This is a genomic window from Duganella guangzhouensis (genome assembly GCF_009674535.1).
GTDB lineage: Bacteria > Pseudomonadota > Gammaproteobacteria > Burkholderiales > Burkholderiaceae_D > Rugamonas > Rugamonas guangzhouensis.
The window spans coordinates 1-55,177 of sequence record NZ_WKJK01000006.1 but is presented as its reverse complement, the minus strand read 5'-3'; the positions used below and the strand labels follow the sequence as shown (position 1 = coordinate 55,177).

General features: G+C 59.8%; 65 protein-coding genes (1 of these 65 cut by a window edge). 57 read left to right on the top strand and 8 right to left on the bottom strand.

Translation table 11 applies throughout. From position 1 onward, the window contains the following. The 4 genes in view from GJ699_RS12895 to GJ699_RS12880 are tightly spaced (at most 27 nt apart) and all read right to left on the bottom strand, a layout consistent with a single transcriptional unit that may run on beyond the window. Positions 1-640: the 5' portion of an ABC transporter permease gene (locus tag GJ699_RS12895; protein ID WP_154376778.1), read on the bottom strand. Its footprint begins 596 nt before the window's first position; 640 of the gene's 1,236 nt are visible here — the first part of the coding sequence; it begins with the start codon at positions 638-640; its stop codon lies beyond the left edge, outside the window. Positions 641-652: 12 nt separating this feature from the next. Continuing rightward, positions 653-1,969 carry an ABC transporter permease gene (locus tag GJ699_RS12890; protein WP_154376776.1) on the bottom strand — a complete coding sequence of 439 codons (1,317 nt, stop codon included), beginning with the start codon at positions 1,967-1,969 and terminating at the stop codon, positions 653-655. 10 nt (positions 1,970-1,979) lie between these two features. Further along, entirely contained in the window at positions 1,980-2,687 is a 708-nt protein-coding gene (locus GJ699_RS12885) for an ABC transporter ATP-binding protein (protein ID WP_154376774.1), read from the bottom strand. Between the two features lie 27 nt (positions 2,688-2,714). Then, positions 2,715-3,980: an efflux RND transporter periplasmic adaptor subunit gene (locus GJ699_RS12880; protein ID WP_154376772.1), complete on the bottom strand. Its 1,266-nt coding sequence runs from the start codon at positions 3,978-3,980 to the stop codon at positions 2,715-2,717. 127 nt (positions 3,981-4,107) lie between these two features. Here GJ699_RS12880 and GJ699_RS12875 point away from each other — a divergent pair, with 127 nt between their 5' ends. The 10 genes from GJ699_RS12875 to GJ699_RS35145 all read left to right on the top strand — a co-directional run bounded on the left by GJ699_RS12875 (position 4,108) and on the right by GJ699_RS35145 (position 13,164). Beyond that, positions 4,108-5,640 (top strand): MutS-related protein, encoded by a 1,533-nt coding sequence (locus GJ699_RS12875; RefSeq protein WP_229262089.1) that lies wholly within the window; start codon positions 4,108-4,110, stop codon positions 5,638-5,640. A gap of 305 nt (positions 5,641-5,945) precedes the next feature. Beyond that, positions 5,946-6,167, top strand: coding sequence for a hypothetical protein (locus GJ699_RS12870; RefSeq protein WP_154376769.1), 222 nt, complete (start codon positions 5,946-5,948; stop codon positions 6,165-6,167). A 62-nt stretch (positions 6,168-6,229) separates the two neighbouring features. Further along, positions 6,230-6,757 (top strand): GbsR/MarR family transcriptional regulator, encoded by a 528-nt coding sequence (locus GJ699_RS12865; RefSeq protein WP_154376767.1) that lies wholly within the window; start codon positions 6,230-6,232, stop codon positions 6,755-6,757. A 1-nt stretch (position 6,758) separates the two neighbouring features. Then, positions 6,759-7,154, top strand: a complete 396-nt coding sequence (locus GJ699_RS34570; protein ID WP_229262088.1) for a thiol-disulfide oxidoreductase DCC family protein — start codon at positions 6,759-6,761, stop codon at positions 7,152-7,154. Positions 7,155-7,197: 43 nt separating this feature from the next. Beyond that, positions 7,198-7,644, top strand: coding sequence for a cell division protein (locus GJ699_RS34565; RefSeq protein WP_229262087.1), 447 nt, complete (start codon positions 7,198-7,200; stop codon positions 7,642-7,644). Beyond that, positions 7,644-8,264 (top strand): DUF4166 domain-containing protein, encoded by a 621-nt coding sequence (locus GJ699_RS12855; protein ID WP_154376766.1) that lies wholly within the window; start codon positions 7,644-7,646, stop codon positions 8,262-8,264. Before GJ699_RS34565 ends, GJ699_RS12855 begins: the two co-directional genes overlap by 1 nt. Then, positions 8,261-9,703, top strand: coding sequence for a TIGR01777 family oxidoreductase (locus tag GJ699_RS12850; RefSeq protein WP_154376764.1), 1,443 nt, complete (start codon positions 8,261-8,263; stop codon positions 9,701-9,703). Before GJ699_RS12855 ends, GJ699_RS12850 begins: the two co-directional genes overlap by 4 nt. Further along, positions 9,700-11,007 carry an SDR family oxidoreductase gene (locus GJ699_RS12845; RefSeq protein ID WP_154376762.1) on the top strand — a complete coding sequence of 436 codons (1,308 nt, stop codon included), beginning with the start codon at positions 9,700-9,702 and terminating at the stop codon, positions 11,005-11,007. The genes GJ699_RS12850 and GJ699_RS12845 overlap by 4 nt, the downstream gene beginning before the upstream one ends. Further along, entirely contained in the window at positions 11,004-11,471 is a 468-nt protein-coding gene (locus tag GJ699_RS12840; RefSeq protein WP_371867563.1) for a DUF2269 family protein, read from the top strand. Before GJ699_RS12845 ends, GJ699_RS12840 begins: the two co-directional genes overlap by 4 nt. 76 nt (positions 11,472-11,547) lie before the next feature. Beyond that, entirely contained in the window at positions 11,548-13,164 is a 1,617-nt protein-coding gene (locus GJ699_RS35145; RefSeq protein ID WP_154376758.1) for a methyl-accepting chemotaxis protein, read from the top strand. A 3-nt stretch (positions 13,165-13,167) separates the two neighbouring features. Here the strand turns inward: GJ699_RS35145 and GJ699_RS12830 are convergent, their stop codons facing one another. After that, on the bottom strand, positions 13,168-13,908 hold the full coding sequence (locus GJ699_RS12830) for a carbon-nitrogen hydrolase family protein (RefSeq protein WP_154376756.1): 741 nt from the start codon (positions 13,906-13,908) through the stop codon (positions 13,168-13,170). Next, a complete protein-coding gene (locus tag GJ699_RS12825) occupies positions 13,908-15,806 on the bottom strand; it encodes a phosphoethanolamine transferase (protein ID WP_503826197.1) in 1,899 nt (632 codons plus the stop codon). Before GJ699_RS12825 ends, GJ699_RS12830 begins: the two co-directional genes overlap by 1 nt. Before the next feature lie 369 nt (positions 15,807-16,175). On the opposite strand from GJ699_RS12825, the gene rpsL reads away from it, so the two are divergent. The 13 genes from rpsL to GJ699_RS12760 all read left to right on the top strand — a co-directional run bounded on the left by rpsL (position 16,176) and on the right by GJ699_RS12760 (position 26,143). Further along, positions 16,176-16,559: a 30S ribosomal protein S12 gene (gene rpsL, locus GJ699_RS12820; protein ID WP_092281397.1), complete on the top strand. Its 384-nt coding sequence runs from the start codon at positions 16,176-16,178 to the stop codon at positions 16,557-16,559. Between the two features lie 106 nt (positions 16,560-16,665). Continuing rightward, positions 16,666-17,136, top strand: coding sequence for a 30S ribosomal protein S7 (gene rpsG / locus GJ699_RS12815; protein WP_154376752.1), 471 nt, complete (start codon positions 16,666-16,668; stop codon positions 17,134-17,136). Positions 17,137-17,246: 110 nt separating this feature from the next. Further along, entirely contained in the window at positions 17,247-19,352 is a 2,106-nt protein-coding gene (fusA, locus tag GJ699_RS12810) for an elongation factor G (RefSeq protein WP_154376750.1), read from the top strand. A gap of 71 nt (positions 19,353-19,423) precedes the next feature. Continuing rightward, the gene (gene tuf / locus GJ699_RS12805; RefSeq protein WP_154376748.1) at positions 19,424-20,614 is read left to right on the top strand and encodes an elongation factor Tu; all 1,191 of its coding nucleotides are present in this window, start codon (positions 19,424-19,426) and stop codon (positions 20,612-20,614) included. 127 nt (positions 20,615-20,741) lie between these two features. Further along, on the top strand, positions 20,742-21,059 hold the full coding sequence (gene rpsJ, locus GJ699_RS12800) for a 30S ribosomal protein S10 (protein WP_072786805.1): 318 nt from the start codon (positions 20,742-20,744) through the stop codon (positions 21,057-21,059). A gap of 114 nt (positions 21,060-21,173) precedes the next feature. Next, positions 21,174-22,016 (top strand): DUF817 domain-containing protein, encoded by an 843-nt coding sequence (locus tag GJ699_RS12795; RefSeq protein WP_154376746.1) that lies wholly within the window; start codon positions 21,174-21,176, stop codon positions 22,014-22,016. 144 nt (positions 22,017-22,160) lie between these two features. After that, complete coding sequence (locus GJ699_RS12790; RefSeq protein ID WP_154376744.1) at positions 22,161-22,556, top strand: hypothetical protein; 396 nt, start codon at positions 22,161-22,163, stop codon at positions 22,554-22,556. A 409-nt stretch (positions 22,557-22,965) separates the two neighbouring features. Further along, the gene (locus tag GJ699_RS12785; RefSeq protein ID WP_154376742.1) at positions 22,966-23,322 is read left to right on the top strand and encodes a hypothetical protein; all 357 of its coding nucleotides are present in this window, start codon (positions 22,966-22,968) and stop codon (positions 23,320-23,322) included. A gap of 76 nt (positions 23,323-23,398) precedes the next feature. Further along, positions 23,399-23,773 carry a hypothetical protein gene (locus tag GJ699_RS12780; protein WP_154376740.1) on the top strand — a complete coding sequence of 125 codons (375 nt, stop codon included), beginning with the start codon at positions 23,399-23,401 and terminating at the stop codon, positions 23,771-23,773. 61 nt (positions 23,774-23,834) lie between these two features. Next, complete coding sequence (locus GJ699_RS12775) at positions 23,835-24,068, top strand: hypothetical protein (RefSeq protein ID WP_154376738.1); 234 nt, start codon at positions 23,835-23,837, stop codon at positions 24,066-24,068. Next, positions 24,069-24,341, top strand: a complete 273-nt coding sequence (locus GJ699_RS12770; RefSeq protein ID WP_371867562.1) for a serine hydrolase family protein — start codon at positions 24,069-24,071, stop codon at positions 24,339-24,341. 14 nt (positions 24,342-24,355) lie between these two features. Continuing rightward, positions 24,356-25,243: a subclass B3 metallo-beta-lactamase gene (bla, locus tag GJ699_RS12765; protein ID WP_154376736.1), complete on the top strand. Its 888-nt coding sequence runs from the start codon at positions 24,356-24,358 to the stop codon at positions 25,241-25,243. 195 nt (positions 25,244-25,438) lie between these two features. Further along, positions 25,439-26,143, top strand: coding sequence for a siderophore-interacting protein (locus tag GJ699_RS12760; protein WP_154376734.1), 705 nt, complete (start codon positions 25,439-25,441; stop codon positions 26,141-26,143). A 17-nt stretch (positions 26,144-26,160) separates the two neighbouring features. Here the strand turns inward: GJ699_RS12760 and GJ699_RS12755 are convergent, their stop codons facing one another. Beyond that, positions 26,161-27,366 (bottom strand): ROK family transcriptional regulator, encoded by a 1,206-nt coding sequence (locus GJ699_RS12755; protein WP_154376732.1) that lies wholly within the window; start codon positions 27,364-27,366, stop codon positions 26,161-26,163. A 319-nt stretch (positions 27,367-27,685) separates the two neighbouring features. On the opposite strand from GJ699_RS12755, the gene GJ699_RS12750 reads away from it, so the two are divergent. The 33 genes from GJ699_RS12750 to GJ699_RS12590 all read left to right on the top strand — a co-directional run bounded on the left by GJ699_RS12750 (position 27,686) and on the right by GJ699_RS12590 (position 52,845). Next, entirely contained in the window at positions 27,686-30,667 is a 2,982-nt protein-coding gene (locus GJ699_RS12750; RefSeq protein ID WP_154376730.1) for a TonB-dependent receptor, read from the top strand. Between the two features lie 57 nt (positions 30,668-30,724). Further along, positions 30,725-31,750: a cupin-like domain-containing protein gene (locus GJ699_RS12745; protein WP_154376728.1), complete on the top strand. Its 1,026-nt coding sequence runs from the start codon at positions 30,725-30,727 to the stop codon at positions 31,748-31,750. A 348-nt stretch (positions 31,751-32,098) separates the two neighbouring features. Continuing rightward, complete coding sequence (locus GJ699_RS12740; protein WP_154376726.1) at positions 32,099-34,882, top strand: TonB-dependent receptor plug domain-containing protein; 2,784 nt, start codon at positions 32,099-32,101, stop codon at positions 34,880-34,882. 361 nt (positions 34,883-35,243) lie between these two features. Beyond that, entirely contained in the window at positions 35,244-35,900 is a 657-nt protein-coding gene (gene rplC, locus GJ699_RS12735) for a 50S ribosomal protein L3 (RefSeq protein ID WP_154376724.1), read from the top strand. 3 nt (positions 35,901-35,903) lie between these two features. Next, the gene (gene rplD, locus GJ699_RS12730) at positions 35,904-36,524 is read left to right on the top strand and encodes a 50S ribosomal protein L4 (protein ID WP_154376722.1); all 621 of its coding nucleotides are present in this window, start codon (positions 35,904-35,906) and stop codon (positions 36,522-36,524) included. Continuing rightward, complete coding sequence (gene rplW, locus GJ699_RS12725) at positions 36,521-36,835, top strand: 50S ribosomal protein L23 (protein WP_154376720.1); 315 nt, start codon at positions 36,521-36,523, stop codon at positions 36,833-36,835. The genes rplD and rplW overlap by 4 nt, the downstream gene beginning before the upstream one ends. Then, on the top strand, positions 36,835-37,665 hold the full coding sequence (rplB, locus tag GJ699_RS12720; protein WP_110846390.1) for a 50S ribosomal protein L2: 831 nt from the start codon (positions 36,835-36,837) through the stop codon (positions 37,663-37,665). The genes rplW and rplB overlap by 1 nt, the downstream gene beginning before the upstream one ends. Positions 37,666-37,674: 9 nt before the next feature. Continuing rightward, complete coding sequence (gene rpsS / locus GJ699_RS12715) at positions 37,675-37,950, top strand: 30S ribosomal protein S19 (protein ID WP_093556914.1); 276 nt, start codon at positions 37,675-37,677, stop codon at positions 37,948-37,950. Next, positions 37,947-38,279 carry a 50S ribosomal protein L22 gene (rplV, locus tag GJ699_RS12710; RefSeq protein WP_174864456.1) on the top strand — a complete coding sequence of 111 codons (333 nt, stop codon included), beginning with the start codon at positions 37,947-37,949 and terminating at the stop codon, positions 38,277-38,279. The genes rpsS and rplV overlap by 4 nt, the downstream gene beginning before the upstream one ends. 9 nt (positions 38,280-38,288) lie before the next feature. Beyond that, the gene (rpsC, locus tag GJ699_RS12705; protein ID WP_154376718.1) at positions 38,289-39,068 is read left to right on the top strand and encodes a 30S ribosomal protein S3; all 780 of its coding nucleotides are present in this window, start codon (positions 38,289-38,291) and stop codon (positions 39,066-39,068) included. Positions 39,069-39,070: 2 nt separating this feature from the next. Continuing rightward, on the top strand, positions 39,071-39,490 hold the full coding sequence (rplP, locus tag GJ699_RS12700; protein WP_154376716.1) for a 50S ribosomal protein L16: 420 nt from the start codon (positions 39,071-39,073) through the stop codon (positions 39,488-39,490). A gap of 12 nt (positions 39,491-39,502) precedes the next feature. Next, positions 39,503-39,694, top strand: coding sequence for a 50S ribosomal protein L29 (rpmC, locus tag GJ699_RS12695; protein WP_092280170.1), 192 nt, complete (start codon positions 39,503-39,505; stop codon positions 39,692-39,694). Beyond that, complete coding sequence (gene rpsQ / locus GJ699_RS12690) at positions 39,691-39,957, top strand: 30S ribosomal protein S17 (RefSeq protein ID WP_072786815.1); 267 nt, start codon at positions 39,691-39,693, stop codon at positions 39,955-39,957. The genes rpmC and rpsQ overlap by 4 nt, the downstream gene beginning before the upstream one ends. Positions 39,958-40,227: 270 nt before the next feature. Further along, positions 40,228-40,596 carry a 50S ribosomal protein L14 gene (rplN, locus tag GJ699_RS12685; protein WP_050409761.1) on the top strand — a complete coding sequence of 123 codons (369 nt, stop codon included), beginning with the start codon at positions 40,228-40,230 and terminating at the stop codon, positions 40,594-40,596. Positions 40,597-40,606: 10 nt separating this feature from the next. Continuing rightward, entirely contained in the window at positions 40,607-40,921 is a 315-nt protein-coding gene (gene rplX / locus GJ699_RS12680; protein ID WP_056151015.1) for a 50S ribosomal protein L24, read from the top strand. Between the two features lie 6 nt (positions 40,922-40,927). Next, on the top strand, positions 40,928-41,467 hold the full coding sequence (rplE, locus tag GJ699_RS12675; RefSeq protein WP_154376714.1) for a 50S ribosomal protein L5: 540 nt from the start codon (positions 40,928-40,930) through the stop codon (positions 41,465-41,467). Between the two features lie 6 nt (positions 41,468-41,473). After that, positions 41,474-41,779, top strand: a complete 306-nt coding sequence (gene rpsN, locus GJ699_RS12670) for a 30S ribosomal protein S14 (protein ID WP_055937643.1) — start codon at positions 41,474-41,476, stop codon at positions 41,777-41,779. Positions 41,780-41,793: 14 nt separating this feature from the next. Further along, entirely contained in the window at positions 41,794-42,189 is a 396-nt protein-coding gene (rpsH, locus tag GJ699_RS12665; RefSeq protein WP_154376712.1) for a 30S ribosomal protein S8, read from the top strand. Between the two features lie 10 nt (positions 42,190-42,199). After that, a complete protein-coding gene (gene rplF, locus GJ699_RS12660) occupies positions 42,200-42,733 on the top strand; it encodes a 50S ribosomal protein L6 (protein ID WP_154376710.1) in 534 nt (177 codons plus the stop codon). A gap of 13 nt (positions 42,734-42,746) precedes the next feature. Beyond that, positions 42,747-43,109 (top strand): 50S ribosomal protein L18, encoded by a 363-nt coding sequence (gene rplR / locus GJ699_RS12655; protein WP_107144084.1) that lies wholly within the window; start codon positions 42,747-42,749, stop codon positions 43,107-43,109. Positions 43,110-43,118: 9 nt separating this feature from the next. Then, complete coding sequence (gene rpsE, locus GJ699_RS12650) at positions 43,119-43,637, top strand: 30S ribosomal protein S5 (protein ID WP_154376708.1); 519 nt, start codon at positions 43,119-43,121, stop codon at positions 43,635-43,637. Between the two features lie 10 nt (positions 43,638-43,647). Continuing rightward, the gene (gene rpmD, locus GJ699_RS12645) at positions 43,648-43,830 is read left to right on the top strand and encodes a 50S ribosomal protein L30 (RefSeq protein WP_090192459.1); all 183 of its coding nucleotides are present in this window, start codon (positions 43,648-43,650) and stop codon (positions 43,828-43,830) included. Positions 43,831-43,855: 25 nt separating this feature from the next. Further along, positions 43,856-44,287 (top strand): 50S ribosomal protein L15, encoded by a 432-nt coding sequence (rplO, locus tag GJ699_RS12640; protein WP_154376706.1) that lies wholly within the window; start codon positions 43,856-43,858, stop codon positions 44,285-44,287. Between the two features lie 31 nt (positions 44,288-44,318). Next, a complete protein-coding gene (secY, locus tag GJ699_RS12635) occupies positions 44,319-45,653 on the top strand; it encodes a preprotein translocase subunit SecY (protein ID WP_154376704.1) in 1,335 nt (444 codons plus the stop codon). A gap of 20 nt (positions 45,654-45,673) precedes the next feature. After that, positions 45,674-45,892, top strand: coding sequence for a translation initiation factor IF-1 (gene infA, locus GJ699_RS12630; protein WP_005663428.1), 219 nt, complete (start codon positions 45,674-45,676; stop codon positions 45,890-45,892). 34 nt (positions 45,893-45,926) lie between these two features. After that, positions 45,927-46,040, top strand: coding sequence for a 50S ribosomal protein L36 (rpmJ, locus tag GJ699_RS12625; RefSeq protein WP_005663407.1), 114 nt, complete (start codon positions 45,927-45,929; stop codon positions 46,038-46,040). A gap of 27 nt (positions 46,041-46,067) precedes the next feature. Further along, on the top strand, positions 46,068-46,433 hold the full coding sequence (gene rpsM / locus GJ699_RS12620) for a 30S ribosomal protein S13 (protein WP_154376703.1): 366 nt from the start codon (positions 46,068-46,070) through the stop codon (positions 46,431-46,433). Positions 46,434-46,447: 14 nt separating this feature from the next. After that, positions 46,448-46,852 (top strand): 30S ribosomal protein S11, encoded by a 405-nt coding sequence (gene rpsK / locus GJ699_RS12615; RefSeq protein WP_072786827.1) that lies wholly within the window; start codon positions 46,448-46,450, stop codon positions 46,850-46,852. A 190-nt stretch (positions 46,853-47,042) separates the two neighbouring features. Further along, positions 47,043-47,666 carry a 30S ribosomal protein S4 gene (gene rpsD, locus GJ699_RS12610; RefSeq protein WP_371867550.1) on the top strand — a complete coding sequence of 208 codons (624 nt, stop codon included), beginning with the start codon at positions 47,043-47,045 and terminating at the stop codon, positions 47,664-47,666. Between the two features lie 110 nt (positions 47,667-47,776). Continuing rightward, positions 47,777-48,754: a DNA-directed RNA polymerase subunit alpha gene (locus GJ699_RS12605; RefSeq protein WP_092280152.1), complete on the top strand. Its 978-nt coding sequence runs from the start codon at positions 47,777-47,779 to the stop codon at positions 48,752-48,754. A 126-nt stretch (positions 48,755-48,880) separates the two neighbouring features. Further along, the gene (gene rplQ, locus GJ699_RS12600) at positions 48,881-49,276 is read left to right on the top strand and encodes a 50S ribosomal protein L17 (RefSeq protein ID WP_110846398.1); all 396 of its coding nucleotides are present in this window, start codon (positions 48,881-48,883) and stop codon (positions 49,274-49,276) included. Positions 49,277-49,413: 137 nt separating this feature from the next. Continuing rightward, positions 49,414-51,552 (top strand): TonB-dependent siderophore receptor, encoded by a 2,139-nt coding sequence (locus tag GJ699_RS12595; protein WP_154376701.1) that lies wholly within the window; start codon positions 49,414-49,416, stop codon positions 51,550-51,552. A gap of 51 nt (positions 51,553-51,603) precedes the next feature. Continuing rightward, on the top strand, positions 51,604-52,845 hold the full coding sequence (locus tag GJ699_RS12590) for a PepSY-associated TM helix domain-containing protein (protein ID WP_154376700.1): 1,242 nt from the start codon (positions 51,604-51,606) through the stop codon (positions 52,843-52,845). Positions 52,846-52,885: 40 nt separating this feature from the next. On the opposite strand, the gene GJ699_RS12585 is transcribed toward GJ699_RS12590, so the two are convergent. Next, positions 52,886-54,541: a M20/M25/M40 family metallo-hydrolase gene (locus GJ699_RS12585; RefSeq protein WP_154376698.1), complete on the bottom strand. Its 1,656-nt coding sequence runs from the start codon at positions 54,539-54,541 to the stop codon at positions 52,886-52,888. Between the two features lie 136 nt (positions 54,542-54,677). On the opposite strand from GJ699_RS12585, the gene GJ699_RS12580 reads away from it, so the two are divergent. Then, positions 54,678-55,177: protein-disulfide reductase DsbD domain-containing protein (locus GJ699_RS12580; RefSeq protein WP_267877718.1), on the top strand; the 500-nt coding region annotated here is incomplete at its 3' end.

Sequence of the window (55,177 nt, the reverse complement as noted above, 5' to 3'; positions counted from 1 at the left end):
GTGCGCCTGGCGTCTGCAGTTTCTCCACCACGCCGACCACGCGCAGTTCGCGGGCCTCGGCGCCGGCGCCCACCAGCAGGGTCTTGCCAGCAAAGCTGGTGGCGCCCGGCCACAGCTTCTCGCCCAGCACGCGGGTGATGATGGTGACCGTGGGCTCCTCCTTGCTGACCGTCTGGTCCACCTCCGGCACTTCAGCCGGGAAGAAGTCGCGCCCCTCGGTCAGCTGCAGTCCCCAGGTTTTGACCAGCGAGTCGCCGGTGTAGAAGTTGGACGCGGTGGCGATGGCGTTGAGCTGCTTGCGGTCGGTGCTCAGGCCGCGGTAATTGCCGGAGCGGGTCAGCGGCAACTGGGTGGTTTCAGCCACCGACTGCACGCCGGCCACCGAACGGATGGTGGTCAGTTCAGCCTTCTGGCTGGCCAGGCTGGCCTCGTGCGGCAGGACCTTGATGTGCTGGACCCACAGGCCGAACACGTCCTGTTCGTTGGCGATGCCGCTGGGGCGCGCCATCACGGCCTGGCGCAGCTGCACGATATGCAGCGCGTTGGTCAGGATTGCCAGGCTCAGTGCGACCTGCACCGCGACCAGAATCGGGCCGGTTTTATTCCGCAGCAGCGCGGACAGGATGGGACGAATTTCCATGATGGTCCTCGCTTATTGGGATTTGAGTTGCAGGGCCGGCGTGACCTGGCAGGCGCGCCAGGTCGGCAGCAGGCCGGCCAGGATGGCGGACAACACCGCGATGGCGAAGGTCGACAGCAGCATCACCCAGTCCATGTGCGCCACTACCGTCAACTCCTTGGACTGCATGGCGATCAGCGCCAGCGCGCCGAACGCCAGCAGCAATCCCAGCACGCCGCCGACCAGGCCCACCACCGTGGTCTCGATCAGGAACTGGGCGAAGATCTCGCGCCGCGACGCGCCCAGCGCGCGGCGGATGCCGACCTCGGAGGCGCGCACCGAGAACTTGGCCAGCAGCAGGCCGATGGTGTTCACCAGGCACAGAATCAGGAAGCCGAACGCCAGCCAGGCCGACAGCTTGTTGTCGTTGTCGACCACCTTCAGCTTGTCCAGCCATTCGCGCACGTCATACAGCTTGTTGGGCGAATTGCGCAGCAGGCGTCCCAGCTTGCGCTGTTCGGCGGCGTAGCTATCCAGGTAGCTTTGCAGATCCTGGCGGTCGGACGGCTTGGCCATCTCGAACCAGAACTGCAGCCAGGTGCATTCCGAATCGAGGAAGCCCTGGAAGCCGGGTTCGATATTGCTGGTGCAGCCGGTGCTGCCGTCGCGGTCGAACTGGTGACGGTTGGCGGTGAAGAGCGGCACGAAGACTTCATCTTCCTCGCTGAAAGCGCCGTTGCGGGCACCGATGATGCGGTGGAAGCGCGGCACCACCTTCCAGGTGTCCAGCACGCCCACGATCTGGAACTGGGAGCCGTTCAGCGTGATGCGGCGGCCGACCGGGTCGGCGTCGCCAAACAGTTTTTCCGACAGCGCGCGGTTGATCACCACCACGTCGGCGGCCGATTTGTCCTCGGCCGGGCTCCAGCCCTGGCCGTGCAGGAAGGGCGCGTCGAACATATTGAAGTAGTCGCTGGTGGCGGCCAGGCCGTGCACCGTGAACATATTGATGTCCTTGCGATCCGACTCCAGCGGCAGGCTGAGACCAAACAGCGCGGTGCGGCGCTCGCCGGCTTTGCCGTTGAGGAAGTTGACCGCGTCGCGATAGCTCATTTGCAGGTCGTTCGGGTCGTCGCCCGGCTTGTAGCCTTGCAGCGGGCCGTTGTCGAACTGCGGCACGAACAGGCGCGCGCTCTTGTCCGGGATTGGATCGCCGGAGGCGATGTGCAGGATGGTCAGGGTGGCGATGCTGGCCGCCACGCCGATCGCCAGCGTCAGCACCATCAACGCGGTCAGCGCCGGGTTGCGGCGCAGGCTGCGCAGGCCCAGCAGGAAGTAGTACGAGAACATGCGGCGCTCCTTATGCCACGTGGCCGACGCTGCTCAGCGACGGCGTCTTGCGCACCAGGTCCGAGACCTGGCCGTCGATGATGTGGACATTGCGCTGGGTGCGCACCGCCAGTTCCGGATCGTGGGTCACCATCAGGATGGTGGTGCCGGCGGCGTTGATTTCCTCCAGCAGTTCCATCACGCCGCGCGCCATTTGGGTGTCCAGATTACCGGTCGGCTCGTCGGCCAGCAGCAGCTTGGGCGAGCCGGCCAGCGCGCGCGCGATCGCCACCCGCTGCTGCTGGCCGCCGGACAGTTCGGCCGGATAGTGCTTCATGCGCGAGGCCAGGCCGACCTTGGCCAGCGCGTCCTCGATGCGCTCCTTGCGTTCGGCGGCGTTGAAGCCGCGATAGCGCAGCGGCACGTCGACGTTATCGAACAGCGACAGGTCGGGAATCAGGTTGAAGCCCTGGAAGATGAAGCCCAGCTTTTCATTGCGCAGGCGCGAGCGGGCATTGTCGTCCATGCCTTTGACGTTGATGCCGTCCAGGATGTATTCGCCATCGGTGAATTCCTCCAGCAGGCCGGCGATGTTGAGGAAGCTGGTTTTGCCGGAGCCGGATGGCCCGGTGACGGTGACGAACTCGCCCTGCTTGACGTCGATTTCGAAGCCGCGCAGCGCGTGGGTTTCGATCATGTGGGTACGATACACTTTGCTCAGGTTTTTCATGCGCAGCATGGTGGGCCTCATCCTCGTGAAGTAACGTTATTGGTTGATCGAGACGCGGGCGGCGTTCTCAAAGGTTTCGGTGCCGGCGATGACGATCTTGTCGCCTTGTTTCAGGCCGCCGAGGATCTCCACGGCGGAGACGCTGGTGGCGCCCAGCTTGATCGGGGTGCGGATGGCGAGGCCGTCGCGCACCACGTAGGCATAGCGGCCGCCTTCCGATTCAACGAATGGGCCGCGCTGTACCAGCAGCACGTCCGGCTTCTCGTCGATCAGCAGGCGCGCGGTGACGCGCTGGTTCTGGCGCAGGCCAGCCGGCTGCTGGCTGAAACGCACCCGCGCCAGCACCTGGTTCTTCACCACTTCCGGCGGCAGCGCGGACAGCTTGCCGTTGGTGGTGCCGGTGCCGTAGTTGATTTCAGCGTTCATGCCGATGCCAAGATCGGACACATAAGTCTCCGGCACTTCCAGCTCGACTTCGAGGCGTGACAGATCAACGAGGGTCATCAGCGGCGTGTTGGCCGGCACCACGCTGCGGTTGGTGACCGACAGCGTGCCGATGAAGCCATCGACCGGCGCGCGCACCGTCAGCTCGTCGACGCGGCGCTGGGCGTTGGACAGGGTGCTGCGCTGCTGGTCCAGCTGCTTGATCTTGGATTCGAGTTCCAGCGCCACATTGTCGTTCTCCAGCACCGCCGCTTCCTTGGCGTGGTGGGCGCGGATGACGGCGGAATTCACCGCGTCCTTGGCCTTCTGGTATTCGATCTTGGCCACCGCGCCTTCGTTGGCGACGGCGTCGTAGCGCTGCAGCGTGCGTTCGGCGGAGACGCGCTCGATTTCGGAGGTGTCGGCGTCGCGCTCGGCCAGCAGTTTCTGCTTGCGGGCTAGGATGCGCTGGCGCGCCACGTCGGCCTCGGTCTGCGCGTAGGCGGCTTGCTCGCGTTTGAGCGCGTCGGACAGGTCGGGCGATTCCAGCACCGCCAGCACGTCGCCTTTCTTGACGGTGTCGCCGGCGTTGACCTTGAGCGTGACGGTGGCCAGCGATGGCGCGTACAGCGTCGGGCTGACGGCGGCCACGATGCGGCCATTGACGGCGGCGTCGCGGATCAAGGTGCCGCGTCCCACTTCGGCGATGCGCAGGCGCGCCATGTTGACCGAGTGGTCGCTGCCGCGCCAGGTGTGGAACAGGTACCAGCCGGTGGCCAGCAGCGCCACGGCGGCCGCGCCAATGATCAGGCGGCGCCTGGTCTGCTGACCTTTAGGCGGGGCGATGACGGCGTCTTGAGAGGAGGTATCGCGTATCATGGTGAGTCGGTTGTGGATGAACGGACAACGTTTATGCTAAAACTGTGCCAGCAGCTAAGTGTTTGATTTGTATGGGAGTGCATGCGCGTGTCCGCTGTCCGCGAGCGTCCGGCCTGTCCGCCCGGGCTTGAAAAAGAGACAAGTGGCGGCACATGGCCGGGTATCGCCACCTCCCTTGCCCGCCATGACCGATTACCCGTTCGTACCCAGCGATGTCGCCTTCTACCACCGTCTCGCGCCTGGCGCGGACTGTCTGGTGGACGATCACACCTGGGATGACCTGCTGCTACCGGCCTACAGCGCCGAACTGGCGCGCGAGACCAGCATCTTTGGACAGCAGGAGCTGCATCGGCGTTTGCGGGTGGAGCAGGGCGCATCCGGCGAGCGTGTACGCGCGCTGCTGGCGGACGAGGGATTGCGCGCCCAGACGCAGACGGCTTGCAAGGACTTGCGTGACGCCGACCGCGAGATCAGCGAGACGCTGTTCGGTCCCTCGCTGCCGGCGTTGCCGCGCTGGTTGCCGGTGCTGCGCTGGTTGCCGCTGGCGTTTGTGGCGTCCCTTGTGGCCGCGCTGGCCGTTGGCTGGCTGCTGTTGTGGGGCGCGGCGGTGGTGCTGGCGCTGGTGATGTGCGCGATCCAGGTGCGTCATTATGAGGAGGTGCAGGAGTGGGCGCGCATCCTCAATTCCACGCAGCTGATGCTGCGCGTGCATACGCTGCTGGGCCGTGTGGCGACCTTCGAAGACGATGCCGCGCAAGCGGGCAAACTGAATCGGCGCATGAGCCGTTCGCTGTTTGCGGACATGCCGGGCGTGGGCGATTACGGCGACTGGTTCTTCCTGCAGAACGTGCGGCACTACTTCAAGAGCCGCGAAGTGGTGCGCACCAATATTGACTTCCTGCGCGCCAGCTTCGAGCGCGTGGCGGCGCTGGACGCGGATCTGGCGCTGGCGCGGCATTTGTTGGTGGCGCCGGTGCACTGCTGGGCCGAGCGTGGCGAGGAGGTGGCGCTGGAGGCGGTGGTGCATCCGCTGCTGGCCGGCGCCGCGCCGCTGAATTTCGGCATGGGCGATCGGAGCGTGTTCATCTCGGGCCAGAACGGCGTCGGCAAGAGCACCTTGCTGCGCACGGTGGGACTGAATCTGATCACGGCGCGGGCGTTCGGCTTCTGTTACGCGACGCGCGCGGTGACGCCGCTGCTGCCGGTGTATTCGAGCATGCAGAACGAAGATGCGTTGACGTCCGGCGAAAGCTTCTACATGGCCGAGCTGCGGCGCGGGCAGGAGTTGCTGACGCTGGCGGCGCAGCGTCCGGCGCTGTTCATCATCGACGAAATTTTCCGGGGCACGAATTATCTGGAATCGGTGTCCGCAGCGGCGGCGGTGCTGCACACGCTGGCGCAGCAGGGGCGGGTGATGGTGGCTTCGCACCATCTGGTGTTGGCGTCGCTGCTGTCCGACTGCATGGACGCCTGGTGCGTGCGCCGCAGCGACGGCCGCTGGCAACTGACGCCCGGCGTGCTGGGAGACACCAACGGCATCGCCCTGCTATCCGAACGCGGCTTCGCGCCCGCCATCACCAGCAAAGCCAACCGCATCCACACCTGGCTAAGCGACTACATGGCCCACCCCGACGCTGATCTGCCTCAATTAACCTCCTGACCCGCTCACTACACTGCAAGTTCCGAATCAGTTTTGGAACTTATGATGCCGAGCGATGTCCAATTAACCTGGTTGTTGACTGGCGGACTAGCACCTTGAAATGGGCATGGTTCTGATGGGAGTCGGATGTATCGCATGTGCAGTCGCTTGCGGCATGCAATTACTTGCGGCTATGAATGAACAAGGGACAAGCCAGGATTGGCAGCCCTCACCTTTGTTTCAGTCGGTCGCGCTTCTCCTGGTAGCGTTCAGCCTTGTATTGGGATATTTTTCGCAAACTTCGCCATGATGATGGGGTATTGGAAATGAAGACTGATACGGAAAATGTGAAAGCTAAAGCAGGATGGTTGCGTCGGGATGTGGAGAAACTCAGGGGCTCCTTGCTGTTCACTAAATTCTCATTAGCGTTTTCAGTCGGGACTCTGATGGGCATTCTGCTTGGTGGTGGGTTGTCGCTGCCGGTAGGCGTGGCTTTCGCTGGCGCGGTGTTGGCCGCCGTGGCGGTTGGGTTTATTTTGCGTAAATAAAGATTTGACTTGTGCGGCAGTGAGTTCTATTATTTCTGTAACGACAGAAATACGAGAATGCCATGGAACTGACGCCGACGATACAAAAGTACATCCTGCACTGGGGCGAGATGGGCACCCGCTGGGGCGTCAACCGCACGGTGGCGCAGATTCATGCGCTGCTGTTCCTGTCCAACCAGCCGTTGAACGCCGAGCAGATCGCGGAGACGCTGACGGTGGCGCGCTCCAATGTCAGCAACAGCCTGAAGGAGCTGCAGAGCTGGGGTCTGGTGCGCATCACCCACATGGCCGGCGACCGTCGCGACCATTTCGTGGCGCTGCAGGATGTTTGGGAAATCTTCCGCGTCATCGTCGAGGAGCGCAAGCGGCGCGAGATCGATCCTACCCTGAGCGTGCTGCGCGAATGCGCGATCGAGGCGGAGCAGGATCCTCAGCTGGAAGCGGCCACCAAAGCCAAGATGGACAACGTGCTGGCCTTCCTCGAAATGCTGTCCGTGACCTACGACGATTACAAGCACCTGCCACCCGCCACCATGCAGCGCTTCCTCAAAATGGGCGGCAAGGTGGCGCGTCTGCTAGGGAGCGACTGACATGGGCAATATCGCACTGACGCTGTACTACGACGGCAGTTGCAGTATCTGCCGCGCGCAAGTTGACCGGCTGCGCGGCTGGGACAAGACCGCGCGCCTGGCATTCATCGACATCGCCGCGCCCGAGTTCTCGCCGCAATCACTGGGTGTCGGCATGGCGGCGCTGAATGCCGAGATCCACGGTGTTGACGCCGCCGGCAAGCTGCTGGTGGGGCTGGATGTGCTGATCGCCGCCTACACGGCGGTGGGACGCGGCTGGCGCGTCGCGCCGTTGCGCGTGCGCGCGCTGCGGCCCGTCTATGCCGCCTTGTACCGCAGCCTGGCGCGCAACCGCTACCGCTTGTCAGCCTTGCTGAATCGCCGCCCGGCCTGCGCCGATGGTGTCTGCCGCCGCTAAAATTTCAATCAATTATTTCTGTTTTTACAGAAAAGACGAAATCATGAGCACAAGAACGTTGCTGGTTCGTTGGATGTATCTGGTGGCGGCCGCCCATCTGCTGGCCGGCGTGCTGTTGCCACTGTGCGCGGATGCGGAGATTACGGACGGCTATCGTCGCGGCATCGAAGCGTTCTTCTTTGACGGCGCGGCGCCGGCGGCGGGCAGGGCGTTGCAGGTGTGGTGGCTGTCTCTGTTCGGCCCCACCGTGCAGGCGGCGGCGATCTGGATGGCGGGGCTGGTGGTCATTGGTGACAAGCAGCGCAACGCCTATGCCTGGGTCATGCTGATCCTCGGCCTGCTGGTGTGGGCGCCGCAGGACATGCTGATTTCCGCCCGCGCCGAGTGCTGGACCAATCTGTGGCTGGACGCAGTCGCCATGATGGTGATGCTGCCGCCGCTGCTGTGGCTTTGCAAACTGGATCTGGCATGTAAAAGAAAGGCTGTGTGATGTTGATTCCATCGGAAGGTGAGTTGTTCAAGAAGATATTGGGCGCGCGCTGGCGTGAGCTGCATCCGGATATCCAGGCGCGCTTCGATAAGAATCCCTTGCCCGGCAAGCCGCTGTTCTACACGGGCAGCCTGTCCGAGCTGCGTTGCTCGCGCCTCGGCAAGCTGCTGGGCTATCTCAGCATGCCCTTCATCAAAGGCGCGCTGATGCCGTATGACGATGCCGATTTTCCGGTCGATATTCAGGTCTACTCGAAGCACAACTGCGCGTCGATCTTCAAGCAGCGCCTGTATCGCCTGAATGCCCGCAAACCGGTGATGTTCACTTCCTACATGGCCGAATCGGCGCGCGGCGAGGTGTTGGAGTACGTCGGCATGGGCCTCGGCATGAAGCTGCTGCTGGATGTCCGCGACGGCAATCTGCACTTCGAAAGCGATGGCTATTTCTGGGACATCCTCGGCGTGCGGATTCCGCTGCCGGATCTGCTCACGCCGGGCAAGACCTTTCTCTGCCATCGCAACAACAGCAGCAATCAGTTCGACATCCGCATTGAAATCCGCCATGCGCTGTTTGGCACCACGTTCACACAGGCCGGCGTCTTTAAAGAGGTCGCAGCATGAACACGCATTTGCTGGCGATGCAGTTGATGGCCGCGCAAGGCTGTCTCGGTGCTTTCGACACGTTGTATCACCACGAGTTGACCGAGGCTTTGCCCAGCCGTCCGACGGCGCGGCGCGAGTTGGCGATACACGCGGTGCGGGCGACGATCTACAGCGCGCTGTTTATCGGCCTGGCCGGCTGGTCGTTCCAGGGGGGGTGGGCGTTGCTGCTGTTGCTGGTTTTCGGCGTGGAGATTGTGTTGACGCTGTGGGACTTTGTGGTCGAGGACCGTACCCGCCTGCTGCCGGCCACCGAGCGTGTGACGCATACGGTGCTGGCGATGAACGGCGGCGCCTTCATCGCGCTGCTGGCCATTGGCACGCCGGAGCTGATGGCGTTGCCGACTGCACTGGTGTGGCAGCCGCAGGGCGACTTGAGCGTATTCCTTGCGCTGTGCGGCATCGGCGTAGGCATGTCCGGCCTGCGCGATGCTTACGCGGCACGCGCCATCGCTCCGCAAGCCGCGCCGGCGCTGCATTTTGGCGATGGCGAGCAAAGCTTCCTGCTGACGGGGGCGACGGGCTTCATCGGCCAGCGTTTGGTGCGGGCGTTGCTGCGCGATGGTCATCGCGTTACGGTGTTGACGCGCAGTCCGCGTCAGACGGCCTGGATGTTTGATGGTCGCGTGGAGTGCGTGGCCGATATGGAGGAGTTACCGCTGTCGCGACGCTTCGATGTGGTCATCAATCTCGCCGGCGCGCGCATTTTGGGCTGGCGCTGGACGGCGGCACGGCGCGCGGTCTTGCGCCGCAGCCGCGTGGAGCTGACGCGCAAGCTGGTGGCGTGGATCGCGGCCGCCCAGCATAAGCCTAAGCTGATGCTGTCAGCGTCTGCCATCGGCTACTACGGCGTGCAGGCGCGCGGTGATGCGGCTGAATTGAGCGAGCAGGCCAGCCCGCAGCCGGTGTTCATGTCCGATCTGTGCCGCGAGTGGGAGCAGGCGGCGCAAGGGGCGGAGGCGTATGGCGTGCAGGTGGCGCGCATGCGCTTCGGGCTGGTGCTGGGCACGCAGGGCGCGCTGCCGATGATGCTGTTGCCGGTGAAGCTGGGCCTCGGTGGTCCGTTGGGCTGCGGCACGCAGTGGCTGTCGTGGATACATGTGGATGATGTCATTGGCGCGATGGCCTGGTTGTGCCGGAAGGGCGGCAGTGTTGGTGGGGCGTATAACTTCACCGCGCCGCAAACGCTGACGCAGGGCGAATTCAATCGCGTCGCCGCGAGCGTGTTGCGTCGTCCTTATGGCATGCCGACACCGGGTTGGCCGATGCGGCTGCTGTTGGGCGAGCAGGCCGACCTGCTGCTGGAAGGTCAGCGCGTGGTGCCGGCGCGGCTGACGGCGGACGGTTATGCCTTCCTCTACCCTCGACTGGATGCTGCGCTGCGCAGCCTGCGCGTATGAAGATCCTGATTACTGGTGCCACTGGCCTGATCGGCAGCCGCGCGCTGCATGCTTTGCGCGCGGCCGGCCATGTGGTGATCGGCATGAGTCGCCGTCGCCCAGATGGCGAATCGGATTGGCTGGTTGCGGATTTTGGCGGTCTGACCCGCGAGCAGGATTGGTTGCCGTTGCTGGCGGACGTCGATGCGGTGGTCAACTGTGTTGGCATTATTCGCGAGCAGCGTGCCGGGGATTTCGATCGTCTGCATCGTGCCGCGCCGGTGGCCTTGTTCGCGGCGTGTGAGCGCTTGGGCATGCGCGTGGTGCAGCTGTCCGCGCTGGGCAGTCATCCGGATGCGGAGACTGGCTATTGGCGCAGCAAGGGTGCGGCGGATGCCGATCTGCTTGCGCGTGACCTGCGGGCCACAGTGATCCGGCCGTCGCTGGTGTATGGCGACGAGGGGGCGAGCAGCGTGATGTTTCGCTCACTGGCCACGCTGCCGCTGTTGCTGCTGCCGATGGCGTATGAGGCATTGGTGCAGCCGATCCACGTTGACGACCTGGCCGCGATCATCGTCCGGCTGCTCGATATGCGCGAGGCGCCACGCGAGCTGGCGGCGGTCGGGCCGCGCGCGATGAGCATGGCGGCGTATCTGGCCGAACTGCGCGCTGGCATGCGAGCCGCGCCGGCGCTTGTCATACAGTTGCCGATGCCAGTGGCACGCCTCGTCGCCCGCGTGGCCGCATGCGCTCCCTCCAGCGCGCTGACGCCGGAATCGCTGCGGATGCTGGAGTTGAGTGCCCGCAGCAGTCCGTCCGCGCGCGCCGGAGCCATCGCCATCGCGGATGATGGCATTACCGCCGATGCGGGGCCGGGGCCGGGGCCGGTGGCGGCGCTGCTAGGCCGTTCGCTGCGCGACCCCGCGCGCTTCGCGCAGCCGGCGCAGCACATCGCGGCGGTGTGGAGCTGGGCCGCTCCCCTCATCACGCTGGCGATGGTTGCGCTGTGGCTTTGGACCGCTTTCGTGTCCTGGTTCGCCTGGCCGCATGCCGAAAGCCGCGCATGGCTGAACGCCTGCGGCGTGCCGCCCGCCATGCAGGAAGCCACGCTGCTGGCCGCCAGCCTCACCGACGCGGCGATCGGTCTGCTGCTGTTACTGCGTCCGCGCCGCTGGCTGTGGGCGTTGCAGCTGGCGCTGGCCGGCGGCTACACGCTGGCGATGAGCGTCTGCCTGCCCGACTTCTGGCTGCACCCCTTCGGCCCCCTGAGTAAAAATCTACCCTTGTTGGCGTTAATGTTACTGATGTGGAGAGCGAGTAAATAATGGACTACCTGGCGATCAAATGGCTGCACATCCTGTCCGCCACGCTGATGTTCGGCACCGGCTTCGGCACGGCTTTCTATATGTTCTTCACCAATCGCACCCGCAACGTGGCCGCGATTGCCGAAGTCACGCGGCTGGTGGCGCGCGCGGACTGGTGGTTCACCACGCCCTCGGTCATCATCCAGCCGCTGTCGGGTTTATGGATGATCCACCTGGCCGGCTTCCCGCTGAGTTCCAACTGGATCGTCTGGTCGATCGCGCTGTATGCGCTGGCCGGCGCCTGCTGGCTGCCGGTGGTGTGGCTGCAATTGCGTATGCGCGACATGGCGATCGGCGCCGCCCGTAACGGCGAGCCGCTGCCATCACGCTATTGGCGCTACGAAAAGATCTGGACCGCGCTGGGCTGCCCCGCTTTCGCAGCGTTGCTGGTTGTCTACTGGCTGATGGTACACAAGCCCGCATAAAGTTATTTTTGAGCTCACAAAACTTCGAAATTTGGTATAGTGTTTCTGTTCAGAAATACCAAAATTTGGAGGCAGGATGAATAAAATTACGGTGCGGGCAAGCCTGCTGAGTGTGCTTGTGTTGTTTACGGCAATGTTGCTCGCAGGTGCAGGTTTGGGCATTTACGCCTTGCAGCAATCCAATCAATCGATCTCGCACGTGCATCGGATCGCGCGCCAGATCATCACCATCAATGACGCTTACAAAGACACCACCCGGACCCGTTCCGCGCTGGTGCGGGTCTACACGGTGCTGATGGAAAGCGAGAAGACCGAAGAAAACAAAAAGGTGCGCGAATCCGCGCTGGCCACGTCGCAAAAATCCTACCAGCGCACGCTGGATTTCCTCGATAAATTCGACAAGATGCCGACCTATCCCGGCGAGGATGAACAGCTGAAGAAGGATCTGATCGACGCCGGCCGCAAACTGTCGGCGGTGCTGGACCGCGCTTCGTCGGCGCTGCAGCAGGGTGACTCGGTGGCCTATTCCGCCATCAACGTCAAGGAACTGACGCCGACCGGCGCCGCGTTCTCGACGCTGCTGGAAAAATTCCAGAAGCTGGGCGATGAGCAGATGAATGAGCTGACCGAGAAGCGCGCCAGCGAATATAGCCTGGTGATGTGGCTGGTGGCGCTTGGCCTGCTGCTGGCGCTGGGCGTGGTGTTCGCGACCCACCTGATGTTGCGCGCCACGGTACTGCGCCCGCTCGAAAGCGCGGTCGATCAGTTGAACCGTGTGGCCAGCGGCGACCTGACGGTGCCGGTCCATGCCGATGGCGATAACGAAATTCAGCGTCTGCTGAAAGCAATCCAGCGCATGCAGGGCGATCTGCTGTCGACCGTGCGCCGGGTGCGCCAGGGCGCGGACATCATCAACACCGGTTCGCAGGAACTGGCGGCGGGGAATATGGAGCTGTCGTCGCGCACCGAGACCCAAGCCAGCTCGCTGGAAGAAACCGCCGCCTCGATCGAGGAGCTGACCAGCACCGTCAAGCAGAACTCGGACAACGCGCAGCATGCGCGCTCGCTGGTGGAGGGCGCGTCGTCGACGGCGGCGCAGGGCGGCGAGGTGATGACGCAGGTGGTGTCGACCATGAACGACATCAACGAGGCGTCGCGCAAGATTGTGGATATCACCGGCGTGATCGACGGCATCGCGTTCCAGACCAATATCCTGGCGCTGAACGCGGCGGTGGAAGCGGCGCGCGCCGGGGAGCAGGGCCGTGGTTTCGCGGTGGTGGCGACCGAGGTGCGCAATCTGGCGCAGCGCTCGGCGTCGGCGGCCAAGGAAATCAAGGTGCTGATCGATGATTCGGTGCAGAAGATCCAGCTGGGCACCAATCTGGTCGAGCAGGCTGGGAACACCATGACCACGCTGGTCGGCAATGTGCATCAGGTGACGCAGATTGTGGGCGAGATCGCGGTCGCCAGCCGTGAGCAGAGCGAGGGTATCGATCAAGTCAACCAGGCGGTGGCGCAGATGGACCAGGTGACGCAGCAGAATGCGGCGCTGGTGGAAGAAGCTGCGGCGGCCACGCAGTCGCTGCAGGATCAGGCGTCTGAGCTGCAGCAGACCGTCAGCATCTTCAAGATAGGTGATGCGGATGGCGCGGTCAGTGGCGGCCGCGTTGCCGGCCGCCTGGCACTGCGCTGATCTTTAGAGTGCCACCACGCGGCCTTGCCAGCCGCCGTTTTCTTCCGCGATGACGAGATAATCGCCTGGACCGGGCGCGCGCGCCAGCAGCTCGCCGCCCGGCGCCCAGAACGCGCTCTTGCCGGCGCAGGCGTAACCGCCGGACGGCGCGGCGTGATTGGCCATCAGCACGCCCATATTGTGCGTTTCCGCATGGCCGCGCAGCAGCGCTTCATCTGCCGCATAACCTCCCTCCGAAATCAGCACCCCGGCCACGTACAACGAGGCTCCGGCCTGCGCCGCTGCCTGCGCGTGTGCCGCATGGGTGGTGTCGGCGCAGATGGCTTCCACATAATGCTGACCATGCAGCAGATGTGCGGTGGCGCCCTTGTCGCCGGCTTGCACGTACACCTCTTCGCCGGCATGCAGGTACTGCTTGCGATACACGGTGGTGCTGCCATCCGGCCGCAGCGTGATGGTGGCGATGCCCGGTTTGTCCGCGCCGGCCTCGATCAACGGCGCACCCACGATCACCGTCATGCCATCCGCCGCCTCGCGCAAGGCGGCCAGGCGTGTGTCGTGCGGCGACAGCGCGCACTGGCCCAGCAGCGGCAGTTCATAACCACACAGCGACAGCTCGGGGAACAGCAGCAGCTGCACGCCCTCGGCGCGCGCCGCCGTGATAAAACGCAGATGGATGACGAGATTGGCGGCGATGTCGCCCGCCACCGATGGTGCTTGTGCCGCCGCGATGCGGATGCCCATTACTTCTCCTGTTTGAGTGGTTTGCCCTTGTCGATCACCTCGCGGCAATCGCCCTTGAAGCTGGCGTTGTCGTAGTTGGACCAGCCGTAGCTGTCAACGTAACGCTTGTGCTGCTTGAACTGCTTGTTGAGGAAGCTCCATTCCAGCTTTTGATCGTCGTACTGAATGTCGCCCAGGTCCAGCAGCGTGTGGAACATGTTCTCGGTCGCCAGCCGCGCCTTGCGGTGACGCAGCAGCTGCCGCACTTTCTCCGGATAGCGGTCCTTGTATTCATCCGAGTACCAGACCATGGCCGGCACGTGGAATTCAAACTGTGTGTTATGACCGTGGAAGGCCAGGTTGCAGCTGCCGTCATACAAGGTCTGGCCGTGGTCGGCCACGTAGACCATGGAGGTCAGCTGCTGCGCATCCTTCAATTGGTGGATTACCTGCGAGAGGAACCAGTCTGTATACAGGATGGAGTTGTCGTAGCTGTTGTTCAGCTGCGGCTTGATTTTCAGGTCGGTGTAGACCGGTTTGTCGATGCCGAACAGCGATGGCTGCCACTTGTCGTATTCCTTCGGATAGCGCTGGCTGTAGTTCCAGTGGTTGCCCAGCGTGTGCAGCACGATCAGTTTTTTGGGTGATGGATCGGCCATCGCATGCTGCAGCGGCTCCAGCAGGATCTGGTCGAAATTGGAGTTGTTGGTGAAGCCGCCCAGGTTCATGAACTGGATCACGTCGGCCTCCTTGGCGAACACCGAGACCGGCGTGTCGAACTGGCCGAACGAGATCTGGTTGGACAGCCAGAAGGTCTTGAAGCCGGCTTCCTTGTACGCGGTCAGGAACGACTTTTCATAGAAGCCGTCCTTCAGGCTTTGCATGGCCGGCTTGCGTGAGATGATGACCGGCACCGACAAGCGTGTCGCCGACACCGAGGTGATCACGTCCGGCAGCGTCACCAGGTTGGCCTCCTGCTTCAGCAGCGGCGAGGTGTCGCGGCTGTAGCCGTTGATGCCCCAGCGGTCATAGCGCGACGATTCGCCAATCACCAGGATGACGATTTCCGGCGTGTCGTTCTTTTCCGGCTGATGCGCGTTGAAGGTGAAACTGCGGCTGCGCTGGCCCAGCTCGGCCAGGTAAGCGCGCTCTTTATAGAAATCGATGCCGCGCGCGGTCAGGCCGAATGGCCACGACGAGGCGAAATCGCTGAAACCCAGTGGCGAGCGCAGTCGCCATGGCAGCGCCGCCCAATGCCAGCCAGTGCGGTTGGCGCCGGCGATGGCGGCGTGTTCCGGGTCTTTGTCCTCCACCGCGTCTTCTTCCTCCGAGGCTTCCTCCTCGCTGGCCGAGGTGCTATCGGCCGAAGTGACGCCGACATAGCGCAACGCCGAGCTCAGCGCTGAGCCGATGGCCGAGCCGGCGGATGCGGCCGGGGCGGCGGGCGCTGCCTTGCTGGCGCTGGCATGGACGGCTGGTGTCGGCGGCTTGGCGCGCACGCCGAATTCCCAACCATAGGCCCACACTGCGGCCAGCAGCGCCAGGATGGCCAGCGCCACCCAGCGGCTCTTGCCGCGCCAGGCCAGCATCGGGCTACGCCGCGCCGCGATCTGCACCGCGATCCACCAGGCGATCACCCCCAGCAGCACGGCCGCCATCAGCCAGACTTTGCGGCCGAGGAATTCCATCGCTTCCTTGGGACTGGTTTCGGCAATGATGCCCAGGTGGTGGGTGGAAATGCCCTGGCCGTAGTAAATGAACAGATAGATTTCGGTCGGCAGCGCCAGGAAGGCGGGAATCAGCAGCCAGTGGAACCAGGCCGGCCGCTGCAGCACGCCCCAGACCGCCAGCCAGGCCAGCAGTTCCACCACCAGCACGTGCGTCAGCTCCGGTACTTGCTTTCCAAGCAACAAGGGCACGCAGGGCACCAGCGATAGCAGTAGATAACTGGCAAGGACAAACAGCGGGGCGGGGCGCAGCAGGGATCGCATTCGGCAGGTGGCGGGAACGATGATATTGTTTGCTATTATCAAGTGTTTCAGCGCCTTTCAGCTAGTGTTTGCTTGCCTTCCGCAAGCCTTTCCGACCGCGAAATAGATTGACCAGGTTGCCGTTTACCTCTATACTCGCGAGTTCTCAATTTATTCTGCACATCGTATACGTTGAATCTGGCTGCTCCATGAGGGTGGCTGTTTGCGCCTCCGAAGGCCCAATAGATCGAGAGAAGGTTTTATGTCCCCGGCACTTTGCCGGGTTGTTAATGTTGTTATTTAGTTGGGTTTAGAACGATGCCAACCATCAATCAACTGATTCGCCAACCACGTACCAAACTGGTCGTGAAGAGCAAATCGCCGGCGCTGGAAAACAGCCCGCAAAAACGTGGCGTGTGCACCCGTGTGTACACCACCACTCCTAAGAAGCCTAACTCGGCACTGCGTAAAGTTGCCAAAGTGCGTCTGACCAACGGTTTCGAAGTTATTTCGTACATCGGCGGTGAAGGCCACAACCTGCAGGAACACAGCGTTGTTCTGCTGCGCGGCGGTCGTGTAAAAGACTTGCCAGGTGTGCGTTACCACATGGTTCGCGGTGCACTGGATACCCAGGGCGTTAAAGACCGTAAACAAGCTCGCTCGAAATACGGTGCTAAGCGCGCCAAGCAAGCTAAGAAGTAATTTACATTAATTGAGTTGAGCCGGTCGCGAGACCGAGTAAGTGGATGGCTATGATGGCCGCCGCGAGTGACCGCAAGGCACTCAACTGAAGAGAAAAGGAAATGACATGCCACGTCGTCGTGAAGTACCCAAGCGCGAGATCCTGCCGGATCCAAAATTCGGCAACACTGATGTCGCCAAATTCGTGAACGTTCTGATGCTGTCCGGTAAAAAATCGGTCGCAGAAAACATCATCTACGGTGCCTTTGAGCACATCTCGCAAAAATCCGGCAAAGATCCGCTGGAAGTGTTCGCCACTGCGCTGAACAACGCCAAACCGCTGGTTGAAGTGAAATCCCGTCGCGTTGGTGGTGCAAACTACCAGGTGCCGGTTGAAGTCCGCCCAGTGCGTCGTATGGCGCTGTCGATGCGTTGGCTGCGTGAAGCTGCTAACAAGCGCAGCGAAAAATCGATGCCACAACGTCTGGCAGGCGAACTGCTGGAAGCGTCTGAAGGTCGTGGCGGCGCGATGAAGCGTCGTGACGAAGTTCACCGCATGGCTGAAGCGAACAAAGCGTTCTCGCACTTCCGCTTCTAATAAAATCGGCCAGCTCCTGAGCTGGCTGTTATCCGTTGTTCGAGGCCGGGCTCATTTTTTCTCCAAAAAATGGCGCTCGGTTTTGTCCATTAAACGATTTAGGATTAATTATGGCCCGCAAGACCCCCATCGAGCGCTACCGCAATATCGGTATCTCCGCTCACATCGATGCAGGTAAGACCACCACTACCGAGCGCGTTCTGTTCTACACGGGCGTGAACCACAAAATCGGTGAAGTTCACGATGGCGCCGCCACCATGGACTGGATGGAGCAGGAACAAGAGCGTGGTATTACCATCACCTCGGCTGCGACCACCTGCTTCTGGAAAGGCATGGCGAACAACTTCCCAGAACACCACATCAACATCATCGATACCCCAGGCCACGTGGACTTCACCATTGAGGTGGAACGTTCGATGCGCGTGCTGGATGGTGCTTGCATGGTTTACTGCGCAGTGGGCGGTGTTCAGCCACAGTCGGAAACCGTATGGCGTCAGGCTAACAAGTACAAAGTGCCACGTCTGGCCTTCGTCAACAAGATGGACCGTACCGGTGCCAACTTCTTCAAAGTGTACGAGCAGATGCGCGCACGCCTGAAGGCCAACCCGGTTCTGATCCAGATCCCTATCGGCGCCGAAGACAACTTCAAAGGCGTGATCGATCTGGTCAAGATGAAAGCGATCATCTGGGACGACGCTTCGCAAGGCATGAAATTCGACTACGTCGATATCCCTGCCGAGCTGGCCGATTCGGCCGCCGAGTGGCGCGAGAAGATGGTTGAAGCCGCTGCTGAAGCGACTGAAGAACTGATGAACAAGTACCTGGAAGAGGGTGATCTGTCGGAAGCCGAAATCAAAAAGGCCATCCGCGATCGTACCATCGCCTCGGAAATCGTTCCGATGATGTGCGGCACCGCCTTCAAAAACAAAGGCGTGCAAGCCATGCTGGACGCGGTCATCGAATACCTGCCATCGCCGATCGACATCGCCGACGTTAAAGGTACCGACGAAGACGAAGCACCGGCAACCCGTAAAGCTTCGGACGACGAGAAGTTCTCGGCGCTGGCCTTCAAGATCATGACCGACCCGTTCGTGGGCCAGCTGGCCTTCTTCCGCGTGTACTCGGGCGTGATCAACGCCGGCGATACCGTGTACAACTCGGTTAAAGGTCGTAAAGAGCGTCTGGGCCGTATTCTGCAGATGCACGCTAACCAGCGTGAAGAGATCAAAGAAGTGCGCGCGGGCGACATCGCCGCCGCGGTTGGTCTGAAAGACGTGACCACCGGCGAAACCCTGTGCGATCCATCGTCGATCATCACCCTGGAAAAAATGGTGTTCCCAGAGCCAGTGATTCAACAGGCTGTGGAACCAAAAACCAAGGCTGACCAGGAAAAAATGGGTCTGGCACTGAACCGTCTGGCTCAGGAAGATCCATCGTTCCGCGTGCGTACCGACGAAGAATCGGGCCAGACCATCATCGGTGGTATGGGCGAGCTGCACCTGGAAATTATCGTTGACCGTATGAAGCGCGAATTCGGCGTGGAAGCCACCGTGGGCAAACCACAGGTTGCATACCGCGAAACCGTGCGCAAATCGGTGGCCGATGTGGAAGGCAAGTTCGTTAAGCAGTCGGGTGGTCGTGGTCAGTACGGTCACGCTGTTGTGACCCTGGAACCACAGGAACAAGGCAAAGGCTTCGAATTCGTCGACGCCATCAAGGGCGGTGTGATTCCTCGCGAATTCATCCCTGCGGTGGAAAAAGGCGTGCGCGAAACCCTGAGCAATGGCGTGCTGGCGGGCTACCCAGTGGTGGACGTTAAAGTCACCCTGACCTTCGGTTCGTACCACGATGTTGACTCGAACGAAAATGCATTCCGCATGGCCGGTTCGATGGCATTCAAAGAAGCATGCAAACGCGCTAACCCAGTCATCCTGGAACCAATGATGGCCGTGGAAGTGGAAACGCCGGAAGACTACGCCGGTACCGTGATGGGCGACCTGTCGTCCCGCCGCGGTATGGTGCAGGGCATGGACGAAATCCCAGGCGGCGGCGGCAAGATCATCAAAGCCGAAGTACCGCTGTCGGAAATGTTTGGTTACTCGACCACCCTGCGTTCCGCAACGCAAGGTCGTGCAACCTACACCATGGAGTTCAAGCACTACTCCGAGGCGCCTAAGCACGTTATCGACGCTATCGTTACCGCGAAAGCTAAGTAATAATATTGATTTTGCGGCTGGGTAGATCACCCGGCCGCATTTTGAAAAACTTGTATTGAGGAAGAATCAAAATGGCAAAAGAAAAGTTCGAGCGGACTAAACCGCACGTCAACGTAGGCACCATCGGTCACGTCGACCACGGCAAAACCACCCTGACCGCTGCTATCGCAACCGTTCTGTCGAAGAAATTCGGCGGCGAAGCGAAAGCTTACGACCAGATCGACGCTGCTCCAGAAGAAAAAGCACGCGGCATCACCATCAACACCGCGCACGTCGAGTACGAAACCGCCGGCCGTCACTACGCTCACGTTGACTGCCCAGGCCACGCCGACTACATCAAAAACATGATCACCGGTGCCGCCCAGATGGACGGCGCGATCCTGGTTTGCTCCGCAGCTGACGGCCCAATGCCACAGACCCGCGAGCACATCCTGCTGGCCCGCCAAGTTGGCGTTCCATACATCATCGTGTTCCTGAACAAATGCGATCTGGTGGATGACGAAGAGCTGCTGGAACTGGTTGAAATGGAAGTGCGCGAGCTGTTGTCGAAATACGAGTTCCCAGGCGACGACCTGCCAATCGTAAAAGGTTCGGCACGTAAAGCACTGGACGGCGACACCGGCCCGCTGGGCGAGCAAGCCATCATGGCCCTGGCCGACGCACTGGACAGCTACATCCCTACGCCAGAGCGCGCAGTGGACGGTGCCTTCCTGATGCCAGTGGAAGACGTGTTCTCGATCTCGGGTCGCGGCACCGTGGTAACCGGTCGTATCGAACGCGGCGTGATCAAAGTCGGCGAAGAGATCGAAATCGTCGGCATCATCGACACCGTGAAAACCACCTGCACCGGCGTGGAAATGTTCCGCAAACTGCTGGACCAAGGTCAAGCAGGCGACAACGTTGGTCTGCTGCTGCGCGGCACCAAGCGTGAAGACGTGCAACGTGGTCAGGTTCTGGCGAAGCCAGCATCGATCAAGCCGCACAACCACTTCACCGGCGAGATCTATGTTCTGTCGAAAGATGAAGGCGGCCGTCACACCCCGTTCTTCAACAACTATCGTCCACAGTTCTACTTCCGTACCACCGACGTGACCGGTTCGATCGAACTGCCAGCGGACAAAGAAATGGTTATGCCAGGCGACAACGTGTCGATCACCGTTAAGCTGATCAACCCGATCGCGATGGAAGAAGGTCTGCGCTTCGCTATCCGCGAAGGCGGCCGTACCGTTGGCGCCGGCGTTGTTGCTAAAATCATCGCCTAATTTTTAAGCGCTGATTGATACAGGGCCGACATGGTGTGATACCATGTCGGCCCTGTTGTACCAAACTCGTTCTTTTTAAAATTGCTGGCGCTACAAAGTTGCCAGTTCGCTCTTTTAGGGAATTATCATGACCGTTACCAATCAAAAAATCCGTATCCGCCTGAAGGCTTTCGACTACAAACTGATCGACCAGTCGGCTCTGGAAATCGTGGACACCGCCAAGCGCACCGGCGCCGTGGTTAAAGGCCCAGTTCCTCTGCCAACCCGCATCCAGCGTTTCGACGTTCTGCGTTCGCCGCACGTCAACAAAACCTCGCGCGACCAGTTCGAAATCCGTACCCACCAGCGCCTGATGGACATCGTCGACCCAACCGACAAGACCGTTGACGCCCTGATGAAGCTGGATCTGCCAGCTGGCGTTGATGTCGAAATCAAACTGCAGTAATCGACTTTAAGCGGGCAGCGCTGTCATAGCGCACTGCCAGCTGATGATGGGCCCGGCCGCGCAAGCGTCCGGGCCCATTGTTTTTTATGGCCCGGCCCGCTACAGTCATAGCGCATGCTGACCATCCTCGACACCCACCTGCTGAACGCCACCAGCCGCCATGATCTGCGCGGCTGGCAGCGCTTCGCGCTGGAATTTCTCTACTTCGGCATCAAGAATGCGCGCGCCTGCCTGTTTGTCGCGCTATTCTTCGCCAGCGTGCTGCTGGTGCCGCGCTCCGGCCTGCTGGGCCTGCCACGCTACGACGTGCTGCTGCTGGCCGCCATCGCCATCCAGGGCTGGATGCTGTGGGCGCGGCTGGAGACGCTGGATGAGCTGAAGGCGGTATGCCTGTTCCACCTGATCGGCTTCGCGCTGGAGGCGTTCAAGGTATCGGGCAGCATCCAGTCGTGGAGCTATCCGGACTTTGCCTACACCAAGCTGTTTGGCGTGCCGCTGTTTTCCGGCTTTATGTACGCCGCCGTCGGCAGCTACATCGTGCAGGCGTGGCGCCTGTTCGAGCTGCGCATCCGCCACCATCCGCCGTACTGGATGGCGGTGCTGATCGCGCTGCTAATCTACGCCAATTTCTTCACCCACCACTACATCGGCGACTATCGCTGGTATCTGGCGGCGGCCGCGCTGGGCCTGTACGCGCGCACCACCGTGATCTTCCGCCCGCTCGACCGCGACCGTCAGATGCCCTTGCTGCTGTCGTTTGTGCTGATCGGCTTCTTTATCTGGCTGGCGGAAAACATCAGCACTTTCTGGGGCGTGTGGCGCTATCCGAACCAGCTGGGCGCGTGGTCGGCGGTACACGTCAGCAAATGGAGCTCGTGGTCGCTGCTGGTGGTGATGACCTTCACCATCGTGGCCCACCTCAAGCACATCAAGGCGCGCATACACGTGCCGGACTAAGAGAAGTGCGTGGCGAGGCTTGCAGCACCAATCCTCCCAAGGCGAGAGGTTTCGCGCATTTTTCCAGCTGAACAAGATGCTATTCTCATGATGTTCGGCCGAGTGCGGCTAAGAACGGACGTGTTCATGGGAGCAAGGATTTGAATGAATAGCTATGTGTTTGCCGGGTCCAACAATCCAATCATGACTGTATATGCGTCACTTGAGGCCATGACCGAGAGTGGCGAAGAGTACTTTCATGTCGTTCTCGAAAATGATGACGAGCTTAGGATATTGATGAGCCTATTGGGAGTCGAGCGATTGCCGATGACTATGTTATCGTCAAATGAAGACTTCACTTCTGTGTTCGATTACTCAGCATATCCGTTGCCAGAACTATCCAAGGATGAGTTTGATGCGTTCTATGATGAATGGCTGCGCAGATCAGGACGTGAAACAAGTATGGACGAATATGGACAACTCATTTTTCTCCAAGGGCGTGCGAGCTCGTGGAATAAGATGGCAAATCGTTTCGTGCTCTGTGAAACACATCCGTACTGACGGTAGCCACTTGCGTTACTATGCCGCTGGCGGCTAAGAGCGGCCACTTGAAATTTTTTGGGGGTATGATGTCCTTTAGTGCCCTATCAATCCACGATGCTACGCTGTCAGCCATCTACGTCAGCTGGGAGGCTGCGCGTTGTGATATTCGTTTACTCCCAGTTGGCTTGCCGCCTCATATCCTGGTATTTGACGGATTTACGAACATCGAACTTCCACGACACGAAAGTTGGGGGCCATCCTCATCAGTGAACAGTTCAACGGAAATCAAACCCGGCCAATTTGAAATAGAGCTGCAATCTGGAGATACGCTTCGGGTTGAGGCTGCTCATTGGGCGTTTCGACCTGAAGTCGGCTAACGGCAGCCGGCCAATTGCTGACGCTAAACTTAAAGATGGAGAGATTAACATTGACAGCAGAGGAGCTCTTTCTGAGTGAGGTTGCGAAAATTCACCGCTATTGGGTAAAGACTGCAACGCAAGTTCTCACTGACGAGTCGACCGATTTGTTTGCTTTTGAAAATGAAGATGGAATTCGGAAGTTGCAGATGGCCATCAAATCGGCCAATTGCCAGTCGGAGGTTCAATCTTTCATTGATCAAATCTCGGCTGGCATCATGCATAGCATTCTCGCTGGACTTGATGGTTCCGGGTCTTTGAAAGAGATTTCTGGTGTCAATCTTGTTGATGCGAAGGGGGGCCCCTTGAAAGCGTATCTTCATGAGCTTTGGTCGCACCACTATGCGAATCAAACATCGTCTACCTGACGAGATTATTCTTTCGGCTAGCGGCCATTAGCGGCCCTTTGGGTGTACGAATTAAGAAATGAAATAAACGTCCAATATGCTTTTCCCTATTGCTATCGTTGACAGTGTTGAGATGATTCGAGATGGCGGTTCACTCGCAGCTATATTTCATGGACCTGACGGCTGCGAGTATTGGCTGTTCTTTGAAATCTGTATAAGAAATCTTAGTGAACACGTAGTTGAAAGAGTGGGATATGCCCCGCCCAAAGTTGTGAACCGGCACACTGGTACCGAGGTTTCTGTTACTTGGGAAGATGCATCGACGATGCTGAAGAAGATCGCTAAGATAACTCATAGAGATCAGGATTGGCATTGGCTCAAGAAGATGCAAGCCGTTGCTGACTTAAATGGCGAACTACCGGATGGAGTAGAAAAAGTTCTGCAGAGCTTTCGATTGAGCGACCTCGCTTGAGTGCATTCGTCGGAATCCGGCCATTAACAGTCATTCGGTTTTTCCATGCGGAGAATGAAGCATGCTGAAGTTTGTGATTTGCATTACTACGCTTGTTCCTGCCATGTTTGCGATTGCCGCAGATTCTTCGGTGTCTGTTGCTAAGGACGGTCAGACACTGATAATTAAGCGAAAGCAGGATGGGAAAACTGAACTGCTCAATGTCATCGAGCGATGTGGAGTGCCAGCTGCACTGCACTGCGCTGCGGTGCTGTCCTTAACGACGTCACAATTCAGTTGCAGCGGTTGCGACTAAATTAGACCTCTTCCGGTCATCAACGGACGGACGCAGGAACTGCTCAACACAAATCCGCTGGTTTGCGACAAGGGATGGGATATCCGTTTGTCCAAGACGGGCTCCAGCGCCGAAGCGGGGCGTTGCTTGACCATGCGTCTGCACAGTGGCGGCAAGGACGTCACCGTTGTGCTACTTCACGCCGATGATTCGGAGCAGCGCTCACTCGATGCTGGAAGAATCCGCGATTCGCTCAATAAAGCACGTAGCTCTTCATTGCACACTCATTCTTAACCTGGAGATGAAGTATGAAATTGGTAGTCAAAATATTGTTGGCTTTTGTCGCGACGGCCGGCAGTGCGCATGCACACGACGCCCCGGTGAATTGCGACGATTGCGCAGAATGGAATAAACCGGTTAAACCATTCAATGTGTACGGCAATACTTGGTACGTTGGCGTCGATGGCCTGTCATCCTTGCTGGTGACCGGCCCGCAAGGCCATATCTTGCTTGACGGCGGTCTGCCGCAATCGGCACCAATTATCGAGGCCAACATCAAGGCGCTGGGATTCCGGATAGAAGATGTGAAACTGATCGTCAACTCGCATGCGCACTGGGATCACGCAGGAGGGATCGCGGCGCTGCAGCGAGCCAGTGGCGCGGTCGTGGCGGCCAGCCGCTCGGGCGCGCTGGCTCTGCAAAGCGGCACCAACGGCCCGGATGATCCCCAGTATCAAGCCGATCCGGTGATGCACGTTGCCAAGGTGAAGAAGGTTAAAGTGGTTCGCGACGGAGAAATCCTGAAGGTCGGCCCAATTAGCGTGACCGCTCACATGACGCCGGGCCATACGCCGGGTAGCACTACCTGGACTTGGGCTTCGTGTGAAGGCCAGCGCTGCCTCGATGTGGCATTTGCCGATAGCCTCAATGCTTACGCAAGCGGTGATTTTAAGTTCATCGGTAATGGCAAGACGCCAGATATCTCAGCCTCATTCGCTGCAAGCATCGCCAGGGTCGCGACGTTGAAATGCGACATCATTATTTCAGTACACCCGGGCCTCACTGATGTGATGGAAAAGGCGGCAGCTCGCACGCCAGATCGAAATCCGTTCATCGACGCCAATGGCTGCCGCGCGTACGCGGCCGAAGCCAGTCAACGCCTGGCCAAACGCCTTGCAAAGGAACGAGGTGAGTAATCTTGCTGCAATAAAATAAGACTGACTTCCGCCTCACCGCCCGGCTGCTCGGACTCTTCTTGCTGGGGCCATTTCATTAGTCCTTTTGTCGCATCACCATGGTTTTGTCAGTCATTCGCGAACCTTCGGCATCGTCGGCGCAGTCGGATGGGCGGCCAGTTAAAATATTCCGCCGTCTGCCGCGTCTGCACGAGTATGAACACACATACTCCCGCCAAGCGCGCCGGCTTGATTGAAACGGCATTTCAGAAACTCCTCACGCGCAGCGCGCAAGTGGTGGAGGTTGAGGACATCGGCAGCAACTTCCGTCTGGTCACGCTGGCTGGTGACGATTTGTGCGGCGTCGACTGGACGCCCGGCGACAAGATCCAAGTGTCGCTGGCCGGCTGGGTGCGCCGCACCTATACGCCGATCGATTGGGACGCCGTCGACGGCCGCACCCGCATTCTGATCTACCTGCACGGCGACGCCCCCGGCACGCGCTGGGCCCGTACGCTGCGCGCCGGCGATAACTGCGCGTTCTTCGGCCCGCGCAAGTCGGTGCGGCTGGCGCCGTCGGCCTCGCCGGTGATCCTCAGCGGCGATGAAACCGCGCTGGGTCTGGCCGCCGCGCTGGCCAGCCAGGCTAGCTTGCACATGCTGTGTGAAGTGTCGGCCCGCGCCGATGTAATGGCGGTCATTGATCGGCTGCAGCTGGAACAGGTGCAACTGGTCGGCCCCGGCGAAAGCGCCGCCGCGCTGGTCGCGCTGCTGCGGACGCAGCCGATGGCGGACCTGGTGTTGACCGGGCAGGGCGGTGCGATTCAGCAGATCAGCCGTCAGTTGCGCACCGAGGGCGTCGATCCAACCCGGCGCCAGAGCAAGGCGTACTGGGTGACCGGCAAGACCGGGCTGGATTAAGCGGCGAGGCCGGCGCGTCAGGCCGGCAGCGTGGTCAGCGCTGGCCGCATCAGGTAGTGGCGCGCCATGGCGGCGCCGCCGATGGCGATGCTGTTGGGACCGAAATGTGGGGTGCGGATAGCCGGCGCCGGTAGTCGCGCCGCGTTGGCGTAATCGTCCAGCACTTGCCGTCCCGGCGCCACAAAGCGTTCGCCCAGCCGCAGCGCGCCGCCGCCGATGACGATGGCCATCGGGTCGAATGCCGCCCACAGATTGTTCAGCAGCACGCCCAGATTGCGCCCAGCCGCCGTCACCGCTTGGGTGGCTGCGGTGTCGCCGGCCTCGGCTTGCATGAACAACCTTTCCAATTGTTCTGGCGTCGAGGTGTGATGGGTGCCGTAGGCGTCGTCCATCATGGCTTGCAGGCCGATCAGCGCGTCGGCGCAACCGCGCCGGCCGCAGGAGCAGGCCGGGCCGTTCTGCTGCAGGATGGTGTGGCCGACCTCGCCGGCAAAGCCGGACAAGCCGGTCAGCAGCCGGCCGTTGACGATGATGCCGGCGCCAACCCCATAGCCGATGCTCAGGTAGATCAGCGGATCGGTGCCGCTCTGGCCGGAAAACTCCAGCTCGGCCAGCGCGGCCACATTGGCTTCGTTCTGGATGAACAGCGGCAGCCCGTCCAGTGCGCTACCGACAAAACTGTCGCGCAACTGCGCCGCCACGTCGACATTGCGCCAGCCCAGGTGGGGCGCGATGTGCAGCATGCCGCTGGCGTCGTCCACCACGCCGTGCACGCCGATGCCGATGCCGAGTACGCTGTGCTCAGCCAGTGCCGCATCGTCGGCCAGTTGCACCAGGCCGCCGGCGGTCAGCGCCAGGCAGGCGGTGCTATCCTGCGGATCGGCATACGGCAGCTCGCGCTCGGCCAGCACCTCGCCCAACAGATTGGTGGCCACCACGCGCGCGCCGCTGATGCCGAGATCGGCACCCAGCAGGGCCAGCCGGCTGCCATCCAGCTGCAGCGGCGTGGCGCGCCGCCCGAGTGCGCCGGTGATGCCGGGTTCCTCCTCGATCAGCCAGCCCTCGTCCAGCAGTTCGCGCACCAGCAGGCTGATGGTGGATTTGGTCAGGCCCACGGTTTCCGCCAGCGCCGCGCGCGACATGCCGGGCTGGCTGCACAGCTGGCGCACCAGCGCCATGCGGTTGATTTGTTTGAGTAATTGCTGGTCGCCAGCGACGATCATGGGCGGGTTCCGAGAGAGGGCGTGAGCCGATGATACACCATGCTTGTCAGATCAACCATGCATGCCGCCGCCCTCGGCTGGTGCGGCTTTACAACACAGCGCGCGCCGTTTCGGTGCGTATTTGTTCGACCGATTGACGAATGGAACCGTTTCTCATATTCTCAACTTGTCTAATTTGTCACTCCGGTGGGCATCACCCCGCCGTCCCGTTTTCCGCAGCACGCCAGTACCGAACTACCCAGCAGTCACCGAGTAGGAATCAACCCGGCAACACAATGCCGGTATAAATCAAAAATAAGGAGATGATGTGCGTACTTTTATGAAAACGTTTTCAAGCCCGCCGCGCCAGCGTCGGCTGATCAGCCTGGCGGTGGCCGGCGCCTGCGCTTCGCTGGCACCGGCCTATGCCCAGAACACCGCGCCGACGCCCGGCGACGGTACCATTGGCCCGTCGGTGGTGGTGACCGGCATCCGCGCCAGTATGCAATCGACGTTGAACCTGAAGCGCAATGCGGACGGCATCGTGGACGGCATCGTGGCCGAGGACATGGGTAAATTCCCGGACACCAATCTGGCCGAATCGCTGCAGCGGATCTCCGGTGTGTCGATCGACCGCAGCAATGGCGAAGGGCAGAAGGTCACCGTGCGCGGCCTTGGCCCGGACTTCAATCTGGTGCTGCTGAACGGCCGCCAGATGCCAACCACCGACCTGAGCGACCTGTCCGGCCGCTCGTTCGACTTTTCCAACCTGGCTTCGGAAGCGATTTCGCAGCTGCAGGTCTACAAAACCGGCCGCGCCGACAGCCCGACCGGCGGCATTGGTGCCACCATCAATGTGATGACCGCGCGTCCGTTCGACAATCCGGGCTTGCACGCCAGCGTCGGCGCCAAGGCCGTGTACGACACCTCGAACGACCACGTGCCCGACATGCTGAAAGGGAAGAAGGTCACGCCCGAGATTTCCGGCATCTATTCCAACACCAGCGAGGACGGCCGCTTCGGCGTGGCGTTGAGCGCCAGCTACCAGTCGCGCAATTCCGGCTTCAATCGCGCCGGCCTGGCGAATGGCTATCAGGGACCGTATCTGGGCTCGGCCGTGATCGCAGGCCAGACCTTGCCGCAGCCCGGCCAGTTGGGGTCGGAGAACATCACCAACCGTCCGGCGCAGGACGCGCTGTACTCGATTCCGCAGAACATGGGCTATGGCGTCAACGCGATTCAGCGTCAGCGCACCAATGCCCAGCTGACCTTCCAGTTCCGCCCGGTGAAGGAACTGACCACCACGGTCGACTACACCTATTCGGAAAACAAGATCCAGACCAAGCGTAACGAGCTCAGCGTCTGGTTCGCGCAAACGCCGACCTCGACCAGCAGCTGGCCGAGCGGCCATGTGGTCAGCCCGCTGACCTATTCCGAGGTCTATAACGCGCCGCAGGATATCTCGGTGATTGGCGGCGATTATGCGACCAAGACCAAGAACAAGTCGCTGGGTTTCAACGCCGTGTGGAAAGCCCGGCCCGGCCTGAAAGTCGAATTCGACGCCCACCACTCGACCGCCGAATCCGGCGCCGACAGCCCGTTCGGCAGCGAGAACGATTTGTCCAACGCCAGCTTCAGCCGTGGCACCACCTCGCTGGACTTTACCCACGAGCTGCCGATCCTGAGCATGCCGGCGGCCGACCTGGTCAACGCGCCGATACAGGCGGCCGGTTCATGGTTCCACAACAGCTATCAGAAATCGATCGTCAAGCAGGCGCAGGCGAAAGCCAGTCTGGAGCTGCTGGAGAGTTCCAACCTGAACTTCGGCGTCGGTTACACCGACACCAGCAACCGCTCGACCTACTCCAGCGTGCAGAACAACACCTGGGGCGGCGCCACCAAGGCCTCGGACTATCCAGCCAGCCTGTTCCAGGCCAATTCGCTGTCGTCCTTCTTCAACAAGCTGGGCGGCGCCAATTCGCCGAATCTGTTTGCCACCCTGTACACCTTCGACTTCGCGACCGTGCGTCAGGTCACGGCCAACGCGGTCGGCAACCAGGCCGCCTACCTGCCGAACTTCGGCACGCCGGACACCGACCGCACGCTGGAAGAGAAGACCACCTCCGGCTACCTGTCCTTCAACACCGACTGGGACACCAAAATCCCGTTCCACTCGTCGGTGGGTCTGCGGGTGGAAAAAACCAAGGTCAATTCGGTCGCCCAGGTGCTGCCTGGCACGGCGGTGGTGTGGGGATCGCAGAATGAATTGCCGATCACGTTTGGCGGTCAGGCATTCAGCAATACCGACGCGTCTTACACCAATGTGCTGCCGGCGCTGAATCTCGACTTCGACGTGCGCTCCGACATGAAGGTACGCGCCAGCGCCGGCGCCACCATCGGCCGGCCGCGCTACGACCAGCTGCAGGGTGGCCTGACGCTGGGCACCATCGCCAACGTGTTCACCGGCGGCACCGCCTCGGTCGGCAACCCGGCGCTAAAACCGGTCAAGTCGAAGAATCTGGACCTGTCGTGGGAATGGTATTACGACAAGCAGAGCTTGATGTCGCTGGCTTACTTCCACAAGAAGATGGACAACTACGCCGGCCAGACGCTGGTGACGCAGTCGCTGTACGACCTGCATACGCCGGTGGGCGGCGCCTACTACAACGCGGCGATTGGCGCCGGCGGCTGTGCCGTGGCCGATACCAACTGCATCCGCGACTACATCCTCAGCAACTATAACGGCCAGCCTGGCGTCACGAAGACCGGCACCAAAGGGGACGGCCATCTGGACGGCACCATCACCGGCCTGTCGACCGATCCGCTGCTGCAGTTCTCCACCACCACTTACGCCAACCAGAAGTCGGCCAACGTCAGTGGCGCCGAGGTCAATGTGCAGCATATGTTCGGCCAGAGCGGCTTCGGCATCCAGGCCAACTACACCTATGTGCACTCGCCGCTGAAGTACAACAACGCCGACGTCAACGACCAGTTCGCCATTCTCGGGCTGAGCAATTCGGCCAACGTGGTTGGTATCTTTGAGAACAATGATTGGTCGGTGCGGGTGGCCTACAACTGGCGCGACTCGTTCCTGGCGGCGACCACCGACGCCAGCAATCGCGCGGCGCCGATTTATACCGATGCCTACGGTCAGGTCGACGTCAGCATTGGCTATAATTTCAACAAGAACCTGAGCTTCCAGGCCGAGGTCATCAACCTGACCGACGCCACCACGCGTCAGCATGGCCGGACCGAGGCGTCGACCCTGAATGTGACGCAGGCCGGACCGCGTTACATGGTGGGCGTGCGCTACAAGTTCTGATGTAGTTGTAGTGCCACTGGCCGCCGCTTCGGCGGCGGCCATTTGTTGAAAGCATTCATGTCATCGACCATCACAGCGATCGCGGAGATTGACGGCCGGCCGTTGCGCGGCGGCGGCGCGCTGCCCGACCACATCCTCAACGCCAGCACGCCGCTGGTGTTGCGCGGCCTGGTGGCGGACTGGCCGCTGGTGCAAGCGGCCCGCACCTCGGTGCGCGACGCCGATGCGTATCTGCGCTGTTACTACCGCGACGCCACGGTGCTGGCTTCGCACGCTCCGCCCGAGGCGGCGGGGCGTATTTTCTACAACGAGCAGCTGGATGGCTTCAATTTCAGCTCGCAGATGGTGCGCTTCGACCAGGTGCTGGATGTGCTGCGCGCCCATCTGGACGCCCCGCAACCACCGACTTTTTACGTCGGCTCCACCACCATCGACACCTGCCTGCCGGGACTGCGCGCCGAGAACGATCTCGACTTCGGCGCGCGCGATCCGCTGGCCAGCATCTGGATCGGCAACCGCACCCGTGTGCCGGCCCACTACGATGTGCCGGACAACCTGGCCTGCGTGGCGGCCGGTCGCCGCCGCTTCACGCTATTCCCGCCCGAGCAGCTGGCCAATCTGTATGTCGGCCCACTGGATTTCACGCCGGCCGGCCAGTCGGTCAGCCTGGTCGACCTGCACCAGCCGGACTTGCAACGCTATCCGCGCTTTGCCGAAGCGCTGGCGCAGGCCCAGTGGGCCGAACTGGAAGCGGGCGACGCGCTGTTCATTCCCAGCATGTGGTGGCACCACGTTGAAGGGCTGGACCGGTTCAACATTCTCATCAACTACTGGTGGCGCCAGTCGCCGGAGTGGATGGACACGCCGCTGAGCGCGCTGATGCTGGCGCTGCTGAGCGTGCGCGATCTGCCGCCGGCGCAGCGCGCGGCGTGGCAGGAAGTCTTCCGTCATTACGTATTCGACAGCGATGGCGCCGAGGTCGCGCACATCCCGCCGCCCGCGCGCGGACCGCTGACAACGCCGCTGGACGAGAATGAAGCGCGCCGTCTGCGCGCACTACTGCTTAACCGCCTGAACCGCTAGGACAGGCATCAGTCTCTGCTGCACCGAGAGGGGGAGGGGCGCCACACGCCCCGCTACTTGACGCAGGCCGCGCCGTACAGGCGGCCTGCGATTTTTTTATTCACCCTGATTATATTTGGCATTTTTGCTACAACTCCAATGTAATACCAAGTTCATTTTTGCACTGGAAAACAACAAAAATACGGGAAAAAGTTAGTAAGACCATAAAAAACACCTGTTTTTGCTTTGTGCGACTGGCAATGTTATGCGAAATTGCGCCTTCGACGTTGAAAGTGATAGTCGGCATAGAACCGATCCTTTCAAAAGCGCAAAGAAAAACCACATCAGGGAGTAGTTTTGAATTACAGCATGAAGAAGAGCGCCATCGCTATGGCGTTGGGCGTAGCATTTTCGCAATATTCCGCAGCACAGGAAGCCGCTGAACCCAAGATGCAACGGGTTGAGATCACCGGTTCCAGCATCAAGCGCACCCAGGCGGAAGCCGCCGGTTCGGTGCAAGTCCTGAACAGTGAAGACATCGCCCGTACCGGCGAGACCACCGTGCTGGGCATTCTGAACTCGTCGGCCGCGATGTCGACCGACATCAGCTCGGCCAGCAGCAGCTCGGGCAGCTTCGCCACCGGTTCCTCGGCGGTTGGCATGCGCGGCCTGGGCAAGGTCGCCACCCTGGTGCTGGTCAACGGCCAGCGCATCGCGCAGTACGGCCTGGCCGACGGCGCCCAGCAAAACTTCACCAACCTGGACGCGATTCCCGCCTACGCGGTGGAGCGCATCGAGATCCTGAAAGACGGCGCCTCGGCGATCTACGGTTCCGACGCGATTGCCGGCGTGGTCAACATCATCCTGAAAAAAGACTTTGAAGGCGCCCAGATCACCGGCAACTACAAAGAAACCGAAAACTTCCGCGACCAGCGTAACCGCAGCGTGGCCGGCATCGTCGGCTGGGGCGACATCGACCGCAACGGTTTCAACACCTACCTGAGCTACGAAGCCTACAAGAGCGACGGCTACTCGTACGGCGACCTGCAGAGCAACGTGCCGGACTGGCACCGCCTGACCCCGGGCCGTTCGACCTGGGACGCCAAGAGCTCGTACTCGCCCACCGGTAACTACTACCTGAGCTCGACCAACATCGTGGCCGCGCCGGGCTGCCCGAGCGCTGCGATCGATGCCAAGGATGGTCTGTGCAAATGGGACGCGCTGCCGTACACCGGCCTGGCCACCAACGCCAAGCGTTACGCGCTGGCCAGCAACACCCACTTCCGCATCGGCAAATCGATCGACGCCAATCTGGAAATCACCAACGCCGCCGCCAGCAACGATTACATCGTCGCGCCTTTCTCGGTGAGCAACGGCAGCGCCACCAGCTCGACCAGCACCTGGTACAACGCGATTGACGGCGTAATGGTCGGTCCGTTCAGCTATCCGAAACTGCCGGTCGGCCACGTGATGAACCCGTACGCGACCGCCACCGAATACCGCGCCCGCCTGATGGACACCGGCAACGGCTTCAACTTCAACCGCACCGAATCCGAGCAGTCGCGCGTCATGCTGAGCCTGAACGGCGAAGTCAGCGGCTGGGACTGGAAATCGTCGGCCGGCTGGATGAATTCCAAAGCCACCAAGGCCACCCGCGCTGTCAGCGCCACCGGCTACACCGACGCCATCGTCAACGGCACCTACAAGTTCGGCCAGCAGAACGATGCGGCGCTGCTGGAATCGATGTTCCCGGTGCGCACCACCACCGGCGAATCGAAGATCGCCTTTGCCAACGGCACCGTGTCGGGTGAAGTGATGCAACTGCTGGCCGGTCCGATGACGGTTGCCTTCGGCACCGACATCCGTCACGAGCAATACCAGATGACCAGCTCGGACAACGTGCTGCGCGGCGATCTGGTCGGCATCGCCGGCCTGCAGGTCGACGATTCCATGGACCACTACGCGCTGTTCACCGAAGCCAACCTGCCGGTGACCAAGAAGATCGAACTGAACGCCGCCGTGCGCGCCGACAAGTCGACCAATAGCGACGTCCACTTCTCGCCGAAACTGGGCCTGCGCTTTGACGCCACCGACAGCCTGCTGCTGCGCGCCACCCTGGCCGGCGGCTTCCGCGCGCCAAACATCGTGGAAACCGGTAACGGCCTGGGCCGCAGCTCGTTCGCGACCAAGATCAGCGATCCAAAACGCTGCTCGATCGCCAGCGCGTTGAACAAGCTGATCCAGAACAGCGCGACCGCCACCAGCGCCGACAAGGCGCAGGGCAACACCTTCCAGAACAACGATTGCCTGGCCGGCATCCCGACCTTCGTGTCCGCCAACAAGGACTTGAAACCGGAAACCTCGCGCTCGGCCACCGTCGGCTTCGTATGGGAACCGATCAAGAACTGGAACCTGGCGCTGGATTACTTCCACATCGAGCGCAAGGATGAAATCGGCACCCGTTCGGTGGCCGACATCCTGCGCGGCGAAGACAGCCTGCCGGCCGGCCAGCTGGTACGCGTCGACAACTCGGCGTCGGATAACTCCTTCCTGGCGCTGGTTAACAAATACGCGCCGGGCAACACCATGAACTTCGGCGGCGTCGGCGCCATCGGCCTGTTGTACAACCCGTACGTCAACAGCGGCAAGACCCGCGCCTCGGGCTTTGACTTCGACGCCTCGGGCCGCTTCAACACCCCAGTGGGTCTGGTGCGTCTGAAACTGGAAGGTTCCTATCTGTGGAAATACCAGGAATTCAGCGTCACCGACAACGCCTACGGCGCCAACCTGGCCGGCAACTACGACTACGGTTCGCGTCTGAAAACCAAGCTGCGCGCCAGCCTGAAGAATGGCCAGTTCGACCATGGCATGACGCTGAACTACTCCAGCGGTCACAGCAACAACAGCGAGGACTCGCCGACCTATTGCGCGACCAACAACGTGGCGGCGGCCTATGTGGACACCTGCAACCACACTGGCAGCAATACCACGGTCGACTACAACCTGACTTACAGCGGTATCAAAAATACCAAGCTGCGCCTGTACGTCGACAACCTGTTCGATCAACCGGCGCCGATCAACTGGCGTGCCGGCTATCTGGACACCTTCCAGATGCGCCGCATCGGTCTGAGCGCCACCTACGCGTTCTTCTGATCGATGGCATGACCTCCAGCCCGGCCTGATCCCGGGCCGGAAGCGAAAGACCAGGCGACGCGCCTGGTCTTTTTTTTTGCCAGCCGCGCTGTTTCCGCGTGCGCCCGACGCACAAACTTGGCAAGTTTGCCATGCGCCAGGCGGGCCCCGAATCGCGCTGCAGCCCGCATGGTGCCTGGTTGCGCCACTGATCTGCCAGGGGCTGCGAAAAAACTGACATACCTCGTACTAAGTTGTTGCGTCAAGGGGCAAATCACAGTACACTAGCCGGCTTCGGTATGGATTCGTCTTTTTTATGGTCCGTACTATTTTTGTAGTTCAACATATCCCCGCCCAATCGTAGGTGGGAATTGGAGAAAAAATGAGCCTTGGCCTCCTCGGTCGCAAGGTTGGTATGATGCGCATCTTCACCGATGACGGGGACTCGATCCCAGTCACCGTGGTTGACGTATCGAACAACCGTGTTGCGCAAATCAAAACTCCTGAAACTGACGGCTACACCGCAGTTCAGGTCGCATTCGGTCAACGTCGCGCTTCCCGCGTGACCAAAGCTGTTGCGGGTCACCACGCTAAAGCCGGTGTTGAAGCTGGTACTCTGCTGAAAGAGTTCCGCGTTGACGCAGCTAAAGCCGCCGAACTGAAAGCTGGCGAAGTTGTCGCCGTTTCGCTGTTCGAAGTCGGTCAAAAAGTCGACGTGCAAGGTGTGTCGATCGGTAAAGGCTACGCCGGTACCATCAAACGTCACAACTTCGCTTCGGGTCGTCAAACCCACGGTAACTCGCGTTCGCACAATGTTCCTGGCTCCATCGGTATGGCGCAGGATCCAGGCCGCGTGTTCCCAGGTAAACGCATGACCGGTCACATGGGTGATGTCACCACGACCGTGCAGAACCTGGAAATCGCCCGTATCGACGCTGAGCGTTCGCTGCTGCTGGTCAAGGGTGCCATTCCTGGCGCCAAGAACGGTGAAGTAGTGGTCTCGCCTGCCGTTAAAGTTAAAGCCAAGAAGGGAGCTTAATCGATGGAACTCAAGCTCTTGAACGCTCAAGGTCAAGCCGCTGCCAATGTTGCCGCCGCTGATACCGTGTTCGGCCGCGACTACAACGAAGCGCTGATCCACCAAATCGTCGTTGCCTACCAAGCCAATGCTCGCAGCGGCAACCGTAAGCAAAAAGACCGTGAAGAAGTCCACCACACGACCAAAAAGCCATGGCGCCAAAAAGGCACCGGCCGTGCTCGTGCAGGTATGTCGTCGTCGCCACTGTGGCGCGGCGGTGGTCGCATCTTCCCGAACTCGCCTGACGAGAACTTCACCCACAAAGTGAACAAGAAGATGTACCGCGCTGGTCTGTGCTCGATTCTGTCGCAGCTGGCCCGTGAAGACCGTCTGGTCGTGATCGAAGATCTGTCGATCGAAGCACCAAAAACCAAGCTGCTGTCGCAAAAGCTGACCGGCCTGGGCTTCGACTCCGTGCTGATCATCACCGACACCGCCAACGAAAACCTGGAACTGGCTTCCCGCAACCTGCCGAACGTGCTGGTTGTCGAGCCACGTCACGCCGATCCAATGTCGCTGGTCTTCTACAAAAAGATCCTGGTGACCAAGGCTGCGCTGGCGAAGATTGAGGAGATGCTGGCATGAGCGCATTGAAATTTAGCGAAGAACGCCTGCTGAAAGTGCTGGTCGCGCCAGTGATTTCCGAGAAGGCCACCCTGGTCGCGGAAAAGAACGAGCAGATCGTGTTCCGTGTGACCCCAGACGCGACCAAGCCGGAAATCAAGGCTGCCGTCGAACTGCTGTTCAAAGTCGAAGTGGCCTCGGTGCAAACCGTGAACCGCGAAGGCAAGCAGAAGCGTTCGGGCGCCCACATCGGCCGTCGCAACCACACCAAGCGTGCTTTCGTGTGCCTGAAACCAGGCCAGGAAATCAATTTCACCGAGGAGGCTAAATAATGGCACTCGTTAAGATGAAGCCAACCTCCCCAGGCCGTCGCGGCATGGTGAAAGTGGTCAACAGCGACCTGTTCAAAGGTCGTCCGTTCGCCGCTCTGGTTGAGAAAAAATCGAAAACTGCCGGCCGTAACAACAACGGCCACATCACCACCCGTCACATCGGTGGTGGTCACAAGCAGCACTATCGCGTGATCGACTTCAAGCGTAACAGCAAGGACGGCATCCCGGCGAAAGTGGAACGTATCGAATACGATCCTAACCGCACCGCGCACATCGCGCTGCTGTGCTACGCCGATGGCGCCCGCACCTACATCATCGCCACCAAAGGCATGGCGGTAGGCGACAGCGTCATGACCGGTTCGGAAGCGCCGATCAAGTCGGGCAACTGCCTGCCGATCCGCAACATTCCAGTCGGTACCGTCATGAATTGCGTCGAAATGCTGCCAGGTAAGGGTGCCCAGATGGCCCGTACCGCCGGCGCCGGCGTGGTGCTGATGGCACGCGAAGGTACGTACGCTCAGGTGCGTCTGCGTTCGGGCGAAGTCCGTCGCGTGCACATCGAGTGCCGTGCCACCGTGGGTGAAGTCGGCAATGCCGAACACAGCCTGCGTAAGATCGGTAAAGCCGGTGCGATGCGCTGGCGCGGTGTTCGTCCTACCGTGCGCGGTGTGGTCATGAACCCGGTCGATCACCCGCACGGTGGTGGTGAAGGTAAAACGGCAGCTGGTCGTCACCCTGTTTCGCCATGGGGCCAACAGACCAAGGGTAAGAAGACTCGCAGCAACAAGCGCACTTCTTCGATGATCGTCTCGCGCCGCGGCAAGAAATAAGGATAAATCATGACTCGTTCATTGAAAAAAGGGCCGTTCTGTGACGCCCACCTGGTGAAAAAAGTCGAAGCCGCGCAAGCGACCAAAGACAAAAAGCCAATCAAAACCTGGTCCCGTCGCTCGACCATCATGCCTGACTTCATCGGCCTGACGATCGCTGTTCACAACGGCAAGGTACACGTACCGGTGTACGTGTCGGAGAACATGGTTGGTCACAAGCTCGGCGAATTCGCGCTGACCCGCACGTTCAAAGGCCATGCCGCTGACAAGAAGGCGAAGAAATAATGGAAACCAAAGCTATCCTCAAAGGCGTGCGCCTGTCGGACCAAAAGGGCCGTCTGGTTGCTGACCTGATCCGTGGCAAGAAAGTTGACGCCGCGCTGAACATTCTGCAGTTCAGCCCGAAAAAAGGCGCCACCATCATCAAGAAAGTGCTGGAGTCGGCCATCGCCAACGCCGAGCACAACGATGGTGCCGATATCGACGAACTGTTCGTGAAAACGATCTACGTTGAAAAGGGCCCGATCCTGAAGCGCTTCACCGCGCGTGCAAAAGGTCGTGGCGATCGTATCTCGAAACAATCGTGTCACATTTATGTGACCGTCGGCAACTAAGGAGCCAAGATGGGTCAGAAAATTCATCCAACTGGTTTCCGCCTGGCGGTAACCCGTAACTGGGCTTCGCGTTGGTACGCTGGCAATGGTAACTTTGCCGCCATGCTGAACGAAGACTTGAAAGCACGTACCTACCTGAAAGCCAAGCTGAAGAACGCTTCGGTCGGCCGCATCGTCATCGAGCGTCCAGCCAAGAACGCGCGTTTCACCATCTACAGCTCGCGTCCAGGCGTGGTCATTGGTAAAAAAGGCGAAGACATCGAAGTCCTGAAGTCGGCGCTGACCAAGATCATGGGTGTGCCGGTGCACGTCAACATCGAAGAGATCCGCAAGCCAGAGATCGATTCGCAGCTGATCGCCGACTCGATCGCTCAGCAGCTCGAAAAACGGATCATGTTCCGCCGCGCCATGAAACGCGCGATGCAGAACGCGATGCGTCTGGGCGCCCTGGGCATCAAGATCATGTCCTCGGGTCGTCTGAACGGCATCGAAATCGCCCGTACCGAATGGTATCGCGAAGGCCGTGTGCCACTGCACACCCTGCGCGCTGACATCGACTACGGCACTTCGGAAGCCTCGACCACCTACGGCATCATCGGTGTCAAGGTGTGGGTCTACAAAGGTGACCGCTCGCCGACCGGCGAAGCACCAGTGATCGATACCCCGCCAGACGAGAAAAAGCCACGTGGCCCACGTCGTGAAGACGGCAAGCCAGCTGGTCGTCCACGTCCAGCTGGTGCTGGTGGCGCCCGCCGCGCTGCCAAGCCAGCCGAGAAAGCAGGAGAATAATCATGCTGCAACCAGCACGCAGAAAGTATCGTAAAGAGCAGAAAGGCCGTAACACCGGCATTTCGCATGGCACCGGCACCAACGTGTCGTTTGGCGAGTTCGGCCTGAAAGCCGTGGCTCGTGGCCGTATCACCGCGCGTCAGATCGAAGCGGCGCGTCGTGCCATGACCCGTCACATCAAACGTGGTGGCCGTATCTGGATCCGTGTCTTCCCAGACAAACCGATCTCGAACAAGCCAGCTGAAGTCCGTATGGGTAACGGTAAAGGTAATCCAGAGTACTACGTCGCTGAAATCCGCCCAGGCAAAGTCCTGTACGAGATGGACGGCGTAGGCGAAGAACTGGCGCGCGAAGCATTCCGCCTGGCCGCTGCCAAACTGCCACTGGCGACCACTTTCGTGGTCCGTCAAGTTGGTCAATAACAGGAGTGAACTATGAAAGCATCTGAACTCCGCGGCAAAGACCAGGTAGCTCTGCAGAAAGAGCTGAATGACCTGTTGAAGGCACAATTCGGCCTGCGTATGCAAACCGCGACGCAACAGCTGAGCAACACCTCGCAGCTCAAAAAGGTACGTCGCGATATCGCACGCGTAAAAACGGTATTGAACACGAAGGAAGCAAAATGACCGAGCAAGTAAAGCTGAAGCGTACGCTGATCGGTAAAGTTGTGTCCGACAAGATGGACAAGACCGTTACCGTTCTGATCGAACGTCACGTGAAACACCCTCTGTATGGCAAGATCATCGTTCGTTCGGCCAAGTATCACGCCCACGACGAGACCAACCAGGTGAAAGCCGGTGATACGGTGGAAATCACCGAAGGTCGTCCGATCTCCAAAACGAAGGCATGGACCGTGACCCGTGTGGTGCAAGCCGCACAAATCGTTTAATTGAAGTCGTCGCCGCCCCGGCTGTTGTGGCCGGGGTGGCGATTTTCAATTAGTTCTTGCAAGCCCGCGAGTTGTGTGTAATACTCGTGGGCTTCGTTCATGTAACGCCGCAAAGTGTCTGGCCACAGACGCTGAACCGTGCGGTCAGTATGCAGTACGAAGGTCAAGCACCCAAGCAGTCGACTCGGCAAGAGTAGGCTGGCGGGACCAAGACTGACCGCAGGTCCGCATTGTGTGGATTCTTCGGCTTAAGTTGGGAAAGAGAATATTATGATTCAAACTGAAAGCCGGCTCGAAGTAGCCGACAACACCGGTGCCAAGGAAGTCATGTGCATCAAGGTGTTGGGCGGTTCCAAGCGCCGTTATGCTGGCATTGGTGACGTGATCAAAGTAACCGTTAAGGTTGCTCAGCCACGTGGCCGTGTCAAAAAAGGTGAAATTTACAACGCCGTGGTAGTGCGCACCGCTAAAGGTGTTCGCCGCCAAGACGGTTCCCTGGTGAAGTTCGACGGCAATGCCGCCGTGCTGCTGAACGCCAAGCTGGAACCGATCGGTACGCGTATCTTCGGACCAGTGACCCGCGAACTGCGCACTGAAAAGTTCATGAAGATCGTGTCCCTGGCACCTGAAGTACTGTAAGGAGTCAGTAATGGATAAGATTCGTAAAAACGACGAAGTCATCGTTCTGGCCGGTAAAGACAAGGGCAAACGCGGCGTCGTTTCGCGTCGCGTAGACGCAGAACACGTAGTGGTTGAAGGCGTCAACGTCGCTAAAAAAGCGACCAAGCCGAACCCAATGACTGGCGTACAAGGTGGTATCGTCGACAAGACTATGCCGATTCACGTGTCCAACGTTGCATTGTTCAATGCAGCGACTGGCAAGGCAGACCGGGTAGGTTTCAAAGATGTCGACGGCAAAAAAGTCCGCGTCTTCAAATCGTCCGGCGAAGTAGTGAAGGCTTAAGAAATCATGGCACGTCTCCAAGAATTCTATAAAGAAAAAGTCGTCGCTGACCTGACCGAGAAATTCGGCTACAAGTCGGTGATGGAAGTTCCGCGTCTGACCAAGATCACCCTGAACATGGGTGTGGGTGAGGCCATCGCCGACAAGAAAGTGCTCGAGCACGCTGTTGGCGACCTGACCAAGATCGCCGGCCAGAAGCCAGTGACCACCAAGGCCCGTAAAGCCATCGCCGGTTTCAAAATCCGCGAAGGCTATCCGATCGGCACCATGGTCACCCTGCGTGGCGCTCGCATGTACGAGTTCCTCGACCGTTTCATCACCGTGGCGCTGCCACGCGTGCGTGACTTCCGCGGTGTGAATGGCAAGGCCTTCGATGGTCGTGGCAATTACAACATCGGTGTGAAAGAGCAGATCATCTTCCCTGAGATCGAGTACGACAAGATCGATGCGCTGCGTGGTATGAATATTTCGATCACCACCACCGCTAAGACCGACGGCGAAGCGAAAGCTCTGCTCGCCGCCTTCAAATTCCCGTTCAGGAACTAAGAGATCATGGCAAAACTCGCACTGATTAACCGTGAACAGAAACGTGCTGACCTGGTAGCCAAGTTCGCTGCCAAGCGCGCCGCTCTGAAGGCCATCATCGATGACCAGACCAAGTCGGAAGAAGAGCGTTACGAAGCGCGCCTGAAACTGCAGGCCCTGCCACGTAACTCGGCCCCGACCCGCCAGCGCAACCGCTGCCAGGTGACTGGTCGTCCACGCGGCACCTTCCGTAAATTCGGTCTGGGCCGTATCAAGCTCCGTGAATTCGCCATGCGTGGTGAAATTCCGGGTATGACTAAAGCTAGCTGGTAATAGGAGAATAAGCAATGAGTATGAGCGATCCTATCGCCGATATGCTGACCCGCATTCGCAACGCCCAAGGCGTTCAAAAAACGACCGTGGCGATGCCATCGTCGAAAGTCAAAGTAGCGATTGCCAACGTCCTCAAGGACGAGGGTTACATTGAAGATTTCGCTGTCGCCGAGACCGGTGGCAAGTCGGAACTGAAAATCGGTTTGAAGTACTACGTAGGCCGTCCTGTTATCGAGCGTCTGGAGCGTGTTTCGCGTCCAGGTCTGCGCGTCTACAAAGGCAAGGACGAAATCCCAACGGTCATGAATGGCCTGGGTGTGGCAATCGTGTCGACTCCGCAAGGCGTCATGACCGATCGTAAAGCACGCGCTACCGGTGTCGGCGGCGAAGTGATTTGCTTCGTGGCTTAAGGAGTTAGACATGTCCCGTGTAGCTAAAATGCCAATCGCTGTGCCAGCTGGCGCTGAAGTCGCCATCTCCGCAGCAGCGATTACCGTCAAGGGCCCGCTGGGCGTCCTGACCCAGAGCCTGAACGGCCTGGTAAAAGTTGAAAACAACGCTGGTACCCTGAGCTTTGAGCCGTCCAACGACAGCCGCGAAGCCAACGCCATGTCCGGTACGCTGCGCGCGCTGGTCAACAACATGGTGAACGGTGTGACCAAGGGCTTCGAGAAAAAGCTGAACCTGGTCGGCGTGGGTTACAAAGCCCAGGCCGCTGGCGACAAGCTGAACCTGTCGCTGGGTTTCTCGCACCCGGTCGTGCACGCCATGCCAGAAGGCGTGACCTGCGCCACCGCCACCCCGACCGAGATCGTCATCAAAGGCATCGACCGTCAAAAAGTGGGTCAGGTTGCAGCAGAAGTACGTGCTTACCGCGCTCCGGAGCCTTACAAAGGCAAGGGCGTCCGTTATTCGGACGAAGTGGTTAAGATCAAAGAAACTAAGAAGAAGTAATTAGGGGCTGACGATGGATAAAAAAGAATCTCGTCTGCGCCGCGGACGTCAAACCCGGATCAAGATCGCACAACTGAAAGTGAACCGCCTGTCGGTGCACCGCACTAACCTGCACATTTACGCGAACCTGATCTCCCCGGATGCCAAAGTACTGGTTTCGGCCTCGACCGTGGAAGCGGAAGTGCGCGCCGAGCTGGCCGGCAAATCGGGCAAGGGTGGCAACGCCGCTGCCGCCGCACTGGTCGGCAAGCGCGTAGCAGAAAAAGCACTGAAAGCCGGTATCACCGAAGTCGCCTTCGACCGTTCCGGTTTCCGTTATCACGGCCGTGTGAAGGCGCTGGCAGAAGCCGCGCGTGAAGCCGGTCTGAAGTTCTAAGGAACGATCATGGCAAAAATGCAAGCAAAAATGGCCGGCGACAAACCGGATGACGGCATGCGCGAAAAAATGATCGCGATCAACCGCGTGACCAAAGTGGTCAAGGGTGGTCGCATCATGGGCTTCGCGGCACTGACCGTGGTAGGTGACGGCGATGGCCGCATCGGCATGGGCAAGGGCAAGTCGAAAGAGGTACCAGTCGGTGTGCAAAAGGCAATGGAAGAAGCCCGTCGCAACCTGATCAAAGTACCGCTGAAAAACGGCACCCTGCACCACACCGTGTTTGGTCGTCATGGCGCCTCGAAAGTGATGATGTCGCCAGCCAAGCCTGGTACCGGCGTCATCGCGGGTGGCGCAATGCGCGCGATCTTCGAAGTGATGGGTGTGACCGACGTGGTCGCGAAATCGACCGGTTCGAGCAACCCGTACAACCTGGTCCGCGCCACGCTGGACGGCCTGGCCAAACTGAACACTCCTGCTGACATCGCCGCCAAACGCGGTAAGTCGGTAGAAGAGATCCTGGGTTAAGGTGAACGACATGACTACGAAAACCGTCAAAGTACAACTGGTGAAGGGCCTGATCGGCACCCGCCAGGACCACCGTGCCACCGTGCGCGGCCTGGGCCTGCGTCGTGTTAACTCGGTCGCCGAGTTGCAGGACACCCCATCGGTACGCGGCATGATCAACAAAGTGTCGTATCTCGTTAAAGTAGTTGCGTAAGCCCCGGCTTACTCACGGAGAAATCATGGAACTGAATACCATTCAACCAGCCGAAGGCGCTAAGCACTACAAGCGTCGCGTCGGCCGCGGTATCGGCTCCGGCCTGGGTAAAACCGCAGGCCGCGGCCACAAGGGTCAGAAATCGCGTTCGGGCGGCTTCCACAAAGTCGGCTTCGAAGGCGGTCAGATGCCGCTGCAACGTCGTCTGCCTAAGCGCGGTTTCAAGTCGCTCAACGCCACCTTCAAAGCTGAAGTGCGTCTGTCCGACCTGAACAACCTGCCAGTGGGCGAAGTCGACATCCTGGTGCTGAAACAAGCTGGTGTACTGAGCGTGCTGGCACGCGACGTACGCGTCATCGCGTCGGGCGAAGTCACCAAAGCGGTGACCCTGAAGGGCCTGAAAGTGACCGCTGGCGCGAAAGCCGCCATCGAAGCAGCCGGCGGCTCGGTAGCCTGAGCCACCGCTAACAGCTTGATCGGAGCGAAAATTGGCGACTAATCCACAATTAGCAAAAAGTGCAGCAGCTGGTTTCCCTTGGGGCCGGCTCTGGTTCCTGCTTGGCGCATTGGTGGTTTATCGTATCGGCGCTCACATCCCGGTTCCCGGGATCGATCCGGTACGATTGGCAGAGCTGTTCAAGTCGCAAGAGGGCGGCATCCTGGGCATGTTGAACATGTTCAGCGGTGGCGCGCTCTCGCGCTTCACGGTGTTTGCGCTCGGTATCACGCCGTACATCTCGGCCTCGATCATCATGCAGTTGGTGTCGATCGTGTCGCCGCAGATGGAAGCGCTGAAAAAAGAGGGCGAAGCAGGCCGCCGCAAGATCACCCAGTACACCCGCTATTTCACGGTGTTGCTGGCGGCGTTCCAGGCGTTCGGCATCGCCGTGGCCCTGGAGTCGCAGCAAGGTCTGGTGCTGGATCCAGGTTTTGCTTTCCGTTTCGTGACGGTCGTTACGCTGTTGACCGGAACCATGTTCGTGATGTGGTTGGGCGAGCAGATTACCGAGCGCGGTCTCGGTAACGGCATCTCGATCATCATCTTCGCGGGTATCGCGGCCGGCTTGCCGGGCGCACTGGGTGGCCTCGGCCAGTCGGTGTCGACCGGTCAGATGGGCGCGCTGTCGGCGATCATCATCATGATCCTGGTGGTGGCGGTGACGTTCCTGGTGGTATTTGTGGAACGTGGCCAACGCAAGATTCTGGTGAACTATGCGAAACGCCAGGTGGGTAACAAGATTTACGGTGGACAAACGTCGCACCTGCCATTGAAGTTGAATATGGCCGGCGTGATCCCACCGATCTTCGCTTCGTCGATTATCTTGTTCCCGGCTACGATCGTGGGCTGGTTTACCACCGGCGCCGATACGGCTAACCCGGTAGTCCGGTTCCTGAAAGATTTGGCAGCATCGATGGGGCCAGGCGAGCCCATCCACGCACTGTTGTACGCCATTGCCATCGTGTTCTTCTGCTTCTTCTATACCGCGCTGGTGTTTAACAGCAAGGAGACGGCAGACAACTTGAAGAAAAGCGGGGCCTTTGTGCCAGGGATTCGTCCCGGTGAGCAGACTGCCCGCTACATCGACAAGATCCTGACACGTTTGACTTTGGCTGGCGCCATCTACATCACTTTGGTGTGTTTGTTGCCGGAATTCATGGTAGCCGAGTGGAAAGTACCATTCTATTTTGGTGGCACTTCTCTGTTGATTATTGTGGTTGTGACCATGGATTTCATGGCGCAAGTACAAAATTACGTGATGTCGCAGCAATATGAATCGCTGCTGCGCAAAGCAAACTTCAAAGGCGGAATTCCGACGCGATAAGCGCGGTTTCAACATACCGAATGGCAAAAGACGACGTCATACAGATGCAGGGTGAGATCTTAGAAAATCTCCCTAATGCAACATTTCGAGTAAAGCTGGAAAACGGGCACGTGGTGCTGGGGCATATTTCAGGTAAAATGCGGATGAACTATATCCGCATCCTGCCTGGCGATAAGGTGACGGTCGAACTGACACCTTACGACCTGTCCCGCGCCCGCATTGTGTTCCGGACCAAGTAAATTTAGATAATCGAACCTTAGAAGAGAGTTCATCATGAAAGTTAACGCCTCAGTCAAGCGGATCTGCCGCAACTGCAAGATCATCAAGCGCAAGGGCGTTGTTCGCGTAATCTGCGTCGAACCACGTCACAAGCAGCGTCAAGGTTAATAACCGTTATTTATCGAGGAATAACGAATGGCACGTATCGCAGGGGTTAATATCCCCAATCATCAGCACACCGTTATCGGCCTGACCGCCATCTACGGTGTAGGCCGTCCACGCGCGAAGTTCATCTGCGCGCAGACGGGTATTGCGACCGATAAAAAGGTCAAGGATCTGGACGACAGCGAACTGGAAAAGCTGCGCGATGAAGTAGCAAAATTCATCGTCGAAGGCGACCTGCGCCGCGAACTGTCCATGAACATCAAGCGTTTGATGGATCTGGGTTGCTACCGCGGCCTGCGTCACCGTAAGGGCCTGCCGGTCCGCGGTCAACGCACCCGCACCAATGCACGTACCCGCAAGGGCCCGCGCAAAGCCGCTCAATCGCTCAAGAAATAATCTAGGGAAATCACATGGCTAAGCAACAAAGCAGCGCAGCAGCAGCTCGCGTGCGCAAGAAGGTCAAGAAGAACGTTGCCGAAGGTATCGCACACGTTCACGCTTCCTTCAACAACACCATCATCACCATCACCGACCGTCAGGGCAATGCGCTGTCGTGGGCAACCTCCGGTGGTGCGGGCTTCAAGGGTTCGCGTAAATCGACCCCGTTCGCAGCGCAGGTTGCTGCCGAAGCCGCTGGTAAAGTCGCAATCGAATGCGGCGTGAAGAACCTGGAAGTGCGTATCAAGGGCCCAGGCCCAGGCCGTGAATCGGCTGTGCGCGCGCTGAACAACCTGGGCATCAAGATCACCGAGATCCAGGACGTGACGCCAGTTCCGCACAACGGCTGCCGCCCTCCAAAGCGTCGTCGTATCTAATGGCGTAGCCGGCTTGCCGGTTATGCTGTTACACAATTCAGCTGGTGCAGGAAGCCGGTAACGGCTATACTGCCCGGCTATTGTCGTCTGTCTTTATGGCAGACTTCGCCACCGTCTGGCTCATGTGGAGACCAGACTAGCGCCTAACCACGTGTGTGGCTGGGGCGTCATTATTTAAAAGGAAAGCACTGTGGCACGTTATATCGGACCAAAAGCAAAACTCTCCCGCCGCGAAGGCACCGACCTGTTCCTGAAGAGCGCACGTCGCTCGCTGGACAGCAAATGCAAACTGGACGTCAAACCAGGTCAACACGGCGTCAAATCGGGCGCCCGTACCTCGGACTACGGCAACCAGCTGCGCGAAAAGCAAAAAGTGAAGCGTATCTACGGCGTGCTGGAACGTCAGTTCCGTCGCTACTTCGCTGAAGCCGACCGTCGCAAAGGCAACACCGGCGAAACCCTGCTGAAGCTGCTGGAATCGCGTCTGGACAACGTGGTCTATCGCATGGGCTTCGGCTCGACCCGCGCTGAAGCGCGTCAGCTGGTATCGCACAAAGCCCTGACCGTGAACGGCAACGTGGTGAACATCGCTTCGTACGTGGTCAAAATCGGTGACGTGATCGCCGTGCGCGAAAAAGCCAAAAAGCAAACCCGTATTCTGGAAGCGCTGTCGCTGGCCGAACAAGTTGGCATGCCAGCCTGGGTGTCGGTTGATGCCAAGAAACTGGAAGGCACTTTCAAATCGCTGCCAGAGCGTAACGAGATCGCCGCTGACGTCAACGAATCGCTGATCGTCGAGCTGTACTCGCGTTAATCTGTAGTCTAAGTAGCACCAAATCCCGCCCGCTCCTTCGAGCGGGCGTTTTCACTAATGCCATCAGCCTTATCGGCTTAACGCGCCGAGGGTATTGAAAAGGACATTTCATGCAAAACAGCCTGTTGAAACCACGTATTATCGATGTCGAGGCGCTGGGCGCCGGTCACGCCAAAGTCGTGATGGAACCGTTTGAACGCGGCTACGGCCACACCCTGGGCAACGCGCTGCGTCGCGTGCTGCTGTCCTCGATGATCGGCTACGCGCCGACCGAAGTGACCATCGCCGGTGTGGTGCACGAGTACTCGTCGCTGGACGGCGTGCAAGAAGACGTGGTTGACCTGCTGCTGAACCTGAAGGGCGTTGTGTTCAAAGTGCACAACCGTGACTCCGTCACCCTGACCCTGAAGAAAGAAGGCGAAGGCGCCGTGCTGGCGTCGGACATCGATCTGCCACACGACGTGGAACTGATCAACCCGGACCACGTGATCGCTCACCTGACCGCCGGCGGCAAACTGGACATGCAGATCAAGGTCGAAAAAGGCCGTGGCTATGTACCGGGCAACGTGCGTCGTCTGTCGGAAGACACCAACAAAACCATCGGCCGCATCATTCTGGACGCGTCGTTCTCGCCAGTGCGCCGCGTGTCGTACTACGTTGAGTCCGCTCGTGTGGAACAGCGTACCGACCTGGACAAGCTGATCATCAACATCGAAACCAACGGCGTGATCTCGCCGGAAGAAGCGATCCGTCAATCGGCGCGCGTGCTGGTTGATCAACTGAATGTGTTCGCCGCGCTGGAAGGCACCGAAGCCGCCGCCGAAGCGCCATCGCGCGCACCGCTGGTCGATCCTATCCTGCTGCGTCCAGTCGACGACCTGGAACTGACCGTGCGTTCGGCCAACTGCCTGAAAGCCGAAAACATCTACTACATCGGCGACCTGATCCAGCGTTCGGAAAACGAGCTGCTGAAGACCCCGAATCTGGGCCGCAAGTCGCTGAACGAGATCAAGGAAGTGTTGGCTTCCCGTGGTCTGACCCTGGGCATGAAGCTGGAAAACTGGCCGCCTGCTGGTCTGGAAAAGTAATTCGTAGTTTGCAGTACCCGTCCGCTGCATGTTGCAGCGGACGTCATCACTAAAACCGGTCCGCGCTCCTGTTCACCCTTGAGCGATCGAAGAACTCGGATTTAAACATCATCGAAAGGAAGTACCATGCGTCACCGTCACGGCCTCCGTAAACTGAACCGTACCTCGTCCCACCGTCTGGCTATGCTGCGCAACATGACCGTATCGCTGCTGCGTCATGAAGCCATCAAAACCACGCTGCCAAAAGCTAAAGAGCTGCGCCGCGTTGTTGAGCCTATCCTGACCCTGGGCAAGACCGACACCCTGGCTAACAAGCGTCTGGCATTTGCCCGTCTGCGCGACCGCGAAATCGTAGGCAAACTGTTCTCGGAACTGGGCCCACGTTACGCTGCACGTAACGGCGGCTACCTGCGCATCCTGAAAATGGGTTTCCGCGTTGGCGACAACGCTCCAATGGCTTACGTTGAGCTGCTGGACCGTCCAGAAGTCACCGCGATCGAAGACGCACCAACCGCTGAGTAATCAGCCGGTCGTCCCGTAGTGCTGAAAAGCCAGGCCTAGCCTGGCTTTTTTTTCGCCTGTTGACTTTTTGCGATTGACTTTGTAATGAGAATCGTTATCATTCTTGATTCGATGAAAATGTCAATCCTGGGGAACAGATGAACAAGCAAGTCAAACTGAAGCGCATGGCCGTCGTGGTCAGCCTGGCAATGCCGCTGCTGGCGCAAGCGCAGACCGCCGATCAGGCGCTGCCGACCGTGCAAGTGAGCTCGCAAAAACTGGACGAGAGCACTTCCTACACCACCGGTAAAGCCAAGGGCGGCACGCCGTTGGACCTGTCGCTGCGCGATACGCCGCAATCGGTCACCGTGGTGACCCAGCAGCGCATCGAAGATCAGGGCTTGCAGACCGTTACCGACGTGGTCAACAACGTCATCGGCATCTCCGTGAACCAGTATGAAACCAACCGCGCCGGCTTCACCGCGCGTGGCTTCGACATCGACAACCTGCAGATCGACGGCGTGCCGACCACCTGGGAACAATCGTGGTCCTCGGGTGAAGTGGCCAGCAGCCTGGCGCTGTACGACCGGGTGGAAGTGGTGCGTGGCGCCACCGGCCTGATGACCGGCGCCGGCAACCCGTCGGCCGCCATCAACCTGGTGCGCAAGCGCGCCACCTCGAAAGAGCTGACCGGTTCGGCCGAGATCGGTGTCGGCAACTGGAATGCGCGCCGCGCCGCGTTCGATGTCTCGACCGCGCTGAACAAGGAAGGCACCATCCGTGGCCGCGTGGTCGGCGAATACACTGACAGCGACAGCTGGGTCGACCTGCTGAGCAACAAGAGCAAGACCATTTACGCGACCGTCGAAGCCGATCTGGCGCCGCACACCGTGCTGGACGTCGGCTTCAGCCGCCAGGAAACCAACGCCAAGGGCTCGAACTGGGGCGGTTTGTCGTACTGGTACACCAACGGCAACCAGACCAACTGGGATGTCTCCAAAACCTCGGCTGCGGCCTGGAGCGCTTGGGATACCTCGTACAACAATGCCTTCGTTGACCTGAATCACACCTTCGACAATGGTTGGCAGCTGCGCGCCAGTGTCACCCATGGCGACCGTCGTGGCGACTCGCGCCTGCTGTACCTGTACGGCTACGCTGATCAGACCACCGGCACCGGTCTGACCCCATTCGTCGGCTCCTACCTGACCCGTACTGAACAGACCAACGCCAACGTGCAGGCCAGCGGCCCGTTCCAGCTGTTTGGTCGCAAGCATGAGGCGGCGTTCGGCTATATGTACTCCAAGGCTGACTTCACCTCGTACAGCCGTGCCGGCAGCAACATTGCCGACACCGGCAACTACAACACCTGGGACGGCTCCTATGCCGAGCCAACCTGGGGTGCAGCCACGCTGTACCAGCAAAGCGTGACCAAGCAGGACGCGGTGTACGGCGTGGCCCGCTTCTCGATCACTGATCCGCTGAAGCTGATCGTCGGTGCGCGCGTGACCAACTACAAGAAAAACCAGCTGGTGGTCGGCAGCGGCTCCACCGAGCAGAATGATAACGAGGTGACGCCGTATGCCGGCCTCGTCTATGACATCAACGACACCTACTCGGCCTACGCGAGCTACACCAGCATCTTCCAGCCGCAAAACTACCTCGACCAGAGCGGCAAGGCGCTGGACCCGGTGACCGGCAAGAGCAGCGAAGTGGGCATCAAGGGCGAGTTCCTGGATGGCAAAGTGAACGCCTCGTTCGGTCTTTTCGATATCAAGCAGGACAATCTGGGGCAAGCCGGCGGCATCGACAGCAAAGGCAACGCCTGGTACAAGACCACCGACGGCGCCACCAGCCGCGGCTACGAGGCCGAAGTCAGTGGCGAACTGGCCCGTGGCTGGAGTGCCAGCGCCGGCATGAGCCAGTTCCGCGCCAAAGACAACACCGGTGCCGATTTCAACAGCATCTATCCGCGCAAGCTGATCCGCGTATTCACCACCTACAACTTCGCCGGCCAGCTGAGCCCGCTGACGGTGGGCGGTGGCGTCAACTGGGAAGGCCGTACCTGGACCATCGATCCGAGCGCGCCTAACTACGCCAGCAACGGTGGCCTGATCGAGCAGAAGTCGTTCGCCCTGGTCAACCTGATGGCACGTTATGACATCAGCAAGAACCTGTCGGCCCAGCTGAACGTCAACAATGCCTTCGACAAGACGCACTTTGGCATGTTTGCCGCGTACGGCGCCATCACCTACGCCGCGCCGCGCACCACGTCGCTGACTTTGAAATACAAGTTCTAACGGCTAGGGCCGGAACCTCAGGGTTCCGGCCTTTTTTCTGAGGAGAAGCCCATGCGTGCCTTCTGGACTTTGGTACACCGATATCTCGGCCTGCTGACAGCGGGCTTTTTGTTTATTAGCGGCGTCACCGGCGCCATCATTTCGTGGGATCACGAGCTGGACGATCTGCTCAACCCGCACCTGATGGAAGCCCATACGCCGGGCACGCCGCAGCCGGCGCTGGAGCTGGCCAAGCAGGTGGAGGCGCGCTATCCGCAGGTGCTGGTGTCGTACATCCCGATCCAGATCGAGCAGGGCGAGGCGATCGCGTTTGGGATCTCGCCGCGTGTCGACCCGGCCAGCGGCAAGCTGTTCGAGCCTGGATTCAACCAGGTATTTGTCGACCCGGTCAGCGGCGCCGAACTGGGCAAGCGCGAATGGGGCGCGGTATGGCCGATTACCAAGGAGACTTTCGTTTCCTTCTTATATCGCCTGCATTACACCCTGCACATTCCGGAAATGTGGGGCATTGACCGTTGGGGTTTATGGCTGATGGGCGGTATTGCCATGATCTGGGTGGTGGATAGTTTCGTCGGTTTTTATCTCACGCTGCCATTGCGTCGCAAAGGCGCAGCCAAACCATGGCTGCAGCGCTGGAAACCGGCCTGGAAAGTCCGCTGGAATGGCGGCAGCAATAAGTTGAATTTCGATTTGCACCGCGCATTTAGTTTATGGACGTGGATCTTGCTGATTATCCTGTCGTTCACCGCCTTCTCGCTGAATCTATACAGCGAAGTGTTTTATCCGGTGATGAGCAAAATTTCCAAAGTGACGCCGACGCCATTTGACGTGCGTCCAATGGCCGATATTCACAAGCCATTTGCGCCGAAGGTTGAATATGCCAGCGTGATTGAAACCGCCACCAAGGAAGCTGTGCGACGTAAATGGGAAGAGCCGGTGGGCGCGGTATTTTATACCAACGCCTTTAATGTCTACGGCGTGAGTTTCTATAAACCAGGTGACGATCACGGCTCTGGCGGCGTAGGCCCGGCATATTTGTATTACGACGGCGCCGATGGAAAACTGCTGGGCGAACGTTTGCCATGGAAAGGCACGGCGGCGGATATCTTCGTGCAGGCGCAATTCCCGCTGCATTCCGGCCGCATTCTCGGCCTGCCGGGCCGCATCCTGATTTCGCTGATGGGTGTGGTGGTGGCGATGCTGAGCGTGACCGGCGTCATCATCTGGTGGCGCAAACGGGCGTCCCGCGTAGTGACTGCGGAGCGCCGCGCCGGCGATCTGGTGGAAGCCTAGTCGGTGTACATGCCAGAAATTGGCATGTACACACTATTTTCTAGCGTAAGCGGCGCTCGCCGGCGGCCTTGAACTCGGAGCCGGCGTTCCAGCCCGGGGTATAACCCTGGGCTATTTCCAGGCCCACCTGGAACAGCAGCTGAATATCCTGCACACCGCCGCTGAAATCCCAATCGTTACGGAAACTATCTGTCACCTGGTGATAGTCGTGGGTGAAATAGTTATCCACCACTTCCTTCGCGTAATTCTCTGGCTTATTCAAGTAGCGGCTGCGGGCCTTGGTATATAAAACCGGTACGCCGGCGCGTGCAAATTCCAGCTGATCGGCACGATAGAAACTGCCGAGCTCAGAGCGCGAATCTCTTTCCATTAATCGGCCCTGTGTTTTGGCATATTTCTCTAACAGGCCATCGATATCCGAATGCCCGGAAGTGATGTTTTCGATTTGCGCAGTTTTCCCCCAAGCGTTAATGCCATCGATATTAATGTCCGCGACAGTATTCTTTAGCGGATACAGCGGATGCTCGGCATAATATTTGGCGCCCAGCAATCCACGTTCCTCGGCGGTGGTGGCAATAAACAAGATGGTGCGCTTGGGTGCTTTCGGCAGCGCTTTATAGGCTTGGGCGATTTCCAGCAAGGCGGCAACGCCGGAGGCATTATCCAGCGCGCCGTGATAAATCTTTTTGGTGTCCGCGTCTACGCCCAAGTGATCCCAGTGTGCGCTGTAAATCACATATTCATTTTTCAGCTTGGGATCGCTGCCTTCGATTTTCGCCACCACGTTGTGTGAATTAACGGTGCGGGCGACATTGTCGATTTTAAAATCAGCCTTCGCTTTCAGCTCGACCGGGCGGAAGTCTTTGCTCAATGCCTGTTTTTTCAGCGTGTCGAAATCGTAACCGGCGGCGCTCATCAGCGCTTTGGCCTTGTCCAGCTGTATCCAGCCGGGCACGGTTGGCGCGTCCGGATCGTCGCCGCTGCGCAGCAGACTGAATTGCTCGGCGTTGCCGCCGCTGCGCACCACTTCCCATGGATAAGCGGCCGGTTTGGTCTCGTGAATGATGATCGCGGCGGCGGCGCCCAGTTTGGCGGCGATTTCGTATTTGTAGGTCCAACGGCCGTAATAAGTCATCGCCTTGCCCTTGAACATGGCCGGATCCAGCTCGGCCGGATTGTTCGGATCGGGAATGGCAGGATCGTTAATCAGCATCAAGATGGTTTTACCGCGCACGTCCACGCCCTTGTAATCGTCCCAGCCATATTCCGGCGCTTGCACGCCGTAGCCGACAAACACGATGTCCGAGTTTTGGACGGCCACGCTGGCCGGTTGGCTGGTCGAATGAGCAACATAGTCATCCGGGAAATTCAGCGCCACTTTTTGGCCGCCGATGGTGTAGCTGAAGCTGGGCGTCGGCTTTTGGCCGCGCATGGGCACGGCTTGTACCCAGCTGCCGTCCGGGTTGCCTGGTTTCAGGCCCAGCTTTTTGAATTGCTGCTGGATGTAGGCCACGCTTTTTTCCTCGCCGGCGGTGCCGGGCGCGCGGCCTTCAAACGTGTCGGAGGACAGGACTTTGATGTGGGCCAGCAAATCCTGGGAGGAGATGGTGTTCAGCGCCTTGGCCGGCGCCTGAGCGTAGGCGGGCAGGGCGCTGAGGGCCAGCGCGGAAAACAGCAGGGGACGGCAAGAGGGCATAGTCAGGCTCCAGTGGGGCGGGTAAAAATTTAGTTTCGCATAAAACAATGTTTTAAGGCCCGGCTCAGGCGCGAAAAACGCGCTCGGTGTACTATGCCTGTTGCTCAATGAACAGTCCCCCTGAGAGAAGGTTTTCATGTCCCGTTTCGCCCGTTTTCTCGCGCCACTGCTGGCGCTGATCGCGCTGCTGTTGCAGCCTGTCCGTGCCGAGGATTTCCTCGATCCGTCCGAAGCGTTCAAGTTTTCGGCGCGCATGGTGGACGGGCATACGGTGTCGGTGACGTTCCAGATCGCCGATGGCTACTACATGTACCGCGAGCGCTTCAAGTTCAGCGCGCAGGGCGCCAAGCTGGGTGTGCCGGCTATCCCGCCGGGCAAGGTGCACTACGACGAAACCTTCGCCAAGGACGTGGAGACGTATCGCAAGAGTGTGACCATTACCATTCCGGTTGAGGTTAATGGCCCGTTCACGCTGCTGGCCAGCGGCCAAGGCTGCTCGGAAAAGGGGCTGTGCTATGCGCCCCAGGATTACAAGGCGCCGTTGGTCGGTAGCGGCTCGGTGCCGCTGCCAGCCGCCAGCGTGACGCCGGCCGGCGCGGCAAGCGGCGGCGCACCGGCCGGTGGCGCGGCGTCGAG

Bases quoted from the DNA above. Each gene is read 5' to 3' on its own strand.
- GJ699_RS12890 (WP_154376776.1), bottom strand. From the start codon at position 1,969: ATGTTCTCGTACTACTTCCTGCTGGGCCTGCGCAGCCTGCGCCGCAAC.
- GJ699_RS12885 (WP_154376774.1), bottom strand. From the start codon at position 2,687: ATGCTGCGCATGAAAAACCTGAGCAAAGTGTATCGTACCCACATGATC.
- GJ699_RS12880 (WP_154376772.1), bottom strand. From the start codon at position 3,980: ATGATACGCGATACCTCCTCTCAAGACGCCGTCATCGCCCCGCCTAAA.
- GJ699_RS12870 (WP_154376769.1), top strand. From the start codon at position 5,946: ATGAAGACTGATACGGAAAATGTGAAAGCTAAAGCAGGATGGTTGCGT.
- GJ699_RS12865 (WP_154376767.1), top strand. From the start codon at position 6,230: ATGGAACTGACGCCGACGATACAAAAGTACATCCTGCACTGGGGCGAG.
- GJ699_RS34570 (WP_229262088.1), top strand. From the start codon at position 6,759: ATGGGCAATATCGCACTGACGCTGTACTACGACGGCAGTTGCAGTATC.
- GJ699_RS34565 (WP_229262087.1), top strand. From the start codon at position 7,198: ATGAGCACAAGAACGTTGCTGGTTCGTTGGATGTATCTGGTGGCGGCC.
- GJ699_RS12855 (WP_154376766.1), top strand. From the start codon at position 7,644: ATGTTGATTCCATCGGAAGGTGAGTTGTTCAAGAAGATATTGGGCGCG.
- GJ699_RS12850 (WP_154376764.1), top strand. From the start codon at position 8,261: ATGAACACGCATTTGCTGGCGATGCAGTTGATGGCCGCGCAAGGCTGT.
- GJ699_RS12845 (WP_154376762.1), top strand. From the start codon at position 9,700: ATGAAGATCCTGATTACTGGTGCCACTGGCCTGATCGGCAGCCGCGCG.
- GJ699_RS35145 (WP_154376758.1), top strand. From the start codon at position 11,548: ATGAATAAAATTACGGTGCGGGCAAGCCTGCTGAGTGTGCTTGTGTTG.
- GJ699_RS12830 (WP_154376756.1), bottom strand. From the start codon at position 13,908: ATGGGCATCCGCATCGCGGCGGCACAAGCACCATCGGTGGCGGGCGAC.
- rpsL (WP_092281397.1), top strand. From the start codon at position 16,176: ATGCCAACCATCAATCAACTGATTCGCCAACCACGTACCAAACTGGTC.
- rpsG (WP_154376752.1), top strand. From the start codon at position 16,666: ATGCCACGTCGTCGTGAAGTACCCAAGCGCGAGATCCTGCCGGATCCA.
- fusA (WP_154376750.1), top strand. From the start codon at position 17,247: ATGGCCCGCAAGACCCCCATCGAGCGCTACCGCAATATCGGTATCTCC.
- tuf (WP_154376748.1), top strand. From the start codon at position 19,424: ATGGCAAAAGAAAAGTTCGAGCGGACTAAACCGCACGTCAACGTAGGC.
- rpsJ (WP_072786805.1), top strand. From the start codon at position 20,742: ATGACCGTTACCAATCAAAAAATCCGTATCCGCCTGAAGGCTTTCGAC.
- GJ699_RS12795 (WP_154376746.1), top strand. From the start codon at position 21,174: ATGCTGACCATCCTCGACACCCACCTGCTGAACGCCACCAGCCGCCAT.
- GJ699_RS12790 (WP_154376744.1), top strand. From the start codon at position 22,161: ATGAATAGCTATGTGTTTGCCGGGTCCAACAATCCAATCATGACTGTA.
- GJ699_RS12780 (WP_154376740.1), top strand. From the start codon at position 23,399: ATGCTTTTCCCTATTGCTATCGTTGACAGTGTTGAGATGATTCGAGAT.
- GJ699_RS12775 (WP_154376738.1), top strand. From the start codon at position 23,835: ATGCTGAAGTTTGTGATTTGCATTACTACGCTTGTTCCTGCCATGTTT.
- bla (WP_154376736.1), top strand. From the start codon at position 24,356: ATGAAATTGGTAGTCAAAATATTGTTGGCTTTTGTCGCGACGGCCGGC.
- GJ699_RS12760 (WP_154376734.1), top strand. From the start codon at position 25,439: ATGAACACACATACTCCCGCCAAGCGCGCCGGCTTGATTGAAACGGCA.
- GJ699_RS12755 (WP_154376732.1), bottom strand. From the start codon at position 27,366: ATGATCGTCGCTGGCGACCAGCAATTACTCAAACAAATCAACCGCATG.
- GJ699_RS12750 (WP_154376730.1), top strand. From the start codon at position 27,686: ATGAAAACGTTTTCAAGCCCGCCGCGCCAGCGTCGGCTGATCAGCCTG.
- GJ699_RS12745 (WP_154376728.1), top strand. From the start codon at position 30,725: ATGTCATCGACCATCACAGCGATCGCGGAGATTGACGGCCGGCCGTTG.
- GJ699_RS12740 (WP_154376726.1), top strand. From the start codon at position 32,099: ATGAAGAAGAGCGCCATCGCTATGGCGTTGGGCGTAGCATTTTCGCAA.
- rplC (WP_154376724.1), top strand. From the start codon at position 35,244: ATGAGCCTTGGCCTCCTCGGTCGCAAGGTTGGTATGATGCGCATCTTC.
- rplD (WP_154376722.1), top strand. From the start codon at position 35,904: ATGGAACTCAAGCTCTTGAACGCTCAAGGTCAAGCCGCTGCCAATGTT.
- rplW (WP_154376720.1), top strand. From the start codon at position 36,521: ATGAGCGCATTGAAATTTAGCGAAGAACGCCTGCTGAAAGTGCTGGTC.
- rplB (WP_110846390.1), top strand. From the start codon at position 36,835: ATGGCACTCGTTAAGATGAAGCCAACCTCCCCAGGCCGTCGCGGCATG.
- rpsS (WP_093556914.1), top strand. From the start codon at position 37,675: ATGACTCGTTCATTGAAAAAAGGGCCGTTCTGTGACGCCCACCTGGTG.
- rpsC (WP_154376718.1), top strand. From the start codon at position 38,289: ATGGGTCAGAAAATTCATCCAACTGGTTTCCGCCTGGCGGTAACCCGT.
- rplP (WP_154376716.1), top strand. From the start codon at position 39,071: ATGCTGCAACCAGCACGCAGAAAGTATCGTAAAGAGCAGAAAGGCCGT.
- rpmC (WP_092280170.1), top strand. From the start codon at position 39,503: ATGAAAGCATCTGAACTCCGCGGCAAAGACCAGGTAGCTCTGCAGAAA.
- rpsQ (WP_072786815.1), top strand. From the start codon at position 39,691: ATGACCGAGCAAGTAAAGCTGAAGCGTACGCTGATCGGTAAAGTTGTG.
- rplN (WP_050409761.1), top strand. From the start codon at position 40,228: ATGATTCAAACTGAAAGCCGGCTCGAAGTAGCCGACAACACCGGTGCC.
- rplX (WP_056151015.1), top strand. From the start codon at position 40,607: ATGGATAAGATTCGTAAAAACGACGAAGTCATCGTTCTGGCCGGTAAA.
- rplE (WP_154376714.1), top strand. From the start codon at position 40,928: ATGGCACGTCTCCAAGAATTCTATAAAGAAAAAGTCGTCGCTGACCTG.
- rpsN (WP_055937643.1), top strand. From the start codon at position 41,474: ATGGCAAAACTCGCACTGATTAACCGTGAACAGAAACGTGCTGACCTG.
- rpsH (WP_154376712.1), top strand. From the start codon at position 41,794: ATGAGTATGAGCGATCCTATCGCCGATATGCTGACCCGCATTCGCAAC.
- rplF (WP_154376710.1), top strand. From the start codon at position 42,200: ATGTCCCGTGTAGCTAAAATGCCAATCGCTGTGCCAGCTGGCGCTGAA.
- rplR (WP_107144084.1), top strand. From the start codon at position 42,747: ATGGATAAAAAAGAATCTCGTCTGCGCCGCGGACGTCAAACCCGGATC.
- rpsE (WP_154376708.1), top strand. From the start codon at position 43,119: ATGGCAAAAATGCAAGCAAAAATGGCCGGCGACAAACCGGATGACGGC.
- rpmD (WP_090192459.1), top strand. From the start codon at position 43,648: ATGACTACGAAAACCGTCAAAGTACAACTGGTGAAGGGCCTGATCGGC.
- rplO (WP_154376706.1), top strand. From the start codon at position 43,856: ATGGAACTGAATACCATTCAACCAGCCGAAGGCGCTAAGCACTACAAG.
- infA (WP_005663428.1), top strand. From the start codon at position 45,674: ATGGCAAAAGACGACGTCATACAGATGCAGGGTGAGATCTTAGAAAAT.
- rpmJ (WP_005663407.1), top strand. From the start codon at position 45,927: ATGAAAGTTAACGCCTCAGTCAAGCGGATCTGCCGCAACTGCAAGATC.
- rpsM (WP_154376703.1), top strand. From the start codon at position 46,068: ATGGCACGTATCGCAGGGGTTAATATCCCCAATCATCAGCACACCGTT.
- rpsK (WP_072786827.1), top strand. From the start codon at position 46,448: ATGGCTAAGCAACAAAGCAGCGCAGCAGCAGCTCGCGTGCGCAAGAAG.
- GJ699_RS12605 (WP_092280152.1), top strand. From the start codon at position 47,777: ATGCAAAACAGCCTGTTGAAACCACGTATTATCGATGTCGAGGCGCTG.
- rplQ (WP_110846398.1), top strand. From the start codon at position 48,881: ATGCGTCACCGTCACGGCCTCCGTAAACTGAACCGTACCTCGTCCCAC.
- GJ699_RS12595 (WP_154376701.1), top strand. From the start codon at position 49,414: ATGAACAAGCAAGTCAAACTGAAGCGCATGGCCGTCGTGGTCAGCCTG.
- GJ699_RS12590 (WP_154376700.1), top strand. From the start codon at position 51,604: ATGCGTGCCTTCTGGACTTTGGTACACCGATATCTCGGCCTGCTGACA.
- GJ699_RS12585 (WP_154376698.1), bottom strand. From the start codon at position 54,541: ATGCCCTCTTGCCGTCCCCTGCTGTTTTCCGCGCTGGCCCTCAGCGCC.